The organism is Chryseobacterium elymi (genome assembly GCF_003385495.1).
Classification (GTDB): domain Bacteria; phylum Bacteroidota; class Bacteroidia; order Flavobacteriales; family Weeksellaceae; genus Chryseobacterium; species Chryseobacterium elymi.
The window spans coordinates 57,672-115,342 of the sequence record NZ_QNUH01000003.1 but is presented as its reverse complement, the minus strand read 5'-3'; the positions used below and the strand labels follow the sequence as shown (position 1 = coordinate 115,342).

Sequence of the window (57,671 nt, the reverse complement as noted above, 5' to 3'; positions counted from 1 at the left end):
AATATTTTTCATAACCATCCTTTAAAGTTCCCATATCCCTGTAGAACTTAAGGCCGTCTTCCGAAGTTTGCTTTACGAAAGTATCCATATACCAGGCTTTGTTTTCAGGCTTTACCTTCTGAATCCCGAAAACAGGGAAGGTTCTGAAATATCCCAGCATGAATCTGCCGTTGTGAAGAAAATCATCATTCCAGAAGTCTGAAATAGGAGCTTGAGGAGAGGAAGCTGCTAAAGCCGGATGCTGTGCCAATATTCCTGCCGCAGTATAAAATCCCGGATATGAAGTTCCGTATTGTCCGGCTTTGCCGTTATTGTCTTTAATATTCTTTAAAAGCCATTCTATGGTATCATAAGTATCCGTGCTTTCGTCTACATCTTTTTTGGTTTTGCGGTCCACCTGAGGGGTCATATTGGTAAAAGTACCTTCACTCATGTATCTTCCGCGGACATCCTGGAAGACAAAAATATACTTATCCTTCATCAGGAACTGGTTAGGTCCCAATTTGGTTTTGTATTCATTTTCACCGTAAGGAGCGATGCTGTAGCAGGTTCTCTGCATCAGGAAAGGGTATTTGTTCTTATTTGAAATATCTTTCGGAATATATACCGCTGTGAAAAGCTTTACTCCGTCACGCATTGGGATATAGAATTCCTTTTTGGTGAAATTATCTTTTACGAAAGTATCCTTCTGATCTGTACTCTGTGCAATTCCAAGGATAAAAAAGAAAATAAATACAATTGAAATATGGATCTTCATAAATAAAATTTACCGCTAATTTAGAAATAAATAGCATCCGTTCTGCTGTATACCTCAATCTTTAACGAAAATAGGAGGAAAATAAAAAAATAAAGCATGTAAAATAGTTCTACTGTCCTTCGGTATCATATAAAACATAAACATCTGCTCCTTCAACTAAACCTGCGAGAGATTGTTTTTACGCTCGCAGATTAAGCGGATTAGGCAGATTTTTCAGTGTTTCTTTCTCCAATAAATTTATAAAGTTTCATACTGACTTAGAGAGAATATTAATACCATATTCAAAATCATTCCAAACCGGTCTGCTGTTGAAAAACCAGCTGGTAAGAAAATAAAAAAACACCCCCAAACGGGGATGCTTTGTAAATATTTATTGAAGATTAACTATTAGAAAAATTAAGCTCTTAAATATCTTGAATAAGCATAGCCTTCCTGACCGTCATCAGTTTTCACTTTCCACCAGTCATCAGAAGTCTGCTCAATCAAAGTTACCGATGACCCTTTTGCAGCTTTTCCTACTACAGCAGCCTCAGTAGAAGGCTCCTGTCTGATGTTCAGATTAGAATCTTCCGTAGCTACCGTTAAAGAAGCTCCTGAAGTTAATCCTGCTACCTGTACATCAATATTGATATCTGAAGCCGAATAAGTAGAATCAATAGTTCCCAAAGCATTCCATACTGCATCTTTTGCTGCTGTACTGGAAGCATTTCCTGAAACATAAAGAATACCATCCTGCTCCTGAACCTGAAGGTTAGAAATTCCTGCAGACTGTGCTGCTGAAACTACACTTGAATATTTATCTTGTAATGTGCTCATCTTAAAATTATTTTACCACTAGGTTATTGTTATACTTTCCGATTTTCAAAGCATCTACAGACTCTTTAATTTTTCTTGCCTGAAGGGCTGAAACATTTCCTGTAAGGGTAAGTTGCCCGTTTACAACCTCTACTTTTACAGAAGGGAAATCTTTAACAGCATCCTGAACTTTTTTCTGAACTGCAGGATCTACAGCAGATGCTGTTTCCACTGGTGCAGGTGCAGCTATAGTAGACATGTCCATTACTTCTTTTACTCCTGTAATTGCTTTTAACTGTGTAATCATAGCATCTTTAGACTGCTGGTCTTCGAAAGTTCCGCTTAAATGAGCCACTCCTTCTTTTACTTCCACAGAAGCATTGGGATTAGAAGTAACGATTGTTGTAGCCTGAGTCTGAAGATCGGCATCTGAAATTTTCTTTTTGCAAGACACCGCTCCAAAAGATATTGCTACAGCTAATGCAGCCATTGCGATAGTTTTTTTCATAGTTGTATATTTATTAATGTTGTTAATACAATCAAATGTAATAATAAAATTTGTACCAAAATAATAAAAACTCAATAAATGTTTCTTAATTTTTTTACAATATTTTCGAAATCAGCGTTTTAATTTTAATGTATTATAAACTTAATCTAAACTTAGCCAAATTCGGACAAAATATTGTACCAATTGAAAAACTATTATATTTGCGGGAATTGAACTATTTATATGAAAGGACAGAATAAACTTTTTATTGCTATTATCGTTGCGCTTATCCTTGGAGTAGGAATCGGAGGACTGGTGCACTTACAGTATCCTGAGAGTGCGGAACCATTTTCCAAAAACATCAAACTGTTGGGAACGGTTTTTATCAGGCTTGTACAGATGATCATTGCACCGCTTGTTTTTACCACGCTTGTCGTTGGCATTGCTAAAATGAGCGATATCAAAATGATCGGAAGGGTAGGGACGAAAGCAATGCTGTGGTTTATCAGCGCTTCCTTGGTTTCTCTTTTTATAGGATTGATGTTGGTAAACTGGCTGGAGCCGGGACATGTAACCAAACTGCCTATTCAGGATGCATCTGCCGCAGAAGATCTTTTAAAAAGCAGTAAAGGTTTTTCTTTGGAAGACTTTGTAAAACATATGATTCCTAAAAGTTTATTTGAAGCTTTCGCTACCAATGAGGTACTTCAGATTGTTGTTTTTTCCATTATGTTTGGGTTGGCCCTTGCTAATTTAGGAGAAGAATATTCAAAGCCGGTGGTTAAACTTTTTGATATTATTGCCCATGCCATCCTTAAAATGGTGGGCTATATCATGTGGTTTGCACCACTCGGGGTTTTGGGAGCCATTGCTGCAGTGGTAGCTATGAACGGTTTCGAAATATTCAAAGTCTATGCAATTTACCTGAGAGATTTTTTCTTTGCATTGGGTGTACTTTGGCTTGTTCTTCTATTGGTAGGTTATCTGATCTTAGGAAATCGCCTTTTTGAACTCCTTAAAAGAATAAAGGCCCCGTTACTGATTGCTTTTTCAACAACAAGTTCAGAAGCTGTATTTCCAAAGCTTGTGGAAGAGCTTGAAAGATTCGGATGTAACAACAGGGTAGTATCTTTCATCCTGCCTTTAGGATATTCATTTAACCTAGACGGAAGTATGATGTATATGACGTTTGCTTCCATCTTTATAGCCCAGATCTATGGTATTGAAATGGAAATTGGACAGCAGATCACAATGCTTTTAGTTTTAATGCTTACCTCAAAAGGAATTGCCGGAGTTCCAAGAGCTTCTTTGGTGATTATCGTGGCAACCTGTTCCATGTTTGGAATTCCGCCTGAAGGTATCGCTTTGATCCTGCCGATCGACCATTTCTGTGATATGGGAAGAAGTATGACGAATGTATTGGGGAATGCATTAGCAACTTCCGCTGTTTCCAAATGGGAAGGACAGCTGGAAAATACACCTCAGGAAGTTTAATCGCACATGACAAAACAATATATAGAGAATCATAAACAATATTTCTTTGAAAAAGGCCTTACCGTAATCAATTCGGTCTTTTCTGATGATGAGATTGAAAAGATCGTAAAGAGCATTCGAAATGCTGATAACTCAAGAGAGAATTTCAGAAAATCTGATGACCTTTTTGCCGTACGACAATTCCTGAAAGAAGTTCCGGAAGTTAAAGATCTGATATTTAACGATACTATTAAAGCCATTGTAAGAGAAGTCTTCGGGGAAAAATATTTTGCCGTAAAAAGTATTTATTTTGACAAACCGGAAACTTCAAACTGGTATGTGGCCTATCATCAGGATCTGACGATTTCAGTGGATAAAAAACTGGAAATACAAGGTTTTGGGCCGTGGACAACCAAAAATAATCAGTTTGCTGTGCAACCGCCTTTGCCATTTCTTGAGAACATATGTACCATCAGGATCCATCTGGATGATACGGATGAATATAACGGAGCATTGAAAGTTATTCCGGGATCTCACACCCAAGGAATTTACAGACCGGACACGATAGACTGGAGCAAGGAAACGGAAAAATTTTGTGATGTACAGAAGGGCGGTATCATGCTCATGAAACCTTTGACGCTTCACGGGTCCAACAGAACTACCGATGGCAGGAGAAGAAGAGTGATTCATATAGAGTTTTCTGATATGGAGCTGCCAGAGAATTTAAAATGGTCCGAAAGAATGAATTAATTCCAGTATTAAAATGGGAGCTGATGAAACTAATTTCCGGTCATTCACTCAAAAAATATGATGAGATAGAGAAAGTAGCCATTAAAGTGTTATCCTTAGAAGGAGATTTTGTACATACTAATGACATTCACTAAAAAGCATTTTATAAAAGGAATTATATTCAGTTCCGATTTGAAAATCGCACCCGGTGTTCTGGATTTGTATAATTTAAAGAGAGACGTATAGATTTATCATAAAAAATAATGCACTTCATATTTGAAGTGCATTATTTTTTGTTTAGGAAGATAGAACTTAATAAAATTGAAATTCAGTCATCTTAAATTTTTGTCTTCCAGTTTCTTACCATTATTTCACGGAAATCTCATCAATAAAAATATAAGCCTCACCGCCGGCCCCCTGATGCCATTCCGGAAGTTTTCCGAAGTAATGCGCTTTTACTTTGATGTATCGGGCTTCCGTAGGAAGAATTTCTGTTCCGAAATCCCTGATCTGCACTTTTTCATCTTTAGGATCTATGGTATTATCTAAAGTTTCAAGAAGAACAAAGTCTTTCCCGTTCATGGAAGCATAATATTCCACTTTTTTAGGCATCAGGATCCAGGCCCTGCTGTCCTGAAGATAAGTGGATGATAATTTAGTAATCTGTTTTGGAGATTTAAAATCAATCACTGCTTCAAAATCATGTCCCTGATAGCCGTGCCATTCACCCTTTCTCCAGTTTACATCACCCTTGATGCCGTCGATCAGAGCCAGTTTTCCATTGGCGGTATATTGTGGGTTAACTTTTGAATTAACGGTAATATCCCAATAATTAGGTCTTCTGTTGAAATTGGCTACCGTAACAGAGCTTTTTTCTCCATTTCTTTCCGAATAGGCAAGAATCTGAGTGGTTTTGCTGATGGTGAAAGGTCCTTTATAAGCTGTGAAAGTCTTCCTTACGTTAGCATCACTTTCACTTAAGGTTATATAATATACTTTATCAGCAGGATTCAGTGGAGTGATCTGTACTTTTGCGGAAAAATCGAAGATCCTGTCGGAGGCAATAACCGGTGCCGGAGTCAGCCGGGTATATTTAAAATCCTTTATTGGTTTGCTGTTTTCAAAACCTAATTTTTGAAGTTCGGATCTGCTGGTATTCTTGCTGATCACTTTTGTACTGCCGTCTTCCAGATGAATTTTAACCTCATCAAAATAAGGTGTAGTTGTCTGCCATTCGGGCAATCCCGGTGTTACAGAATAAATTCCCATTGAACTTAAGATATACCAGGCGCTCATCTGGCCACAGTCTTCATTTCCGATAAGCCCGTCCGGCGTATTTTTATAAAAATGATCAAGGATATATTTGATCTTGGCATCTGTTTTTTCCGGTTTTCCTACGTAGTTGTATAAATAGGCAATATGGTGGCTCGGTTCATTTCCCTGAGCATACTGACCCATCAATCCTGTGATGTCTGCCTGCTCTCTTCCCGTTGTTTTTTCCGGTGCAGCGAAAATAGCATCAATGAACTGTTCAAATTTTTCTTCCCCACCGTGAGCTGCAATCAGTCCCGGAATATCCTGCTGTACCGAATAGGAATAGTGCCATGAATTTCCCTCCGTATAATTATTGTTGACTTCCGCCGGATCAAAAGGCTCATACCAGTTTCCGTTTTTCCTCGGCTGCATAAAGCCGTTGTTCGGATTGTAAAGATTTTTCCAGCTCTGGGAACGCTTCATGAAATACTGATAATCTTCTTTCTTGCCTAAAATCTTAGCCATCTGAGCAATACACCAGTCGTCGTAGGCGTATTCCACCGTTTTTGAAACGCTTTCATGCTCGTCATCCATACTGATGTAGTTGTTCTGTTTATATGCATTCAGGCCGAAAATATCCAGCATGGCAGAATTTTTAGACGCTTCAAATGCTTTTTCATAATCAAAACTCTGGATGCCTTTAGCCATAGCATCTGCAATTACAGAAACAGAATGATAGCCAATCATGCATTCCGTTTCATTGGAAGCCAGTTCCCAAACCGGAAGCTTTCCGCCCTGTTCATACTGTTTGATAAAAGTATTGATAAAGTCTGCCGTTCTTTTTCTGTCGATAAGGGTCATCAGCGGATGGGCAGCCCTGAAAGTATCCCAAAGAGAGAATACAGAATAATAATCAAAGCCCGTTGTCATATAAAGCTTATTGTCTCTGCCTCTGTATCTTCCGTCTACATCCATATTGATATTGGGCTGGGTAAAAACATGGTAAAGAGCTGTATAAAAGACAGAAAGTTTATCCTTATCATCAGATTTTACTTCAATTTTTGACAGTTCCGTGTTCCAATTGGTTTCGGCCTGCTTTCTTACGGTTTCAAAATCATTGGATTTTCCTTCTGCCAGCATATTTTTTTCCGTTCCTTCATAACCTGTCGGAGAAATAGCAACTTTTACACTGATCTTTTCTCCTTTTTTAACATCTGCTGAGAATGCCAGAGCCAGTTTTGTTCCGGTAAACAGTTTATCTTCCTGCTTTCCGTTAACCTCTTTTTTGGAGATTTTCATGGGTTTTGAAAATTCAATTCTCGCGTAGATGTACTGATTGGCTGCCCAGGCTTCACTTCTTCTGAAAACTTCAATGGTTTTGTCATCAATAACTTTTACTTCACCTTCCAGCAGCTTATCCCTGTGGTTGAGGTCCAGAATAATATTTGCCTTACCGGAATTATTAAAGATATATTCATGATAACCAACCCTTTTGGTGGTCGTCAGGCGAACATCAATATTGTTTTTATCTAATTTGACGGAATAAAATCCAGCAGAAGCCTTTTCATTTTTATGTGAAAATCTAGAAGAATAATCTTTGTAATTCAGGCTCGCATTTCCCATTGTTGGCATTAGCATGATATCCCCGTAATCCGAAACCCCTGTTCCGTTGAGATGTGTATGAGAAAAACCATAGATCACAGAATCCGAATAATGATAGCCGCTGCATCCGTCCCAGCTCCCGTCTATCCTTGTATCGGGAGAAAGCTGAACCATTCCGAACGGAACAATAGCTCCGGGAAAGGTGTGGCCATGACCTCCGGTTCCTATAAAAGGATTTACATACTGAGAATAATTCTGAGAATAAATAATCTGGGCAATACATAGTGAGAAAACTGCCAGGCTTTTTTTCATATCTTAATTTTATATCAACGAATATAAAAACATTAGACCGGAATGTAATAAAAGAAGACCGGAATTGTGAGAAGCAGGAATAAAACCTGTGCATATTTCGCAGGATTAAGTTTTGGCTAAAGCCGGATGAATGGTAATAATATATTGGTTAATGGGCTAAAGCCCATTCCTATTGAATTTATATGGATTGCTTAAACCTTTTAATCTTAAGACCTAAACTTCTCCTGCAAAAAGATCATCTAAATAATTCTGCTGATCAACTTCCGTTCGGTCTGTCCCCAGGAATTTTTTTCAGGCTTTGGACTCATGATATACAATGTCCATTTCCCAGACACAGTAAGTAGGAAGATGAATTCTGTTCCTGTTCCAAACTTCAAATTTTCCTGAACCATCATAATAAAACGCTTTCCCATAGTTCGTTTTCGCTCCTCCATGTGCAGACCAATAACAGGCAATGCTCACCACATCTGTGCATAATGACAAAACCCAGGTCATCTTTATTCTGGAAATTTTCATCAGCATTTTCGATGCAGGTTTTTGCATTGATAATATCCTGAGCAGAAACTGCAGATGGATCTTCGGCAAGGTCATACCATTTGAATCTTGTCTTTCCTAGCACAAAAATACCTTTGGAAGATGTGTATTTAAAAGAATAGTTATTAGTATTCATAGGCTATTTGTGTGGTGATAAAATTGTATTGTAAGAATGATGATGATAAATATGACGGTAGAATTTTTATAATCTTATTTATCACATTGGGTTATAGATTTTATTGATTCTAAATTGTCGAAAAAAACCGTAAATTTGTGAACAATTTATATTTAGTATGTTGACGAAAGAAAAGGTTCAAGATTTCCTTAAAGAGATAGAAGTAGACGATTTGGTGAGTAACTTTCAAATCATGGGCAATGATGTTTATATTGACATGACAGCCCATTCACCGGCAATGCACGAAAAGAAAAAGCTGGAAGCAGCCATGAAGCAGGCTTTTGCCAGTGAGTTTGGAGAAGATATTAATCTGAAATTAAAAATTGTTTCTCCGGAGCCCAGCGAGATTCAGCAGAGCCAGATTAAAGGTAAGCAGATTGCAGGAATTCAGAATATTATAGCTATTGCTTCTGGAAAAGGAGGTGTAGGAAAATCTACAGTTGCTGCAAATATGGCAGTTACTTTAGCTAAAATGGGTTTCAAAGTAGGATTACTGGATGCCGATATCTATGGACCGTCTGTTCCTACCATGTTCGATACGGAAGGTGAAAAGCCAATCTCTGTAGAAGTTAATGGAAAAAGTATGATGAAGCCTGTAGAAAATTACGGGGTGAAAATGCTGTCTATAGGATATTTCTCAGGAGCCAATCAGGCTGTAGTCTGGAGAGGTCCTATGGCTTCCAAAGCTTTGAACCAGATGATCAGAGATGCAGCATGGGGTGAACTTGACTTTTTATTGATTGACCTTCCTCCGGGAACAGGAGATATTCACTTATCCATCATTCAGGAAGTACCTGTAACGGGTGCTGTGATTGTGAGCACACCTCAGCATGTAGCATTGGCAGATGTAAGAAAAGGGATTGCGATGTTCCAGATGGAAAGTATTAACATTCCCGTTCTTGGATTAATCGAAAATATGGCGTATTTTACGCCGGCAGAACTTCCTGATAACAAGTACTACATCTTTGGACAACAGGGAGCTCAGTATCTTGCTGGAGATCTGGGGATTCCGGTATTGGGAGAGATTCCATTGATCCAGAGTATCAGAGAAGCGGGGGATGTCGGAAGACCGGCTGCGCTTCAGGAAGGGTCTAAAATTGCAGAGATCTATACAGAAACGGCAAGAAATATGGTAGAAAGTCTTGTAGAAAGAAATAAAAACCTTCCGCCTACAGAAGCTGTAAAGATTACCACTATGGCAGGATGCTCGCCTAAAGCTAAAAAATAATGATTTTCAATTAAGTTTGAAAAAGCCGAATTGAACTAAAGAAATATGGAAACAAATATAACACACGAAGATACAGTAACGAGAGTAATGGAAGCTCTGGAAAGCATCAGGCCGTTCCTGAATAAGGATGGAGGTGATATCGAGCTTATTGACGTGAAGGATAACCAGGTTTTTGTAAAACTTTTGGGTAACTGTTCCGGGTGTTCGCTGAATTTTTCTACCCTGAAACTGGGTGTAGAAAATACCATCAAGCAACATGCCCCGGAGATTCAAAAAGTAATCAATGTAGAGTAAAAATTACACGAAATATTTTTTAAGGACAGGTTTTTCAGCCTGTCTTTTTTTGTTCTGATTTTATTGAACATATTCTTGTGAAAGTTGTATTGAAAAATATTTTTAAACCCTATTATTTAATACTTTAAGGATACGTTTTATACTGATTTTTATTGGCTTTATGATTTTTTTAACTATATTTGTTAAAAACGCATCTTATGTTTGAATTTCTGCAAAACTTAGAACCGCTGCATCAGGGGTTTTGGTATACAGCCATAGCAGCCAGCTTCATCTTTTTAATTCAAACGGTTCTTACTTTTGCCGGAGGCAGCTATGGAGATACAATTCACGCTGATTTCAGCGAAGACAGCCATGCTGATAGTCCTTTTCAGTTATTTTCCTTCAGAAACCTCATCAATTTTCTTTTGGGGTTCGGATGGAGTGGTGTAGCGTTCTACGGCTCAATAAGCAGTAAGTCGCTGTTGATCTTTGTTGCAGTACTGGTAGGAGCAGGATTTATATTTCTGTTTTTTATTCTTATCATGCAGATCCTTAAGCTTACAGAAGACAATACGTTTAAGATGGAAAACCTGATTGGAAGGGCAGGAGAAGTTTATCTTACCATTCCGGCAGATATGAGCGGCAAAGGCAAGATCACCATATCTGTAAACGGGACCAGCCACGAGCTTCCTGCGATGACGGAAGAAAAAGAAAATATTCTGTCCGGTGATTCTGTGAGAGTCACATACATCTATGACAAGATCCTTGTCGTTTCAAAAATTTAATTCATTATCAACCATTATAAAAACTATTTATGGCAATACCAGGAAGTCTTATTTTAACATTAGTTATTGTACTTGTACTATTCGTCACATTTTTGGCCCTTATTTCGAGGTACAAAAGATGTCCTTCGGATAAAATTTTGGTTATTTACGGTAAAACAGGCGGTACCTCAGCAAAATGTATCCATGGAGGTGGTGCTTTTGTTTGGCCCGTTATACAGGATTTTGCTTACCTTGACCTGAAACCTATTTCTATAGAGGCCAATCTTACCAATGCCTTATCCAGACAGAATATCCGTGTAGACGTACCGTGTAGATTTACTATTGCTATTTCTACAGAATCGGATTCTATGGGAAATGCAGCGGAAAGATTACTGGGGCTGGCTCAGGAGCAGATCCAGGAGCTTTCCAAAGATATCCTGTTCGGCCAGCTTCGTTTGGTGATTGCCACGATGACGATTGAAGAGATCAATTCAGACAGGGATAAATTCTTAGACAATATTTCTAAAAACGTAGATACTGAATTAAAGAAAATAGGTTTAAAGCTGATCAACGTGAACGTAACGGATATCAGAGACGAGTCCGGATATATTGAAGCTTTGGGTAAAGAAGCTGCAGCAAAGGCAATTAACGAAGCAATTATCAGTGTTGCCGAGCAGACGAAGATCGGGGAAACCGGAAAAGCAATTGCCGACAGGGAAAAAGATACGCAGATCGCAGAAACACAGAGAGACAGAGACGTAAAAATTGCGATCACACAAAAAGATAAAGAGATCAGTATTGCAGCAGCCGTAAAAGATGAATCTATAGGTAAGGCAGAAGCCGAAAAAGAATCCAGAATTGCCACATCATTAGCAAATTCTATCGCTGTAAAAGGGGAGAACGAAGCAAAAATTACGATTGCCAACTCCGATGCTGAAAGAAGAGAAAAAGAAGCGGAAGCATTAAGAATTGCCACTGCCGCAGAAAAAGTACAGGCCGCAAGATCTTTGGAAGAATCTTACCTTGCTGAACAGAAAGCGGAGGTGGCAAGAGCAGAAAGAGAACGTTCTACCCAGCAGGCTAATATTGTAGTTCATGCAGAAATTGCGAAACAGAAAGCCATTATCGATGCGCAGGCCGAAGCTGAGAAAATCCGACTACAGGCAAAAGGAGAAGCTGATGCTATTTTCGCAAAAATGGAAGCAGAAGCAAAAGGTCTTTACGAAATTCTGACCAAGCAGGCTGAAGGTTACGATAAAATAGTACAGGCTGCAGGAGGAGATACTAACAGTGCCTTCCAGTTGCTGTTAATTGAAAAACTTCCAGAATTGGTTAAAACCCAGGTAGAAGCCGTTAAGAATATTAAAATAGATAAAATTATGGTTTGGGACAGCGGAAACGGGCAGGACGGAAACGGTTCTACCGCTAATTTTGTTTCAGGAATGATGAAAACAGTACCGCCCCTGAATGATCTGTTTAATATGGCAGGCCTTAATTTGCCCGAATATTTAAAAGGAAAACCGGATGAAATTAAAACAGAAATTGTAACCGTTCCGGAGAAAAAAGAAAAAAAGAATTTTGATGATATGAATCCGGAAGCTGAGACTCCGAAAGCATAACATTGAAATTATTGGAGATAACTACCCGGGGCGGAAAGCTTCGCTTTCCGCCCCGGGTAGTTTATTTTAAAATAACTTGTACACGGTGATCTGCAAGAATCTGAAGTATTTTATCAAATTTAGTTTTAAATATTTTTTTGCTTCTTTGATGATTAAGCCAGGTTAATTTTGACATAGCTTTTACGCCAAATCCTCCGCAGAGGCAATCATTCAATGCCCCAAATCCACGTCCGAAATATCCGCCGATACCATTAACTTCTTCTCCTAAAGTACAGAAAAAGCCATCTAAATTATGAAATTCATTTCCGTCGATCTGAATACTGATATTTTCTTTTACCTGGTCTATTGTCGTTGTGTGAAGGGCATAAACAAGCCAGCCCTGTAATTCTTCTTTCCTGAAATTTTTCCAGATATTCTTTTGGATAATTTCATTATTGAGCCTCATTTTCCAGGCTTTATGATAACCTGGAGGATGACACCATATTTGTCCTAATAAAGTGACATTATTTTTTTGGGACTTTACTATTCTGATATTACTAATGAAAGTCTTGGTTACAATAGATTTTTTATCATCAAGCAAACAGATAAAACCGTTGTTTTCATAGATTTTTGTGGCATTTTCTATTGTTGATATCAGATTGGAAACGTTATCAACATTAATGAGCCGTACGGTACGGTAAATAATAGCCGCAGGGCTTTCAATATTTTTCACGTCGTCAATAAGTGCAATGATTTCCGGCTCTGTTTCACTGTCAAAGGCCAATCCAAACATATTTTAATTATTTCAGGGGCATTAGTAAAGCTTCAAATTTACTGAATTTGCACGCAAAAAAGCCCCGGAAAAATCCAGGGCCTTCAATCAACTCAATCAAATATTCTATTTTACAATAACCCTCTTGATGTGTCCTTCTGATGTTTTCACAAGGTAAACGCCTGCAGAAAGATTTGAAGTGTCTATCGTTAAAGCATTTCTCTCCTTTCCAAGCATCTTTCCCGACATATCGTACAGCTCATAATCCTGTGCCCTGTTGAAGTACAGCATATTTCCTTTCGATATAGGATTAGGAAACACATTGAATGTCGCTTTCTCTGTTTTTATTTCACCTGTTCCTAATGTAATAGGAGAAACAACTTCATACATGGATAATGTTCCACTGATTTCGTTGGCAATAATCACATAGCCTTTTCCGGTTGTTGTATTTCCCGGAGCGATGTAGGTAATGCCTTCAGGACCGTTATCACCGCCGTACGCTGAGGTAGACCGGGAATGCTTATAATCTGTGAATACAGGATTATTAGGATCCGTAATATTATAAACCATTACCCCTCCGGTCCTTTCTAGAGTAATAAAAGCGTAAGTCTGTCCATTGATGGTAGCCAAAGCAACCCCTTCCGGTTCAGGACCTTTTGCACGGCTCCGGTTTTTGATACCGTTTCCTTCATTGTCCGCATTAAAGATCAGTGGATGATAGGCTGCGATGTATCTTTCGAACTGGTCACCACTGTCATACACCAACTGTTTTGTATCGGCATTGAAAATAGAGAATGAACGTGCACCCAAAGCTGCAATTTCTTCAAACTCTGTATCTACATCCGTATTTCCAGTTGCGCTGGAAACTCTGAATCTTCCTAAATTATGAGAAGCTTTTAAAACTGATGCCTGAGGAAACAACACAGGATCCAATGTATACGTACTGGCTCCCACAGTTGTTCTTTCGCTGTACCCTGAAAGATCCTTTTCATCACCTTCATTAGCGGTTACTATATAATTGGTATTTCCTATTTTGTAATTCTGAACAGCATCCGGAATGTAGTAGGCTTTTACAGGCCAGTTGGCGATCAGTACTTCACCATTATTATCTGAGGCATCAAAGCCGTTACCCGGAAGACTCATATCCTTTTTGCCTAATCCCCAGATTCCGGAAATTGTTTTTGTGGCTAAATTGATCTCAGCAATTGCATTGTTTTCCTGAAGCGTTACCCAGGCTTTCTGACTGTCTGAACTTACCGTAACGTATTCAGGTTCCAGATCCTGTGAAAGTGTATTGTTAGTTCTTATTTTTCTCAGTCCCGTTGCTATTAAAGCAGCTGTTTGAGAATTGAAACTGTTAAAATTAAGAGTTGTAACATTACTTTGCGTAAGGTTTCCGATACCACCCGAGATATCAATGATGCTAATCGTTCCTTCTGGATCTATGGTGTACGCGTCATTAGGCTCACCTTCATTGGCTGTGATTACTTTTGTTCCGTCAGGAGTGAAAGTTACCATATCAGGAAGAGCACCTACAGTGACCTGTTTCAAAAAGTTTCCGTTAATGTCAAAGAAAACTACAGAGCCATTCTGTTGTGGATCGGCATTGGGAGAAGCGGTTGCAATGATGCCGTTTTTAACAGCAATACTGGTAATTCCTCCGTATGGAGCCATATTTACCGTTTTAATTACGGAAAGAGCATTTGGATTAGTAAAGTCAATAATGTCAAAAACATCCGTGATCGAACTGACGGTGAATAGTTTCTGGCTGGAAGGATCATGGACTACAATTTCTGTAGAGCTGTTATTGTTTCCGGAAGGATCAAAGCTTCCAACGTAGTTCAGCTGAATCTGTCCGGAAGGAACCGGAGCAGGCTTATCATTATCTACAATATAAACAGTGGCTGTATGATCTCCGGAAATTGTTGTTCCGGTTGGATTTTCAAGGCTTATTACGAAATATTCAGCCTGCTGTTCTTCCAGCGTATCATCAAGGATAGGAATATCTATAGTATAGCTTGTTGTGGATGGTGTAATATTGATTGTCTGATTGGCTAATGTGAAATCACTGCTGTCTGCCGTACTGAACGGTGCCGGTTTTACCACAAGATCTACCGTAGCTGTTGAAGGATTGGTAACGTTGATCTTGAATGCCAGACTTCCTGTATTTTCATTCACCTTAATGAAGTTTTTATCCAGGGAAACCGTTGTCCCAGCTGTAGCAAAGGTACTTGAAGTTATTGTTGTTATGCCATTGTCACTTATATCTTCAACCATATTGGGTTTTAAAGCCAGATAATAGGTTTGCCCGGGAGTAAGTGCTGCTGTCGGAATTACTGTAATCTTGTTATTGTTAAATGTCGTAGTGAAGGGAACCGGAGTACCTGAAGAATTTCCAATACGGAATTCTACAAGGCTTTGTGCATTAGAATCGTTGATCGCGGAATTATCAGTAAGCCTTACATTTTCATTGAAAGAAATAGTTGGATTTACCGAAATAGAAGCATTATTTGTGTTGTGATTGGGGAAATAGGTGGTGTTTGGAGGTGTAGTATCTATTCCTCCGGCAGCGGTGCCATCTACTGTAAAATTGTCAAAACGGTTATTTCCGCCCGTTCCGCCTCCAGTGGCAGAAAACTCTACTTTTAATTTAAAATTCGGGTTATTGGAAGCTCCTGAAACAGTAGAAAAGTCAAAAGTAACCAGTTGAGGGTTTGCATCTTGAGGATTAATGGTCTGATACGGAACAAAAGTAGTTCCATCTGTTGAATAGGACCAGGACTGAGTTCCCGCACCCTGTCCGGACCTTCTCGTTGTAAATTTTACAACGGCATTTTGATAGCCTGTCGTTGGAAGATTGAACAGTAACGCGCCTCCAATAGGATTGTTGAATCTTAAATGGGTTCCGGAAGGATCTCCGTTCCTGGCATTTAAATTATCAGTACTGAAGTTTTGTCCTGTACCGCCTGCAAAATCTATTTCGCTTGTCCCCCCGGCCAGAGCAGCAAGAGATCCGCTCAGCAAAGTGGAAGAGGGAGCTGTAACAGATGCTGAAGATGCATTATTGTTGAAATTCCAGTAATGGATAAGTGTCTGTCCAAAAAGTCCGCCCTGAAGGAACAATGCGGCAATGACAGATCCTTTTAATAGGTAATTGTTGATCATTTTTTTACTTGCATTAGATGTATGCAAAAATGAACTTTATAGACTGCAAGTATTTTAATGGAATCTTAAGAAATGTTTAATAATAAGGTAACAGTTATTGAGAAAGGGCTAAATAATAAATCTACATTGTAAAACAAGGGAATTAAAACAAATTACAATCGCCTTCCTTTTTTATCTGGTTATCTTGCTTCCGGGGTTATTCGATACCTTATCTGCTGAGTTTTTCCCTTCCAAAGGATGCTTCTGCATATATAAAAATCCTGAAACAGCCATTAGAACCAGAAGTATAAAAATAACAAGAAATATTCTTTTTAACATATCCCTCATATTGCTAAATTTTTAATGTCCCTAATTTCCAAAGTAGATGTAGGATAGCCCCTAAGTACGGCATTGATCATTGCTCTACCCACTTCGTGTAAAGTTAATGATTTTGAAGGTAATAAAACAGGAAAAAACCAAATAAATGGTTTAAAGAACCATTTCACATTGATCTGACCTTCAACGGGTTTCATAAATCCCGGACGGAAATTGAAGGTATTCCTGAAACCTAGTTTTTTCAAAGCATTTTCTGTCTTGCCTTTTACTCTTGCCCACATCATCTTTCCACTTTCTGTACTGTCCGTAGATGTCCCTGAAACATAGTTGAAGACCATTTCCGGATTTTGGTTCAGAACTGCTTTGGCAAAATGAACCGTAGTATCGTAAGTGATCTTCGTATAATCTTTCTCGCTCATTCCTACACTGCTGATCCCTGCACAGAAGAAGCAGGCATCATAGCCTTTAAGTTTTTCATCATTCAGGTCTATAGATAAAAAGTCAGGCACCAAATATTCCTTAAGCTTGGCATGTGTTTTTCCGGAAGACTTCCTGCTTACGCTTAGTATTTCGGAAACATTGGGATTTTCAAGGCATTCCATTAAAACACCTTCACCTACCATACCGGTTGCTCCTGTAAGAATTATTTTGATCGGATTCATTCTTTTTCTGTTGATATTATGTATAACGTACTGCCGTTTAGTTTTACTTTAATTACAGCAAAAATTCTATATTTTGGAAGATAATATTAATGACAGATTTATTTACAATGGCATAATAAAAAAACCAGCCCCAAAAAGGCTGGTTTTCAAATAATATAGAGTAAAAAATTATTTTTTTTCGTGCAGCTGACTGTAAATATTGTGGATAAGCCCGTCGGCCACGGAAATTTTTGGAACAAATATCCTGTTGATATCCGACCATGACATAACGTTATTAAAGATCCTTAATGCATGAACCAGAACATCGGCTCTGTCTTCTCTGAGATTATGTTTAGTCATCCTTTCCTCTACAGAAAGCTCATTAAATTCTTTATACACTTTTTTAAGATGCGAAAGTGTCATCGGTTTTCCGTCTTTGGTCTTACTCATCGAGAAAACCTTATTGATATTTCCTCCGGAGCCAATAGCTACAACAGGTCTTTTGCTGACAATACTTTTTTGAATCTCATCCTTCATTTCCTGCCAGTTTTCAGGAGTTACCAGATTGTTCAGAAGACGGATAGTCCCGATATTGAAAGATTTTTCATACACCATTTTTCCGTTTTCATAAAAAGTAAGTTCTGTGGAACCTCCTCCCACGTCAATGTATAGATAGGCGAACTCTTTGTCAAGTCCTTCTGCAACATGGTTTTCATAGATAAGGGTGGCTTCCTCATCACCGGAAATAATTTCTATATTGATTCCCGAAGTCTCCTGAACCCGTTTGATGATTTCATTTCCATTGGAGGCATCACGCATGGCGCTGGTGGCACAAGCACGGTAATGCTCTACTTTATAGATCTTCATAAGGTCGCTGAAAATCTTCATAGAATCGACAACCATTTTTTCCCTTTCTTCTCCAATCATTCCCATGGTGAAGACATCCATTCCCAGTCTCAAAGGAATTCTTAAAAGATTAAGTTTTATAAATTCAGGTTTTCTGTTGCTGATCTTTACTTCATTGATCAGAAGTCTGGCGGCGTTACTTCCTATATCTATCGCTGCAATCTTCATTTTTTGCTTGTTTTAGCTTTTAAATATTTGTATGTTTCTATTTGAGAACGGCATTCCTTTTTATCATTCCTCACATACTCGTTGCTCAATTTTTTGTCTAAAATACGAGCTTTTACGTTATCTCTCAACTGAATGTCGAGAATATCTTTCAATTCTTTTTTCAGTTCCTTGTCTGTGATCTTTGCGGCAGCTTCAATTCTATAGTCCAGGTTTCGGGTCATCCAGTCGGCAGATGAGATGTAAAGGTCTTCTGCACCTTTATTATAAAAATACATAACCCTTGCATGTTCCAGGTATTCGTCGACAATACTTATTGCCTTTATTTTTTCTTTAAATTCCTTTTGATTGACAGCACAGTAGATTCCTCTTACGATTGTTTTTGTAATGACTCCCGCTTTTGCGGCTTCATAAAGTTTTTCAATAAGAGCTCTGTCACTCATAGAATTGGCCTTGATGATGATTTCTGCTCTTCTTCCTGCTTTAGCCTCTTCTATTTCCTTATCAATATGGTGAACGATCTTTTCACGCATGAACTGGGGGCAGATCATTAAATTCTTACAGGTCTTCAAAATCGGAAGAAAATCATCTTTTGGTTTCTTCAGTACATTAAATACTTTATTGATATCTGCCATGATACCACGGTCTGAAGTCATCAATAAATGGTCACCATATATTTTTGCTGTTTTTTCATTGAAGTTCCCGGTGCTTATAAAACCATACTGGAGTGTTTTATTGTGTGCTCTTTTCTTGATTACACAAAGTTTCGCGTGTACTTTTTTATTCGGAAGGCCAACAAGTACAGTAATTCCTTCAGGTTCAAACATTTCTTTCCACTTAAGATTGGATTCTTCATCAAACCTTGCCTGAAGCTCCAGCATGACCGTTACTTCTTTACCGTTTCTGGCGGCGTAAATCAGGGCATTGCTTATCTTTGAATTACTGGCAAGACGGTAAGCAGTGATCTGTATAGATTTTACATCCGGGTCCATGGCAGCTTCACGTAAAAGATCAATTACCGGATTGTATTTGTGGTAAGGAAAAGTAAGCAGAACGTCTTTCTTCAAGATAACATCTGTCACTCTTTCTCCATTTTCAAAAGCCTGATGGGTAAATGAAGATCTTTCCACCGGTCTTGCATACGTTTCAAAAACATCAGGAAAGTCCATAAAGTGCTTGAAATTATGAATTTTTCCTCCCGGGATAATGCTATCTTTTTTGGTTAAATTCAATTTTCGGATAAGAAGTTCCAGCAGGGCCTTGTCCATATCCTTATCAAAAACAAACCGGGTAGGTTTTCCTTTTCTTCTGTTTTTAAGGCCTTTTTCTATTTTTTCTGCAAAATTGGTACGGATGTCATTATCAAGATCCAACTCGGCATCTTTTGTTACCTTAAACGCATTGGCGGAAAATTCGTCATATCCGAAATATGAAAAAATATGGGGAAGATTGAACGTGATGACATCTTCAAGCAGCATTACATTTTTTTCTTCCGGATCTTCCGTGGGCAGCAGGACAAATCTTCCTACAAAACGTGACGGAATTTCAATAATCGCATAATTGCTGGAATACTGCCAGTCTTTCTTTCTCATGGCAACACCCAGATAGAGACTTTTATCCCTCAGATACGGCATCGGCGTATTTTCATGAAGCAGGATAGGGATCACATTGGATTCCACCACTTCATCAAAATATTGTCTTACGAATTCCTTCTGATTGGCAGTCAGGTTTTTAGATGTCTTAATAGAAACCTTAAGACCAGCCATTTCAGCCTGGATATGTTTCCAGGTCTTATCAAAATTCAGCTGTTGTCTCATCACAATTTCATTGATCCGCTGAAGGATTTTTGATGGGGGCTGATAGAAAGATTCAGCGATCACTTTTTCTTTAAAATCCATTGCCCGCTTTAATCCTGCCACGCGTACCCTGAAAAATTCATCTAAATTGTTGGAGAAAATTCCCAAAAAACGTATTCTTAAATGTAAGGGAACATTTTCGTCCATAGCTTCTTGTAAAACCCTTTCATTAAAAGCAAGCCATGTGATATCTCGCGGATTAAAGTGTACTGACATTCTAAAGTTTATATTTTATCAAAAATAACAATTCGTACAGTTTAATTGATATTTATAAGGTTAAACTTTGATTAATTTTTTTAAATCCCTAATGTTCAAACTGTCTTGAATAGTACAATTTAACATAATCTGACGGACGCTGTTCACTTTGATTATTTTTGATTCTGTCATTTTGTCACAAAAAAAGATATGGTACAGATATTGAGAAATTGAGAGTGTAAATTAGAATATAAAAATTAGAAAAAATATAAATATTATGAGTAAAATAATTGGAATTGACTTAGGAACAACCAACTCATGTGTTGCTGTAATGGAGGGTAAAGACCCTGTTGTTATCCCTAACGCGGAAGGTAAAAGAACAACTCCATCTATTGTGGCATTCACGGAAGATGGTGAAAGAAAAGTAGGGGATCCTGCAAAAAGACAGGCTGTAACGAATCCAAAGAAAACTGTATACTCTATCAAAAGATTTATCGGAACTCATTTTAAGGAAGATGCTAAAGAAATTTCAAGAGTGCCTTATGAAGTAGTGGCAGGACCCAATGATACTGTAAAAGTTAAGATCGACGACAGAGAATATACACCACAGGAAATTTCTGCAATGATACTTCAGAAAATGAAGAAGACTGCTGAAGATTATCTTGGACAGGAAGTTACAAGAGCGGTAATCACGGTTCCTGCATATTTTAATGATGCACAGAGACAGGCTACTAAAGAAGCCGGAGAAATTGCAGGTCTTAAAGTAGAAAGAATCATCAACGAGCCTACAGCTGCTGCATTGGCTTACGGTTTGGATAAGAACCATAAAGACCAGAAGATTGCTGTGTATGATCTTGGAGGTGGTACTTTCGATATCTCTATCCTTGATTTAGGTGACGGTGTATTTGAGGTATTATCCACTAATGGTGATACACACTTAGGAGGTGATGACTTTGATGATGTGATCATTAACTGGATGGCAGATGAATTCAAATCTGAAGAAGGAGTAGATCTTAAAACTGACGCTATCGCACTTCAGAGATTAAAAGAAGCTGCTGAAAAAGCAAAAATCGAGTTATCTTCTTCTGCTCAGACAGAGATCAACCTGCCATATATCACAGCTACGGCTACAGGCCCTAAGCACTTGGTAAAGACTTTAACTAAAGCTAAATTCGAGCAATTGGCTTCAGATTTAGTAAGAAGATCCATGGAGCCGGTAGCGAAAGCACTGAAAGATGCAGGCTTATCAACTTCTGATATCGATGAGGTAATTTTGGTAGGAGGTTCTACAAGAATTCCGATTATTCAGGAAGAAGTGGAAAAATTCTTCGGTAAAAAACCTTCAAAAGGAGTTAACCCGGATGAGGTAGTAGCTGTTGGAGCTGCAATTCAGGGTGGAGTACTGACAGGAGATGTAAAAGATGTATTACTTCTTGACGTTACGCCGCTTTCTCTAGGTATTGAAACAATGGGTTCTGTATTCACGAAACTAATTGAAGCGAACACTACGATTCCTACTAAAAAATCTGAAGTATTCTCTACAGCTTCTGACAACCAGCCGGCTGTAAGCATCAGAGTGGGACAAGGAGAAAGACCAATGTTCAACGATAATAAAGAAATCGGAAGATTTGATCTTGCGGATATTCCACCAGCACCAAGAGGAGTTCCTCAGATCGAAGTAACTTTTGATATTGATGCCAACGGTATTCTAAGCGTTTCTGCGAAGGATAAAGGAACTGGAAAAGAGCAGACGATTAAGATCCAGGCTTCTTCAGGTCTTTCTGATGAAGAAATCGAAAGAATGAAGAAAGAAGCTCAGGAAAACTCTGCAGCAGATGCTAAGAAAAAAGAAGAAGTTGAAATTTTCAACAAAGCTGACGGATTGATCTTCCAGACTGAAAAGCAGTTAAAAGAATTCGGAGAAAAGCTGTCTGCTGACAAAAAAGCAGCTATTGAAGCAGCTCACGGAGAATTGAAAACAGCTTTCGAAGCTAAAAATGCAGACGATGTGAAAACTAAAACAGAAGCTTTAGATGCAGCATGGATGGCAGCTTCAGAAGAACTGTATGCAGCAGGACAACAGCCGGGTGCAGATGCAGGAACTCAGAATTCTGAAGGCAATGCAGGAGGTAATGATGATGTACAGGATGCTGACTTTGAAGAGGTAAAATAATTATTGATTAACAATAATAACAAATAATTAAAAACCGCTTTAAACATTCGTTTAAAGCGGTTTTTTCATGTTTACAGGACACTTTTCAATTCAAATTTTATTTGTACCGCGTCTTAATTGGAGATAATGTTGCGCCTTATTATGTCTTAATTAGTCTTAACTAGTTTCAAGGTTAAATATTAGCATTAAAATTAAGTGCTATGGGTTTAGTAAATTGAAGATACCTAGAGTTTGCGAGCAATGTCAGAAGGTTTTAAAACATTTTTGTTGTCTTCTCCCAAGTCTGATGAAAAGAAAAACGGAATTTCAAGAAATACGGCATCTGCATTAATAAATAATCCTTCTATAGCAATATCTGCTCTTTTTAGCGTCTGAGTGATCTGGTCAAAATACATTTCAATAGGATACAGATCATTATGATTCCCGGCGACAGGATTAGAGATGACTAAAGGAAGTCCTTGCCTGTCTGTAAAATAAAATGCAGTACTTGTTTTTCGCTTTTTTCTTCCCAGATAAGAAACCTCTTCTCCTCCGCGTAATGCCGATGTATGGCTGCCATCTAAATCTCCGCTTGATGAATCCAGCTTTGATTTTTTTTTTTTGGATAACAGCCGTATCCAGCAGCCTTCTCAAACATTATTAACACATCATTTACGATAATGATAGAAAACACTTTGATAACTTAAAACATAGTCTTCAAACAAACTTTTTACAGGTAAATATTCTCATTGAACTCCTGTTTTGAGCTTGTATAATATACTATTCCCGATTTCCACTAAAGGAGCTTTGGGAAAAAATCCTCGTTTTGGCGGCGGAAGATAGGGTACTATTTCATTTTCTATTATATCTTTGTCAAGTACCTGGTACATCATGGGCTTGATTTGTTTTTTTATGTTTCGCAACACAAAAATAGTCAAGCCTTGTTTTATATATAAGTTTAAATGACTTCATAGAATAAGATTACTATGCCAATTTAGATGCAGTACTTTTTTAAGGTAATTAATTAAATGTTTTACCCAATCAAAATTTAACAATTAATAATGCTGCAGAAAAAAATGATATCTAGCTAACCAATATTGTGTTAGTATCATTTAATTGCAAATGATGGGCATTAATAAAAATTTGCGATATGAGTAAGCTGCTTAATATTGAGCAGTTGTATTTTACGTCCTTCCATCCGGATAAGATCCTCCTGTCTGAAATCATGAAGTATACGTGCCAATGTTTCATTAGCCGTTCCTGCCATATTTGCTAAATCTGTTCGGGACAAGGTAATAAACGCATTATCTTCTGCATCATTCAATTTATATTTTTTGTGCAAAATCAGTAAACTGAGTGCCACTCTTTCTCTCACTGTACGCTGGGAAAGAACGGTCATCAGATTGGCCATTACACTGAACTCATGGCTCAGACTTTTTAAAAGCAGTCTTGAAAAAACAACCGATTGATCCAGAATCTTTAAAAAATCTTCTTTTGATATAAAAGCAATGACAGAATTTTCGATAGCCTGAGTAGTATCTCCATAAGATTCGTTACTTAAAATAGCGGAATACCCAAAAAATTCTCCGGTATTATAAATATAGATAATCTGTTCTCTGCCGTCATTATCCACTTTGTATTTCTTTACTTTACCTGTTTTTAAGTAAAAGATACCGCTGGGCATTGTTCCATCGGTGAAAATAGCTTCGTTTTTACGGTAATTCTTATTCTGCATCGCTGCTTTGAGCATCTCCTTATCATATTGGGGAAGCTCGTCAAAGAGATATTGGTTATTGAAAAGAAATTTTGAGATCATATCTTGTCACAAAACTACGCTATTTTAAGCGAACAGAAACTTGACTTAAATCAAATTTTAGAAAGAGATAGATCATTATAAATTCTTAATAAACAGTCTACTTTTGCTGGAATAATAATACTGATTTTGAGATGGAGTATATGGAACACTTAAAAAATATCGGCATTGTACCTGCTAAAGAAGTTTTTTGGAATTTATCAGAACCTCAGTTAATATCCCAGACTTTAAGAAATAATGAGGGGATTATAGCCCGATCAGGGGCACTGGTATGCGATACAGGTGAGTTTACGGGGCGTTCTCCTAAAGACAAATATGTTGTTAAAGATCAGAAAACCGCAGATTCTGTCTGGTGGGGAGAAATTAATCACCCTTTTCTGCCAGAAGATTTTGACCGGCTATATGAACGTGTTACCAATCATCTCTCGGATCATGATATCTATATTAAGGATGTTTATGCCTGTGCAAAATCAGAATACCGTCTTAACATAAGGGTTATTACAGAGAACCCATGGCAGAGTTTATTCGCTAATAATCTTTTTTTAAACCCTGATGAAAAAGAACTGGAAACATTTGAACATGAATGGCTGATCCTTGCAGCTCCTAAGTTTAAAGCGGATCCGAAGATTGACAAGACCCGCCAACATAATTTTACGATTATCAATTTTACAAAAAAAGTGATTCTTATAGGAGGAAGTGCTTATACGGGTGAGATCAAAAAAGGGATTTTCACAGTATTGAATTATATACTTCCTCATGAAAAGAATGTACTTTCCATGCACTGTTCAGCGAATATCGGAACAGAAGGGGACACTGCCGTGTTTTTTGGACTGTCAGGGACAGGGAAAACTACACTTTCCGCAGATCCGTCCAGAAAACTGATCGGAGATGATGAGCATGGATGGGATGATGATCATGTTTTTAATTTTGAAGGTGGGTGTTATGCAAAGTGTTATGGTCTGAGTAGAGAAAAAGAGCCTCAAATATTTTCTGCGATACGCTATGGAACACTACTTGAGAACGTTCGTTTCTTGGAAGGGACTGATGTTGTTGATTATGAAAACGTTTCTGTAACAGAGAATACCAGGGCTGCGTACCCAATTGAATTTATAGACAATGCAATACACCCATCTGTTGGTGGAATACCCAATAATATTTTCTTTCTGACCTGTGATGCATTTGGAGTATTGCCTCCGATCTCAAAATTAACTGTAAGCCAGGTGATGTATCATTTCATTTCAGGATATACGTCGAAGGTAGCGGGAACCGAAGCTGGAATTACCGAACCACAGACTACATTTTCAGCATGCTTTGGGAAACCTTTTCTCCCTCTTCATCCTACGAAATATGCTGAACTGCTGGGAAAAAAACTGAAAGATAACAAGGTAAACGTATGGCTTATTAATACAGGCTGGTCCGGAGGTGCCTACGGAGTAGGAGAACGCATAAAACTGGCTTACACCAGAGCAATGATTACTGCAGTATTGGAAAATAAATTCGAGGATGCAGATTTTATGAGGGATGCTGTGTTTGGACTTCATATGCCTTTAGAATGTGATGGAGTACCATCAGAAATCTTAAATCCCAAAAATACCTGGACAGACCAATCTAAGTATGATGAAATGGCCTTGAGCCTTGCAGCCCGGTTTGCAGAGAATTTTAAAGATTTTGAATCTTTTGCAGGTGAAGAAATTATGAATGGAGGTCCTGTTATACAAAGTAAGTAAATTAAATAAAGAACGATAAAAATGAAAATTCCTGAAAACCTCTTGTATACAGAGGACCATGAATGGGTAAAATTGGAAAATGATGCGGCATATATTGGAATTACCGATTTTGCCCAGCATGAATTAGGCGATATTGTGTATGTTGAAATAGAGACCCTTGGGGAAAGTTTAAAACAGCATGAAGTATTTGGGACCGTTGAAGCGGTTAAGACAGTATCAGACCTGTTCCTGCCTATTGCCGGAAAAATACTGGAGATCAATCCCAAATTGGAAGCCAACCCTGAATTGGTAAATACCGATCCTTATGGAGATGGCTGGATGATCAAAATTAAAATTGACAATATTTTTGATACGGAAGGTTTGCTGAGATCTGATGCCTATGCCTCACTAATTGGCTTGTAATACAATATGGAAACTGTAAAGATAAAGAAAACGGCTTTCAATGCGATACATCATATCCTTGGTGGAAAAATGATAGATTTTGCAGGATATGAAATGCCCCTTCAGTATAAAGGTGTCAACCATGAACATGAAATCATAAGAAATGGAGTAGGAGTATTTGATGTTTCTCATATGGGCGAGATCTCAATACAGGGAAAAGGAGCTTTGCCTTTAATTCAGAAAATTACGTCCAATGATGCATCAAAACTTATTCCCGGAAAAGTACAGTACAGCTGTATGCCTAATGATATAGGAGGAATAGTAGATGATCTACTGGTGTATATGATTGGACAGGAGGATTATCTGTTGGTAGTAAATGCTTCCAACATACAAAAAGATCTGAACTGGATTCTTTCCAACAATTCTTTTGGTGCAGAAATTACCAATATTTCAGATTCTATTTCTTTATTGGCTGTACAGGGACCAAAAGCCTTACAGGTTCTGCAGAAACTTACCGATATCAATTTAAAAGATTTGGAGTATTATACCTTCACAATTAGTGAATTTGCCCATATTCCAAATGTTTTGCTATCTGCTACAGGATATACGGGAGCAGGAGGATTTGAAATATATATAGAAAACAGATATGCGGCCCACTTGTGGGAAGCTATTTTTGAGGCAGGAAAAGAGGAAAATATAGAACCTGTAGGATTAGCAGCGAGAGATACACTGCGTTTGGAGATGGGTTTCTGTTTATACGGAAATGATATTGATGATTTTACCTCTCCATTAGAAGCCGGGTTGGGGTGGATCACAAAATTTACGAAAGATTTTGTTCACAGTGGTTTCTTAAAAATTCAGAAAGAGAAAGGAGTTGCCAAAAAACTGGTGGGTTTTGAAATAGAAGATAAAGGCATTCCGCGTCATGGTTACGAAATTTGGAATACAAATCAGGAAGTCATAGGAGTTGTTACTTCCGGTACGATGTCGCCTACATTAAAAAAAGCAATAGGTATGGGATATGTCTCTACGGAGTATGCCAATATTGGGGATGAAATTTTCATTAATATCAGAAATAAACCTGTCAAAGCATTTATTGCAAGAACCCCTTTCATAAAACAATAAGTCCGATTAATATGTTAATTCCTAAAAACCTTTACTACACTAAAAACCATTTATGGCTGAGAAAAATTGGCTTGTATGATTTTTGTATAGGCATCACTGATTTTGCTCAGAAAGAAATAGGAGAAATTGACCTTGTTGAATTCAATGCAGATGGAAACCTAATAAAAGAAGCGGTTTCATGGGGTTCGGTTTATGGAATTAATAAAACTTTCCCCCTTATTGCGCCTTGTGAATGTAAAATTATAGCTGTGAATACTATTTTGAATAAAAAACCTTCTCATATCAATACAGACCCATATAGCTATTGGTTTTTGAGCATTTCAGCAGATATCAACACAAGCGAATTTTTAAATTATGAAGAATATATTCAATTTACCCAATGATTTTTGAACAACTCAAATTAAATATTGATGTTAAAGACAGTGCTTTTAATGAATTGTATCCCAATCATATAAAAGAATTGGCATACCGTCACTGGACGCCCATTGTTGTTGCCAGAATGGCAGCCGAATATCTTGCCGAAGAGCCTAATAGTAAAGTATTGGATATTGGTGCAGGCGCCGGCAAGTTCTGTCTGGTTGGAGCGGCTTCTACAAAGGGGATGTTTTTTGGGGTTGAGCAAAGGGCTTCTCTTACCAAAATATCAAAAAAAATAGCAGACAGGCATAAAATTACGAATGTGGAATTTATACATTCCAATATCAATGAAATCTCTTTTTCGGATTATGATGCATTCTACTTTTTTAATTCTTTTTATGAAAATATAGATACTTCCTGTTTAATCGATGATACGGTGCTGCCGGACAGGGATTTATATTATGATTATTCAGAGTATGTAAAAGGCCAGCTTGATATAACTCCTGTAGGAACACGTTTAGCAACTTATTGGAGCAAATGGGATGAAATTCCAAGCAGTTTTGATTTAACCGGCACTGCTTGCAATGGATTATTGAATTTTTGGAAGAAAATTTCATGATAATGATAAAAACAATTCAGAAAATTTCAGCTATTGAAAGGATTTGCTGCTCAGAGTAACAGAAATTTCAAAAAATGGTTGACTTGAATAATGCCCGCAAGCAGGAAAATTAAATGCCACTTCAGAGATATGAATATATTAGATAAAATAAGTACCCGCCTTGGACCATTGGGCGATCATGCTCATTACGCGCATGGATATTATGCGTATCCAAGACTTGAAGGAGAGATTGGTAATATGATGCTATTCAATGAAAAGAAGAAATTGGTTTGGAGTCTAAACAATTATTTAGGTCTGGCCAATCATCCTGAGGTTAGAAAAGCTGATGCTGAAGGTGCTCAACGATATGGCCTTGCTTATCCAATGGGAGCACGTATGATGAGCGGAAATACCAGATTGCATGAAGAATTTGAAGAGAAAATAGCTGATTATGTTCAGAAAGAAGACGCTTTCTTATTAAATTATGGCTATCAGGGAATGGTATCAATCATTGACAGTCTGGTTGACAGGAAAGATGTGATTGTATATGATGCTGAATCACATGCCTGTATTATTGACGGGATGCGTATGCATCTTGGAAAACGATTTGTTTTCAGGCACAATGATATAACAGATTGTAAAAAGCAATTAGAGCGCGCAAAAAGAATAGTAAAAGAAACAAAAGGTGCTATATTGGTTATCACTGAAGGTGTTTTCGGTATGCGTGGCGATCAGGGAAAACTAAAAGAAATTGTAGCACTTAAAGATCAGTTTAATTTTTCCCTGCTGGTAGATGATGCTCATGGAATTGGCTGTTTGGGACAAACAGGAGCTGGTACAGGTGAGGAACAAGGTGTTCAGGATGGCATCGATTTTTATTTTGGAACATTTGCAAAATCATTTGCCGGGATTGGTGCTTTTGTCGCCAGTACTAAGGAGGCTATATTATTTTTAAAGTATAATATGCGTTCACAGATATTTGCGAAAGCATTGCCAATGCCAATGGTCTTTGGTGCTTTAAAACGATTGGAATTAATTCGCACAAAGCCGGAACTTAGAGAAAAATTATGGACTATAACCCATCATCTGCAAAATGGGCTAACTGCTGCGGGTTTTAATATTGGTAATACCAATTCTCCGGTAACACCTGTTTACCTTAATGGTACTATTGAAGAAGCTACTGTTTTGGTCAAAGACTTGCGCGAAAATCATCAGATCTTCTGTTCTATGGTAGTCTATCCTGTCGTACCCAAAGGAATGATTATTTTACGGTTAATTCCCACAGCGGTACATACCTTAGAGGATGTTGAGAGAACAATAGCTGTATTTAAAAACATCAGAACAAATTTGAATTTGGGATATTATAAACATTAGGGATAAACCATGAATTGAATTATGGCAGAATGCCTTATACTATTGATTAGGTAAAATAATTCTGACTATTTATCAATAAAATACATAGGTCTGACTATTGTATATTTTTTTTGTATTACTACAATTTTTTGTAGTAATACTTTTTTAAACATTCATCTCATTTTGAACAAATTTCATACTTATCAGCAGTAAAGAAAACCTAGTAAAGGATTATTTTAAATCACTGAAATCATCTTTATAAGAACTTTGAATATGTGGATCATACTGTTTTTATCATTTTATAAACTTATATTTAAATACCATAAATATGTTTCGCCATAGAGGTAAACGAAGAACCTATTTTCATAATCTTAAACTTGCATCGGCACTTTCTTTCGTGGCGGGTATCGTAAATATTACCGGGGTTCTATCTGCAAAGGTTTTAACAACTAATATAACGGGACATTTTGCTTTTTTTTCTGAAGAAATACTTTTTAAGAAACATCAGTCGGCTTTTATTTATTTACTTTTCATTCTATTTTTTCTTCTGGGTTCTTTTATATCGAGTATGATCGTTGAATTTTTATCGAAACGAAAAAAAATGCGACCTCATGCTTTTCCTATTATGATAGAAATTGCAATTTTATCTTTTGTGGGGTTATCTGGTTATCACCCATTGGGATTTTCCCTTTCTTCCCATATTATTGCCTATCTATTGCTTTTTTCTATGGGGATACAAAATTCTTTAGTAACCAGGGTTTCTCAATCAGTTGTAAGAACAACTCACCTCACAGGTCTCTTTACAGATTTAGGAATAGATTTATCCCAAATATTATTTAATAAAGAATATGCAGTTCACCAGCAGCTTAAAAAAAGTATACTTTTGAAATTAGTGATTATTGCGTGTTTTTTCTGTGGTTGTATTATAGGAGGCTTTTTATATAAACCTTTTTATATAAAAGCATTATTGTTTGCGTCGGGATTTCTTGTTTTTATACTCTGGTATGACAGAATTTTGTACAGGTACTATTTTTTTAGAAGAAAACTGAGGTAGATTAAATGTCATTGTTTAAAGCGGTTTTTCATGTTTACACTTTCCAATTCAAATTTTTTATTACTGTTTTTAACCACATATTTGTACATATTTGTCTTGTCGGAGATAACTTTTTAACAAAAGAGTATTCAGGAAAAATAGTATAAAGCCTATTACTAAAGCCACATAAATCTTAGACCAGGTTATTTTCCCATTCTTTATGCCCTTTGTTCCCAAACAACTCAAAGCGAGTAATATCAAAGCAAATACTTTGGTATACATGCTATGTGAAAACGAACTTGCCACTCGGTCGAAATTGTTCAATATTTTATTGATGACTTCCCGCGTCCAGCCATGTTCTATTAAGAATCCATAACAAAACCAATAAAGGAGAATCAAAACCAAAAAAATACTGACTGCCCGCATAAAAGCCATTATCTTGGCAAGTCCTCTTAAATCGTCTTCTCCCTGCATATTTTAAATGTTAGGCCATGAATTTAAAGGCATTATATAATTGCTAGAAGAATATGGCAGGGAGTGGCAGAGCCTGGCTTTCTTTGGCTTACCACAATAAGCCTTTTCTTGGTAATGTTTGTAACGTTCTACAGTCACAATGTAGCAGATATTTCAAGGTACGTACGTCTGGAATGCTGAGAAGCAAGCGACATAATTAAGGCACTTAATTTTAAACTTAAGTAAGCATTATTTTTTTAATATCTATTATACTTTAGTACATGCTCTTTTTGATCATATGTATTATTTCAATAATGTTAAGGTAAAGCTATTCTGACCAAAATTGGATCTCGTTACATTAGATGTGCAGCCTCCGCTTATGCGTGCTCGTAGATAATAAGTGCCGGGCTCTAAATAAGCTATATTTGAAGTATATACAAAATCAAATCCAATATATCCGGCTGAAAGATGTATATCCTGATTTGGGAATGCGTTCTTAAGTGCTGTGGTGGGGCTCTGACTTAAATTAAAAGCAATAAATTCACCACAATTTAGTGGTGATTTATCTGTAATTAGACGGGTTGTGATCACGTAATATCCCGGTATAGTAACAGTAGCGTTTGTTCCCACATATCTCATAGTTCCTGCCGGTAAAAGGCTTGTGGCAGGTCCTACATTTGAGTCTATAACTACAGTGGCTCCTGGTCCTGTATTTTCGCGCCAGGTTCCCACACCGTTGAAGTCTGAAACAAAAATTTTCCCTTCGGCCTGAGTACCGTCCACAATTCTTATTGCGCCTGGAATGGCTCCATTGCTGATTTGTAATTTCGTTGTTGGGGTTGAAGTTCCTGATCCGATTCTGTTGTTGACAGCATCAACACTGAATGTATTTCCGTCAACCTGAAAATGGCTCGGTCCTGTAACAGCATTAGATACAAAATTCAAAATTTTATCTTCCATATCTACTGTTCGGTTATTTTGAAGTGTTTCGTCAGAATTATAAATACTTACATTCCTATTAATGATTTTCTGCCAGATACTTCCATCAAAATAATAATATCCTTCAGAGTTTATATTTATGGTTTTTGCACTCATAACAGTGGCAGCTGCAGTAGCATAGATCAACATTCCTGTCTGATCTGTATTATATTGTGCATCTGCTGCCCTTATCTGATCACCAGTGAGTCTGGGTGCATTGAGACCTTCCGGTTTGCTTCCGTCCGTTGTTTTTGAAATAATATCCAGTGTAGCATTGGGTGAAGGAGTATTAAAACCTATTTGTGAAAAAAATATTTGAGAGCTTAATATACCTACAAAAAAAATGACTTTTCGCATAATCTTTCATGTTAATTTATATATATGAAATAAAAACATATACCGGTGAAGTAATTTTATTTTAATAAAGTAAGCGTAAAGCTGTTTTGTGCCAGATCTCCTCTTGTATTATTCGAATTGCATCCTCCAGCTGAGCGGACGCGCATGTAATAAGTTCCCGCCTGCAGATATGCTATGTTCGAAGTATAGATAAAATCATAATTTACTGTACCTGTTACGTGTACGTCCTGAACAGGGAAAGCATTATTCAGAGCGGTTGTAGGGCTTTGGCTAAAGTTAAGCGCTAAGAATCCACCGCACCCGGAGGGCGCTTTATCTGTGATAAGACGTGTGGAGATCATATAATACCCTGGTAAGGTGACTGTGGCATTGGCTCCCGTATATATCATGGTTCCAGCTGGTAAAAGACTTGTGACAGGTCCGGCATTGGATGTAATAACAGTTGCTGTACCGCTACTTTCCCGCCAGGTTCCTACACCATTGGCATCGGATACCAAAATCTTTCCCTCACCTTGCGTTCCGTCTACAATTCTGAGGGCTCCCGGAGTTGTTCCGTTGTTGATATGCAATTTTGTTGTAGGAGCATCTACTCCCAAACCGATCCTGTTATTAACAGCATCAACATTAAATGTATTTCCATCAACCTGAAAATGACTCGTTCCTGTAGTGGCTGTTGAAGTAAAAGCAAGGGATTTATCCTCCATCGTTACCGTACGGTTAGCTTCAAGAGTTCCGTTGGAATTGTATATGTTGGTGTTTTGATTTACTATTTTTTGCCAGATATTTCCGTCGAAATAATAATATCCATCGGAAGTAATATTCGCTGTTTTTGTGCTGGCGGAAGTAACAGGAGCTGTCGCATATAGTAACATTCCCCTTTGCAATGTACTATATTGATTATCCGCCAATTGAATTTGATCTCCTGTAAGTCTCGGCGTAAGAATTCCTTCTGGTAGGCTTCCGTCAGTTGTCTTAGCAACTACATCAAGCGTTGCATTAGGCGACTCCGTATTAATACCTATTTGAGAAAACAAAAACTTTGTTGCCAAAGTACAAACGAGTAATATAGCTCTTTTCATAATCAGAATTTGTAAATTTTCATTAAAATAAAATTATCATATCTTAATACGGAATGCCAGCTTTTTAGTATTTATAATGTATAATCCGAAACTCTGGTAATATGCATATTCAATTGCCCCGTATTTCCAATTGACAGCTCTTCCGTTGACAGCCAATAACCGCTGGTGTTAATCTGTGGAATAAAACTAACCACATTATCTTGCTTTACGATGATGTTGCCTACAGCAATGCCATTCAGCCTGAATAATCCAGAACCTTCTCTAATGCCATTATAATCCATATTATGAGTAATATTGCTTGTGTAAGCCGCCGCTGGAGATGATAAAAAATTAGGAACCAATTGATAAGTCACCTGGCTTCCCAGCCTATCTGGAAGAGCGGGGTCGTTAGCTCCGTCTCCGGTAACATCTCTTTTATAAACAAAAGAAAACTGAATGGTAACGCTATAAATTCCTGACCTCAAAAAATGCACCCCACGATTATTATCAGCTGTTCTTACGGCTACATAAGGAGACGCGTTGAAGGGAGTTTCAGTACCGTTAACAAAATTAAGAGTCGATACCTGCCCGGAATTATAATCCGTTGCTCCGGAACCTCCGGAATAGGACACGACAGTCATACTGGAGTTTTTATAGCCCGTTGAAAATAAAAAACTTGGCGAAATTACCTGATTTACATTACGCCATTTATCGTCTGGTGAAAAATAATAATATAAGCCAGATTCTGTAATTAAGCTAGTTCTAGGTATTTGTGTAGTAGGTACAGAGGTTGCAAAGACGAACATCCCATTTTGTGGTGTTCCTACATTCATTTGCTGTATCTCATCTCCTGTCAGTTTTGGAAACAGCACCCCCTGAGGAGAAGTTGGTTTTGATGTTACATAGGCAACATCCAATGAGCCTTGTGGTATTGCTGTATGTATACCTACTTGGGCTTTTAAGATACAGCCAAAAACAATAGGAGCGAATAGAGGATAAATTTTTTTTTTCATTTTAAATTAGTGTTATTTATAATAATTATATCGATTGTAACAACGAAATTTTCTGATTCCAGCAGTAGTATAGTTTTTTCGGAGGCCAAGAGTTTAAAACTCTTCCAGTATCATGGATTCGCTAATTCCCGAAACATTGGACAAGGTAACCGTCAATCTTAATATTGTTCCTCTGGTAAGATCATACACATGATAGACATTGTATTCATTGGCTCCGCCTGCAATATTATCATCTAAAGGAGTCCAGGTGTTTACAGCTATATTTTTCACTGTTCTTAGCTGCCATACTGTGCTCGATACTCCGGTGCCGTTTTGCCCGGAATATTCCGTATCCCATATATTAAACTGTCTTGTTGTTCCGTTATTTATCCTGATCTGCCAGGTTCCTCCTGTCGTATTGGAAGAGTATCTGAACGAATAATCTCCCGAACCGCTGTTCAAAATTGTTGCTGCATTTGCAGGCTGAAGACGAATTTTTGTAACAGATACCCCGGCATCTCCGGTAATTCCTGAAATTACATTACCACCGGCATCGGTAGCAAGTATTGTGGCAGAAGGCAATTGTGTTATTTTCATACCAGATGTTCCTGTAGTTCCGCTATTTACTTCAAGATTGTTTGTGGGAGTATTTGTTCCTACGCCCAATCTTCCTTGTGCTGTTACAACAACATCGTTAGCTTGTTGAGCCGGTGAGGGAGTTCCTGTTGCCGGATTATCTTTAGCCCCATCGATATGAAAAGTGGCTTGTGGATTTGGGGTGTTGATGCCTATTTGGGCAGAAATTTTAATAGTTCCAATTGCTAAAATTAATAAGCTTATAAATACTTTTTTCATGATAATTTATTAATTCTAATATTATACTTGTTAAAAAAATGTGTTACATCAGTAATGCATTGAAAGCTGTCATTGAAAAAATATAAGACCTGAATAGTATTAAGGAAGCATGTATTTGCTGAATCTGGATTGCTATACAACTAAATTGTTGCAGAGGTTTGCATCTATTATATCTTTTGGGAACAGTTAAATAAATGCAAATCCTGCAAGCAACATAAGGCAATAAATTTTTTTCCAACTAAGTTGTTTCAACAATTCAAAATTATTGATTAGCTATTTATTTAAAGAATATAGTTTGTATGAAAATAGAGACATTCATGTATGAAAATGAAGACAGGATCTGTATCTAAAAAAAAGACAAAATTCCTCTTAGACAACAAGAAATGCTGTCTTTAGTCTTATCTCTTTTATTGGAAAATTAAAGTTTAATCTAAGTTTTTGTAAATTTTAAAAAGATCGATAAGGTTTTTCACACCTAATTTTGTATAGATCCTCTTTTTATAAGTACTCATTGTACCTGCTTGAATATTAAGAGCATTTGAGATTTCCAGGCTCCCGTTTCCTTCGCCCAGCAGTTTGAAAACCTGAAATTCCCTTTTGGATAAGATTTCTTGCGGATCTTTTTTGTGTGACTTCTCTGAAAATTGTTTTACAAGTTCGGGGGAATAATAATGTCCGTTTTCGAGAATGGAAGTAACGGCTTTGGCTAAAGTTTTATCGCTGCTTAGTTTGCTTACATAGCCTTCTGCTCCTTCCATTATGTATTCTATTGCTGTATCTTCTTTGGATGATGAAAAAATCATGATCAAAAGATCTTCCTGAATCATTTTTAATTCTTTGATCATGAATTTATAAATACTTCCCTCCATTTCAATATCGAGAATAAGCAAATCAAATTTTTCTGAGGTAAGCTTTTCTTTAAGTTCATCATAATTGACCGCAAAATCAATTGAAATGCCATCCAGCTGATCCTCAAGAACCATTGATGTTCCCAATCTTACGACAGAATGATCATCTGCAATTAGTATTTTTTTACCCATAATTTCAATTTTTAAGAATGATTTTTACAACTGTTCCTTTCGGTGCATTTTCATGGAAAGTTATTTCAGCATTAATTTTTTTTATCAATTGAATGACCATATGTAAGCCCAGTCCATAATTTTTAAAAACAAAATTATCTTTATCCATGCTTTCAAAAACATGAGAATAGTATTCAATCTGTTTTGATGACATTCCTTTTCCCGTATCAAAAATAATTATTTCAATTTCTTTATTTTTTTGTTCGGTTTTTAGCAATATCTCACCGTCTTTCGTGTTTTTTACGGCATTATCTATCAAATTATGTAAAATAGCAGACAAAATACCTTTATTGATTCTGGTTGCCAGGTTTGGATCACACAGATTATGTATGCTCGAATTATTAGCTGATGCGACCTGTTCAAACAGTAATTTTTTATTTTCTACAAGTACAAATATATGCTGTTCCTCGTTGTCAAAGATGTTTTCTTCTTTAAATAAAGCTGTATATTCTTTCAAATCCAGAGTGAATTTAAACAACTGCTCAGAAGTGTGACAAATTTCGTCTAAATACTTTTTCTGAAGCTCAGTTTCCCTGATATCATTGAGCTTTTGTGAGATAGAAACCAGGAATCTGATTGGGGTAGTAATATCATGGCTGATGCTCTCCATTATTTTCTGCTGATATTCAGATTCATTCTTCAGTTTGTTCGTTGTAATTTCTAATTCCTGATCTTTATTGTCCAAAGTATGTTTTAAGGTCCTGACCATTCTTTTCAGGAAATTAGTACGCACCTGAATAATCAGTACAATTAATATAATTCCCAAGATAATTATTAAAATTTTAAACCATACTGTCTGGTAAAAGAACGGTTCAATTTCTATGAATATTTTTTTATACGCAAACCTGCCGGTTTCTGAAACCAAAAATCTGATGTATAGAGTATAATTTCCCGGAGCAATCGTGCTTAAGGTAAGCTTTCTGTCGGTTTTTATTTCTTCCCATTTATTGTTTTGGCCGTCTTGTAATTTAGATTCCGCATAGATGTTTTTGATATTGTGATAGTAAGGGAAATCCAAAAAAACATCAACAGTTTTATAATCGCTTTTCAGGCGAAGGGTGTCTTTAAAATGAATGTTTTTTTTTGCTGTTTTAGCCCGTTCTATAAAAAGCTGATTGCTTTTGGGATAATGGTTTTTAATTTCATCAGGCTTAAAAAAAACAAAACCCTGCATTGAGGGAAAAACAAAATTTCCGTTTTTGAGAATATTTCCACTTGGGTTGGAACTTCCGTTGAATTCATTATTAAGAAAACCGTCCTCTTTGGTGTACCGATAATAATGAACATTTGTATTTTTATTCCGGGAATAATCTAAAAGTGCTTTTTTAGAAACTTTGAATAATCCGTTATTGGTGGAAATCCAGAAGAAGCCATAATAATCTTCCAAAATGTGATGTGCGCTGGAAATATAGCCGTCTTTATCATCGGGCATTCTGATGACTTCATCATTTTTTATGAGATAAAGTCCTTTGTTATGGGTAGTAACCCAAAAGTTCCCGTCTTTTGTCCGTTGGATTTCTTTTATGGGTAAGTTTTTTGCGAAATATTTTACAATTTTATTTTTGGAAAGAGAAATGAGATAGATTCCGTCCACCGTTCCCACATAAAACGTTGTCTGATCAAGTTCTTTAACAGAATTGATATTGTTTTTAAACCTAAAAATGTTTTTTGCTTTTGTGAATTGCTCATCAGGAAATATATACAGATAATAATATTCATATTTACTGTCTGCCATATTTACTGCAAAATTATTGTTTAATTTAAATAATCCCTCTACATTTCTTTTGTAAAAACTCAGGGAATCATGTTTTTGATAATGAGAAGATCTGTATCTCCGATGCATCTTATTAAATTCCACATACAAAAGATTATAAGAATTATCATAGAGGAGGTACCGTTTATCATAATTAAAGTTTGCAGAATATATTTTGTTTACCTTATCCTTATAATATTCATATCCCTGTTTTGAAATAACTGAATTGGCTGTAAAAGGCAGTGCCTCGTAAACAAATTCACCGGAAAACGGAACATTTTTCTGAGGAACATGGAAATTGGAAAGATTAATAATATTAAGCCCTCTTACTACATCTCCAAAATAAACCTTATCCGATATTTCGTCGTAAAACATACAATATAAAAGTTCCTTTTCTATTTTCTTATATTGCAATAGGAAGGTGAGACTGGGTTTGCCGCCAGCTAATTTACTGATATAGATATTCCCGTTATTGATTACAAAAACCTGTCTGGTCCCCTGATGCCAGTATATTTTGGATTGAGGATCATTATATAAGGAAGCCTGATTATCATAGGACACACTACCATTTTTTAGTATGACTGTTCTCCGTCTATCCGGATCGGGTATATAAATGATATCGTTTTGCTCAAAAGCATTCTTGAGGCTTGCTGAAGGAAGGGCCGGCAGAATTTTTTTTTCTTCATCCTTTTCATTTTTAAATACAATGTATTGATTTTCGAAAAAGTAAGTCCCTGAATTTGTTTTTATGTAATAACAGTTGGTTTCTGGAAAAAAAGTATTTAAAAAATTACTTTTATAGTATCTTTTATATTGTTTATTGTGGGCCATGGCAAACGTTTTGGAAACCATTCCATCAGGTAACAGTTTTGCAGTTCTGCCCGCTATTAGAACACAGTTTTCATCATTATTATTAAAACAGGTAATATCACCATTTTTAGTATCCAAGAAATTTCCAAAGCTTAAATTGCTTATTTTGAAATTGTTATATAACAGGAAAGTATTTCCATCGTACCTTAGAATTCCTCCGTCCGTGGACAACCATATAAAACCGTATTTGTCCTTAATTATATCTTTGATACTGTTTTGCGGAAGACCGTCATCCATGTTATACCATCGGGAAATATAACCTTGCGCTGAAAAAAATGTTGTAAAAAAAATAAGGATAACAGAGGCTAGCTTCACTAATAAGGTTGATTTTAGTTTGGTGTAGCAAAGATATTATAAGTTTTTTTATTTATTAGCTATGCATTTATATCCCAAGGTTTTTAATTTTTTTTTCTAAAAGTTGAATATGTTTGTGATATGTAAGTTTTACCTATCGGACAAAAGTGGTTTATAGTGTTAGATTGTAATGCCCCACTGAGTTTTCTTTTATTCAGTAAATGATGAGTTATTTTCAAGTATACATTTTTTCTGAATAAATGGAATATGGATATCCACTTTTATGTAAATTAGTATCAAGAAACCAAACCAAAATCTAGATGAAATTTTTTAAAGTGATCCTCGTTGCCTCTTTATTTCTGTTTCAACTGAACGCTGCTCAGGAAAAGGCCGACATAGAATTAAATAAAGCCCTTACAGAAGCTAAAATCCAAAAGAAAAATGTTCTGCTGATATTTCATGCTTCTTGGTGTGGCTGGTGTAAGCTGATGGAGAAAAATATGAACCTTCCTGAAACGAAACCTATTTTCGATAAGAAATTTGTAACAACGTACATTGATGTTCAGGAAAGAGGAGAAAAGAAAAAACTTGAAAATCCAGGAGGACAGGAACTGATGAACAAGTACAAAGGAGAAAATGCCGGGCTTCCTTTCTGGCTGATCCTAAATCCAAAAGGTGAAGTGCTTGCCGATTCTTTCAACAGTAAAGGAGAAAATCTGGGATCTCCCGCTACCCCTGATGAAGTTTCAACATTTATGGCCAAGCTGGAAAAAAGCTCAAAAATGAATAAAGAAGAACTTCTGACCATTCAGAAAGTCTTTGTGAAAAAAGATAAATAAAAAGAAAACTCCCCTGGCAATTAGTCGGGGGAGGTTGTTCTCAGATCAAATAAATGTATGAAAGGATATTTCTATGATCTGATTACACATCGTCAAAATTTGTAAATTTTTATAATCAGTAGCTGACTAAAGATCAGTATCTCCGATGATTATCAGCAGCATCGGATCATTTTGTAAAAGTATGTATTTTGCACCATATGGTGAAATATAATTCAATAAAATATCTGTAAAGCATAATAATATTTTGTTAAGTCTCCGTTTTGCCCAATATTTCAAAAAACTTAAATAAAAAGCTCCTCAGACAAGATGCCTGAAGAGCCTATTTACAAATTAAATTATTTCTTACTTACCGAAAAAGATCTCGTCCTGTTTCTGTTGCTCATTATAAATAAGCTGAAAATTATCTGGCATGTTCTGATAAAGGAGCTTCCATTGTTGGATTTTGGAGTGCTTTTTAAAGCTTTCCAATGATCTTACAAACAGGTTTTCGATCACGGTTCTTACATAAGAATCACCGTTTCTGTAGATCCAGTCCATCAGTTTGATATGATGGGCTACGATGTAGATTTTCGATTCCTGCAGCATATCCTTCAAATAATTGATGGTAGCCTGGATAACGCCGGCAAAGTTTTCCTGAACAGATAACTGTGTGATCTCATTTCGAAGTGGCGGATAGAAAAATTTTAAGTATTCAACGGCTATTTTTTTATTGATAGCCTGCATTTGTACTTTCATCATAACTAATATTTTTCAGTACTTATCTTGCAGCTAAATGTGTACCAAAATTTACAGCATGGCAGCAATTATAAAAACTCCTATGATCACAGCAATGTGAGTAAGCAATACCTCTGTATTATGCCTGTTGGTCGTGGTTTTCCATGTTTTCCAGTCGGATATTTTCCTGATTTTCGTTTTCATAACGTGTTGATTTTGATTGATTTGAATTTTTAATTAAAAGATGATTTTGTAATGAAACAGATGAAATATGTAATAAAGTTTATGTGCCATGGTTGTAAATCTGTCTTGAATAGATTTGCTGCAACTCTTTTGAAATGTGACTAAAGATCACTTTTCTGTATTCTCTGCTGCAGAAAACTGTAAAATTGTCCAGAGAATAAATGAAAATTCCTTCTACTGCGTTTTTTAAAGCAGCATCTCCGTTTGTATAAATTGTGTCCATTTTCTGAAGACTTTTAAACAAAATATTCCTGTCATTCTGTTGGACCATGCTTTTGATATGGTCTGTGAAAGTACGGATCACACTGTAAGAATTTGGATGGGTATTATTAATAAGCTCATTTTCAAAGTCAGGAATAATTTCTGAAATTTCCCGGACAGCTTCTGAATAGTTCATATGATTAGTGATTTTGTTCTAAAAGTTTAATAATAGCTCCAAAGATGAAGATGGTCAGGAAAGCCATGAACAGCATATGGTAAGGTTTCAGCCATTTTGGCGTTTTCGGACCTCTGCTTTTTAATCTTCTTAATTTATCGATGCGGTTTAAGGTATTCAAGTCCATATTGTATGTTTTAAAAGAATGAAGCAAATGGAATTCCTTTGAATGTGGGTTTTATTTAATTAGCATAAAGTCAAATAGTTGTAAAGGATTTATAATGTGCCAGAATCATAATAATCCTGTCAAAATGATAAGGTTTTTATCAAAACGAAATGAAGAAACTTATTTTGAAGTATAATCTGCTCCATCTGCAAAATCTGCGAGAGGTAAAAAATATACTCTTTTAAATAAAATCTAAAAATATCAACTGTTTATGTTTTCTCACAGATTTTGCAGATGGAGCATTTTTTAGTATTCATTTAATAGCGGACAAAACTTAATCATTATATCAACTTTGGCATTTGGGATTATTTTATTTGTATGATGGAAAGGATAGAATGAATATCTTTGCACTCCAAATTATTCAGGACATGTTTTCAAAAATTATAGTACACAGAGTAGGAAATAAAATCAATGGAGAGTCTTTAACGCTTTCTCAGGAAGAGCTGAAGCTGGAAGAAGGAATGGCAGAATTGCTTGAAGATTACTTTTTAGGTTCTTTTAAATCAGAAGAGACCTTCAATTTTTACAGTGACACGTATCTGGTCAATAATCCGGTTTACAGCTCCATATCCGAAATCTTTGAAGATAAAGCCAAATTCCTTTGGGAATCTGAAAATATTGCCAAGCACCTTTTTGAAGCGGCTGAAAACCCAAGAGTTCAGGGTGGAGAACTGTTTATTGTACTTTTTGAAGAGGAAAGTGACCGTCCGGATAAAGTAGATAAGATCGGGATCTTTAAAACGGAGAAGAGAGAATCTTTCCTTAAAATTTCTCCTCAGGGAGAAACTTTTGATATAGAAAAAGACCAGGGAATCGGTTTGTCTAAAATTGACAAAGCAGCTTTGATCTACAACAATAATAAAGAGACCGGATATGTACTTTCTGTAGTTGATAATAACAAAAACGGAGATATGTACTATTGGTTCGAAGACTTCCTGAAAGTAAAACAACGTGACGATGAATATTTCCACACGCAGGAAGCTTTGATGGTTTATAAAGACTATATCACGAAACAGCTTCCACAGGAATTTGAAGTTTCCAAAGCGGACCAGGCCGATTTCTTAAATAAATCCATCAACTTCTTCAAGGAAAAAGAAGAATTTAAATTGGATGATTTTGCCAATGAAGTATTGGGAGACCAGCACGTCATTGAAAGTTTCGTGAATTTCAAGACCGACTACGAGCAGGATATGCAGGTGAATATTGCTGAAGAATTCCCGATCAGTGAAGCAGCAGTAAAGAAAACCCAGCGTCATTTCAAAAGCATTATCAAACTGGACAAAAATTTCCACATCTACATCCATGGCGACAGACAGAAGCTGGAAATGGGAGAGGATGACAAAGGAAAATATTACAGACTTTATTTCGATAAAGAAGTTTAGTCAATTAAAACAATTAAGAAATAGAAGAAGGCTAGTTGAAAAATTAGCCTTCTTTGTGTATTTATGATTTCGCTTCTTTATCTGGGGATTACTTTCTCCTGAAAAATAGTGCTCTTCCATACTCATAATTCATTCTTGCAATATTCAGCACAGAAATTCCCTGAGGGCATTCCACCTCACAGGCCTCGGTATTGGAGCAGTGCCCGAAGAGTTCATGATCCATCTGGCTGACCATACTCAGAACACGTTCGCTTCTTTCTTCTTTACCCTGAGGAAGAAGGACCATATGAGTAATTTTTGAAGAAGTGAATAAAGCGGCGCTTCCATTTTTGCAGGTGGCTACACACGCACCACACCCGATACAGGCTGCAGAATCAAAAGCTTCCTCAGCTGTTTGGTGGGTGACTGCAATTGCGGTGGCATCAGGGGCCTGGCCTGTATTCACCGATACAAATCCGCCTGAAGAAATAATTCTGTCAAAAGCCGACCGATCGACTTTAAGGTCTTTCTTCACCGGAAAAGCTTCTGCCCGGAAAGGCTCGATTAAAATTGTCTCACCGTTCTTGAAAGACCTTAAGTGAAGCTGGCAGGTCGTTGTATTTTTTAAAGGGCCGTGGGCAATTCCGTTGATCATCATACCGCATTGTCCGCAAATCCCTTCCCGGCAGTCGTGATCGAATTCTACAGGTTCATCCCCTTCAGTAATGAGTTTTTCATTTAAAGTATCCAGCATTTCCAGGAAAGACATGTGGGGATTCAGTTCTTTCAGATCATAACTGACCAGCTTCCCTTCGCTCTTTCTGTCTTTCTGTCTCCATATTTTAAGATGTAAATCCATAATTTTTGTTTTTTATTTGTAGCTTCTTACGGTCGGCTGTATTTCTTCAAATATCAGCGGTTCCCTGATCAGTTCCGGTTCTGTACTCTCACCTTTCCATGCCCATGCGGAGATAAACTGATACTCAGCATCATTTCTTAAAGCTTCTCCGTCCGGAGTTTGAAACTCTTCCCTGAAATGGGCACCGCAGGATTCATTCCGGGTTAAAGCGTCATAGCACATCAGCTCACCGATCTCGAAATAATCGGCGATGCGGCCAGCTTTTTCAAGTTCCGAATTCATCTGGTTACCTTGTCCGGAAACCCGTACATCTCTGTAAAATTCCTGTTTTAATTTCCTGATTTCTTCTATCGCGTATTTTAAACCTTCTTCATTTCTAGCCAGACCGCAGTAATCATATAAAAGTTTCCCCAAAGTTTTATGGAAATAATCAACTGTTTTGGTTCCTTTAATATCCATGAAACTCTGAATCTGTTCTTTAACGGCCCTTTCTGCCACATCAAACTCAGGAGCATCCGCTGAAATTTTTCCGGTATGAATGTCATCGGCCAGATAATTGGCAATGGTGTAAGGCGCAATAAAATAGCCGTCTACAGAAGCCTGCAGCAGTGAATTGGCTCCCAGTCTGTTGGCTCCGTGATCCGCAAAATTAGCTTCTCCCAAAGCAAACAATCCGGGAATAGTGGTCATCAGTTCATAATCTACCCAGAGTCCACCCATTGAAAAGTGAGCAGAAGGAGAGATCATCATAGGTTCATTATAGGCATTGTATCCTGTGATCTTAAGATACATATCGAATAAATTGCCATATTTCTCCTGGATCTTTTCCTTTCCCTGTTCTCTTATTGCTTTAGAAAAATCTAGATAAACAGCATTTTTTAGTGGTCCGATTCCAAAACCGGCGTCAATTCTTTCTTTGGCTGCACGGGAAGAAATATCTCTCGGAGCCAGGTTTCCAAAAGCAGGATATCGGCGTTCCAGGTAATAATCTCTTTCGTTTTCCGGAATATCATTAGGCGGTCTGGTTTCATCAGCTTTTAAAGGAACCCAGATCCTTCCGTCATTACGCAATGATTCTGACATCAGAGTGAGTTTAGACTGATAATCTCCGGATTGCGGAAGAGAAGTGGGGTGTACCTGAATCCAGCTGGGGGAAGCCATTAAAGCTCCTTTTTTGTGAGCCCGCCAGATCGCAGAACCGTTACATCCCATGGCTAAGGTTGAGAGATAATAAATTTTTCCATAACCTCCCGTTGCCAGAACAACAGCATGTGCCGCATGTCTTTCAATTTCCCCTGTATCTAGATTTCTTACAATAATTCCTCTTGCTTTTCCATCAATCATGACCAGATCAAGCATTTCATGTCTGGAATACAGCTGTACTGTGCCTTTTCCAACCTGCCTCATCAGTGCCTGGTAGGCTCCCAGAAGAAGTTGTTGTCCGGTCTGTCCTCTTGCATAAAACGTCCGGCTCACCTGAACACCACCGAAGGAACGGTTATTAAGGTAGCCACCATATTCACGTCCGAACGGAACGCCCTGCGCTACGGCCTGATCGATGAGGTTCAGAGAACACTCCGCCATTCGGTATACATTGGCTTCACGGGCTCTGAAATCTCCTCCTTTCAGCGTATCTGCAAACATTCTATAGACGCTGTCGCCATCGTTTTTATAATTTTTAGCGGCATTCACACCGCCTTGCGCGGCCACGGAATGGGCTCTCCTCGGGCTGTCCTGGAAACAGAATGATTTCACATTGTAGCCCATCTCACCCAGAGAAGCCGCAACTGAGCTTCCTGCCAGTCCGGTTCCCACAACAATAATGTCCAGCTTTTTACGGTTAGCAGGATTGACGAGCTTAGCTTTCTTTTTATAGTTGTCCCATTTTTGTTCCAACGGGCCTTGAGGTATTTTTGAATTTAAGATCATAACTTTTCTTTTTAATGGGCAGTAAAGAATACGTAAACCGGCATCAGCGCAAAACCTACGCTGATAATTACTGAATAGACAATTCCGGCAGTTTTGAACCATTTGACAAACTTAGGATGGTATAATCCCAGCGTTCTGGCCGCACTGTGAATCCCATGAATGAGGTGATAGCATAAAGCTCCCATTGATACTACGTAAATGATAACGTACCACCATTCTTTGAATACCGTTACGACAAGAATATACAAATCCTTATTTCCGTTGTCGTCCAGCGGTGGGTTTCCAAATTTGTAGACGTACCAGAAATTCTGAAAGTGGATCACCAAAAAGATCAGAATCAGCGTTCCCAGAATTCCCATATTACGGGAATACCATTTACTGGCTCTTCCACGTCTTTCCGACTGATAACTGCCTCCCGATTTTTTATTTTTTAAAGTAATGACCAATCCGTCCAGGGCATGCAGGATAATACTTGCATACAACACATATGAAACCATCTTGATCAGAATATTTCCGGAAAGAAAATGTGAATAGGCATTAAACTGATGGTGTGCCTGTTCCGGTGGAAGAAACAGCTGGAGGTTTCCCAAGAAATGGATCAACAGGAAGAAGCTCAGGAATAGTCCTGTAAGGCACATCAGCATTTTTCTTGACAAAGTTGACAGCATAATTTTTTATTTAATGATTAGTAATACCCTAAAACTTTCATCCACAGTCCTCCGACTACCATATAGATGATGAGTAACACGATCCCGATTTCAAGACCTCTCAGCCACCAGGCTTTCAGTTCGACATAGCCGCTTCCGTAAAATACCGGAGCAGGACCGTGGCCATAATGGGTAAGTACCCCGTAAATTGAGCCTAGGAAACCAAGCATCATCGCCAGTAACATCGGTGGAATTCCTAAAGAAACACCAACTCCCAATAAGGCGGCATACATAGCAGCTACGTGAGCCGTTGCACTCGCAAAAATATAGTGACTGAAAAAGTATACGACAATAATTACCGGAAAGGCAACCTGCCAGCTTAATCCGCCTATTTTTACTTTGATCAGATCACTGAACCAGCCAATGAAACCGAGCTCATTCAAAGAACTGGCCATCATTACCAGAACAGCAAACCAGACAATCGTGTCCCAGGCCCCTTTTTCACCTTTGATATCTTCCCAGGTCAATACGGAAGTAAGAAGCAGCATAGTCAATCCAATGAAAGCGGTTGTTGTAGCATCTATAGATAATGCTCCTCCAAATATCCAAAGGGCTAAGAGAATAAAGAAAGCAAAGAGCATCAGCCATTCATTTCTGGAAATAGGTCCCATTTCTTTTAATTTCTGAGCGGCCATTTTCGGGGCATCACCTGTTTTTTTCAATTCAGGCGGATATAATTTGTATAAAACCAAAGGCACGACAAAGAATGCCACCAACCCCGGAACGAAACCGGCTGCAGCCCATGACATCCACGTAATATTGATCCCTAAATTGGCTGCAAATTTCTGACACATCGGGTTACTTGCTGTTCCGGTAAGAAACATGGATGAAGCAATGAGATTCATATAGTAACTGTTCAGGGTAAGGAAAGAACCTAGTTTTCTGTGGGTTTCCGGCTTTTCAGGAACAGAATCGAAACTGATGGCCATAGATTTCATAATCGGGTAGATGATTCCGCCACCTCTTGCGGTATTACTAGGAATGGCCGGAGCCAGGCATACATCGGCTAATCCCAGGCCGTAAGCCAGTCCCAACGAGCTTTTACCGAAGATTCTGATGAATAAAAAGGCAATCCTGTTTCCCAGGCCGGTTTTGATAAACCCTCTGGCAATAAAGAATGAAATCCCGATCAGCCAGATCACTTTATCTCCAAAACCTGATAATGCTTTCGTGATGGATTTTCCGGCATCTCCCGGTGCCACTACTTGGGTAAGCGCCGTAAATGCAATAGCCATCATACACATGGTTCCCATGGGGGCGGCTTTAAGGATAATTCCTAAGATGGTAGCGGCAAAAATAGCAAACAGATGCCAGGCATTTTCAGCGACACCTTCCGGGGCAGGAATAAACCATATGATCAGCGCAACGGCAAACGTTATCGCGATATTTGTGATATTAATTTCTTTCATGATCTATAAATATTTAAGCGGTTAAAATCTACTTTGTACCTGAACAATGAATAGATTATTATTGTATTGTGATGTGTTTTCTACCTGATGCTTGTAACGGTCAAACTGTACGCCCAGCTGGATTCTTGCGCCGTAGTTTTTCAGGAACTCCAGTCCGAGCATAGGAGTGATGGTTTGTCTTGGGTTAGAATTAAGCCTGAAGTTAGTATCCAGATATTCATACCGGCAGGACAGTTCAAAAGCGCTGAGGTTTTTATGATTAATCTCGTATCTTACATTCGGAAGGAAATAAGCCCCACGGATCAGATACTGGTCAGGATTCGAAGGTCTCAGCTCCGGATCGATTGTGTTGTAAAGGACATGATTGGTTGCCTGTTTGGCTTCCAGCTGCATATCAAGGCTCCATTTCGGGTCAAACTGGATCAGTGAGCTGAGGTCAATCCCTACTGCATATACTTTTTTACTCAAAACTTCGCCGATACCTCCGTTCAGTCCGACATTAAAATTGTATTTTTTAGACAGACCAAAAACCAATCTTGTAGAATATTGCTTCCCGTTATCATTGTCATTAATCTGATTCTTTCCGTTTCCGTTGACGACTGATACTGCATATTGGAAAGGAATTTTTCCTAACTGAAGCTGTCCGGTGGCAGAAAGTCCGATCTGAAAGCTCGTCCAGCCCAGTTTTCCGAATTCTGTATATTGATTGGACCAATCCAGAGACTTAATGATGTCGATAGGATATGTTTCCTCAATCCCAAACCAAGGCCTGAACTGACCGACAGTAAAGGCTAATTTAGGGTTGAAAGTATATTTCAGATAAGCATTTTCAAGGACCCTGCTTTTAGGATCGTTTTTGAAGTCAGCGAAATTGGCGAGTGCCACGACTTCTGTTCTTTTGCTGATTTGTGCACGTACCTGGACCCTCATATATTTGAGCATGAAATTGTTGCTGGTTCCTGATCCGTCTGCATGATGCAGACCGTTCACATCGACATCTTCAGTCATACCTACGAGATAGCGTGCCTGAAAAAGTCCTTTGATCTGAAGTATAGGGTATTTTATAGGGTCTTCTTCCTGTTTATCCGGGTGAAGTGAATCCTGGATCTGCGCATTGGCTGAAAAAGCAACCAGTAAAATGCATAGTAAAAGACTTCTCTTTTTTAGTGAAAAAAGGGTCATAGTATTTGTGTTAATGATTATTATTTAAAAGTTCTGGGAATTTGAAAGGTACTGACTCCAATGATTGCTACTCATTCTATGAACTGGAATCTTTGTAATTTCCTTTATACTGATTCCTAATATACAAATAGGGGTGATAATTATTAAAGGGAACTTTTTCATAGTCGTGTTATTTGAATTTAAGTGAAGGTTTTATTGAAAATAATGAAAAATAATTTAATTTCCCCAAGCGTATTCCTTGTTTGGTGACATAAATTTAATAAATTTTGCATTAATTAACATAATTATTTTGGTGTTAATACAAAATTCATGTGATGAATCATGATCATAAAATTAAACTTGATTTGCCATAAAATTTTTAGTATATTATGAATAAACCCTTTAATTGATATTGAAGAAATAGAGTATTTAAGCTGAAAATAAGATCTATTAATCGTGTTAATTACCGACATAGTGTTGCTTTAAGGTCTTTCGTGATTTAATACCACAAAGTAATATGCCGTTAAAAAAATCGTTATCTTTGATAGATCAAAGAAATATATGAATTTTGTAGAGTGTCATGAGGAACCCATCCATATTCCTGGGTATATACAAAGTTTTGGATACCTGATTGGCATTGATGCAGAATCTCAATCCATCACTTTTTTCAGCCGGAATATTACGGATATATTCAGAATCGGAAATGCGGAACAGCTTTTTGGAAGAAGCCTTGTGGATTTTCCTGAAATCTTCCATACTGTTATTGACTCCGATCTTTATAATTCCTTGCAGGACTTTACAAGAAGAGAAAATGAGACGCATTTTGATAAAGTATTTATCCGTGGAAAAGAATATCATTTTTCTGTTTTCAGAAGCGGTAAACATATTTTCCTTGAATTTGAGGCGGTACTGAAAAATCCCAATAAGCGCATTTCTAATAAGTATGACAATTTTTATGTCATAGATAATGAGAAAGAACTGTGGGAACAATTGCTAAGTACGCTTTCTAAAATTGTGAATTATGACCGGATGATGGTTTATAAATTTATGATGGACGGCTCGGGAAAAGTGATTGCAGAAAGAAGGAATGATAATATGGAAAGCTATCTGGGACTTTATTACCCTGAATCTGATATTCCAAGGCAGGCCAGAGAGCTTTATTTAAAGAAAAGAAAAAGAATATTTAGTAATGTATATGCTGAAACGGTTCCGCTGATAAGCAGAACGGATGAAAATATTGATCTTACTTTTGTGGCTTCAAGAGGAATGTCACCTGTTCATGGGCAGTATATTAAAAATTCCGGAGCTTCTTCCAGTTTCAGTGTGTCTATTATTATCGAGGACCATCTTTGGGGTCTGGTTACCTGCCAGAATTCGGAGGCCAAGCATATTGATCTTGAAGACAGGGTACAGGCAGGGATTTTTACGGCTCTGGCTTCCAATGCCTATTCTTCATTTAAATCTAAAAATGAACTGAAATACCGTCTGGAGCTGAACGAAAAATCGTCCCAGCTGAAAGCGGAGTTTTTGAAACATAATAATCTTTTTGATTCTCTTGTAGACAATAAAGGAAAGATAAGAAAACTGCCTGAGGCAGATGGTTTAGCTATTATTTCGGAAGGAAATACGGTTACTGTTGGAGTGGTTCCTGAAAACGGGATTATTGATACAATTGCACATTGGGCCCTTGAGAATACGGCTGAAAGTATTTTTGTGAGCAGAAGCTTCCTTAAAGATCATGGCGAGGAACTGGGACTGGATGAAAATGCAGCCGGAATCATTATTTACTTTATTGAAAGGAGCAAAAAAGAAATGCTTATCTGGTTCCGTAAAGAGTTTGATGAACATATCGACTGGGCCGGAAATCCTGAGAAGAAAGTAGAAGTATTGCTGCAGGACGGTAAGGAAATACAGGTTGTTTCGCCAAGAACCTCTTTCCAGATTTTTACAGAAAATATCAAAGGAAATTCAAAGAGATGGAATGCCAGAGATGTCGTTTCGGTACAGGCTGTCCGCGATGTGATCCTGGAAACCTCTCATAAGCATTACAACGCGATCAAAGCACTGAATAATGAACTGAGAAAGGTAAATGAAGAGCTTGACAGTTTTTCTTACACCATCTCTCATGATCTGGGAACACCTTTAACCGTGATGAAACTGAATGCACAGATGCTGCTTTCTAATTTTGAAAAAACGGAAAAAAATAAAAATAAGCTGAATTCTATTGTTGAAGAAATCGACAACATGGCAGAAATGATGCACGATGTACTCCAGCTAAGCCGTGCCAAACACAGCGAGATAGAACTGCAATGCCTGCAGCCTCTGAATATGATCCAGAAAATATCGGAAAATGCAAAGATCACCTTCGATAGTCCGAAAAGCATAATCACAATTAAAGAATGTCCCGATGTACTTTCGGATAAAACGATGCTTCATCAGGTATTTTTAAATATCATCAATAATGCTGTAAAATATTCTTCAAATCAGGAAGAACCAAAAGTGGAAATCTGGGGAACTGAAGAAGGCAGAACTGTTGTATACAGAATCTCAGATAACGGTATTGGAATTCCTGAGCAGGAAAAGCATAAAATGTTCAAGATATTCAACAGGATGGATAATGCTAAAACATTCAAAGGAAATGGTATAGGGCTGTCTATTGTGCACAGAATTATGAAACGTATCGGTGGAAATGTGGATTATGAGAGCAATAAAGAAGGGACTTGTTTTATTTTAACGTTCAAAAAACCGTAAATTTGGAAAACTTTAAATCCTTATTTATGGTATCAGAGTATCTTAAGCAAAATACAGCGGAATATCACGATGCTGCAGAGAAACTTTTCAATTCTGAAAAAATTTTTAATAAGACCTTCACATTAGAAGATTACAAAAAGATCATCAATACAAATTATCTGATGCTTCTTCACAGTGAAGATAAAATATTCAGAAGTCTTTCTGATAAGTATTCGGAGAAACTTCAGCTCAGCGACAGGAAAAAACTTTCCCTTATCGAAAAGGATCTTGAAAGCCTTTCTCTGGAAAATCAGGATGCATCCCACAATCTTGAGTTTAATAATGAACATGAAGCTTTGGGAGCGATGTACGTGATAGAAGGTTCTACTTTAGGTGGAAATGTGATCGCCAAACAGCTTTCTAAAACAGAAGGTTTTGATGATGTGACCTTCAATTTCTTCGGATGTTACCAGGAAAATACGGGCTCGATGTGGAAAAACTTTAAAGAGGTTTTGGATACTGAAGTTACCGAGGAAAATTACAATGAGGTGCTGTCGGGAGCAAAAAAGCTATATACATTTTTACTGAACGTCAATTAATTTCTTTGAACCTCAATTAAATTCCTGAAAAATTGCCCACATTTTCAGGAATTGTTAAATTTGGGCGTTTCAATTTTTAAACTAAACTAAAAAATAATTAAAAAAAAGTATACAATATGAAAGTAACTGTAGTAGGTGCAGGCGCTGTAGGAGCAAGCTGTGCAGAATACATCGCAATGAAAAACTTCTGTTCAGAAGTAGTTTTAGTAGATATTAAAGAAGGATTTGCTGAAGGTAAAGCAATGGATTTGATGCAAACAGCATCGCTTAACGGATTCGATACAAAAATTACCGGAACAACAGGAGATTACAGCAAAACTGCAGGTTCTCATGTAGCAGTGATCACTTCAGGTATTCCAAGAAAGCCTGGAATGACAAGAGAGGAACTAATTGGTATCAACGCCGGTATTGTGAAAGAAGTTACTGAAAATTTAGTAAAGAATTCTCCGGAAGTTATTATCATCGTAGTTTCTAACCCAATGGATACTATGGCTTATCTGGTACACAAAACTTCAGGTCTTCCTAAGCACAAGATCATCGGAATGGGTGGTGCATTGGATTCTGCAAGATTCAAATACAGATTGGCTGAAGCATTGGAAAGTCCTATTTCTGACGTGGACGGGATGGTAATCGCTGCACACAGCGACACGGGAATGCTACCATTATTAAGCAAAGCTACAAGAAATGGTATTCCTGTAACTGAATTCTTAAGTGACGAGCAACAAAAATATGTTATCGAGGAAACTAAAGTAGGAGGAGCTACATTAACTAAATTATTAGGGACTTCAGCTTGGTATGCACCGGGTGCAGCAGTTTCTGTAATGGTTCAGGCGATCGCTTGCGACCAGAAGAAAATGATCCCTTGTTCCCTAATGCTTGAAGGTGAATACGGGCAAAATGATATTTGCTTAGGGGTTCCGGCTATTATCGGAGCAAACGGAGTAGAGAAAATTGTTAATGTAACACTTACTGCAGATGAGCAGTTGAAGTTTTCTGAAGCAGCTAATGCGGTAAGAGAAGTGAACGGAGATCTTAAATTTTAATTAATTTAAGCTTTATATAAAGACTCAGCGCGGCCGAAGGCCGCGCTGAGTCTTTTTTTTGTATCCTGTTTTATTTGTTTTAAAACTTCCAATAGTTCGGTTTTATGGGAATAATTTGCAATTTAAAAATAAAAACGCCCTCATTGGTGCGTTTTTATATTGATGACTATGAGGTTATAGTTTATATGTTTCCCTCCACTTAAATATAGGTTTGAAAACATTATAAGAATAATCTTGTCTTGCAATACCAATGTCGAATCCTGAACCGATCACTACATTTAATACGTCCTGATCATTTTCATAAACATTACTGTTAATAAATGTTTCAACAGCTTCTTTAATAATCGGATCGTTCTCCATGTGGCCGTTGAACTGCTGTTTCTTATCAGTTTTAATAGATATGGTATAAACGTATTGTTTGCTTCCTGAAAAATGATTCATTGATATTGATGCCCTTGAAACATGATCCTGCTTCGAAATCATTTCATAAACCGGAAGTAGTTTTTTTATTTCGCTATTGCTGTTGTAATTATAAATTGATGTTATAATTACAAGTAAAAGAAGACCACCCGTAATATAGAATGGCAGTTTTTTCGGTTGAGGCATTATGGTGACCGTACTGTTTCTGTGATCCTGAACGACATATGTTTTTGCCACGATATCATGCAGAGACTGTCTTGTTTCTTTATTGAAAATGTAAAATACCATAATTCCCAAACCTAAAGTGAAAATAATGATCGACTGGATAATATTAACTACTGAGAATGTTGCTGTATCTGTAATTTTAAATCCGTTCAGAAAAAATGGAGTAGTAAGAATCAGACCTCTAATGAATGAGGTTTTTAAGTCAACTGTTTTTCCTTCAATATTGGTTACTTGGATCTTCATTAACTTTTTGCCCATGGTCTGACCGTTGTTCAGCTCGGAATTTAAAATTGTAAAATAAGCCAAAGAAATAATCCATCCGATTAATTTGGCACTTTCTCCCATGGAAATAAAGAAATTTTCGAAGGTGAAGCCTAGTATAAATCCAATGATTCCGAGTATAAGTGAATCAATTAATAAGGCCCATATTCTTGCCCAGAAACCTGATAGAAACAGATTATTTTTCATTTTAGCTTAAATTTTAAAGACCCGAAATTAATGAAATTTTTATTGTTGTCCTAAATAAAATAGGATGCCAATTGGGCTGTGTTTTTATAGCGGTTTGTAATTTGGATAATGATGTTTGAATATGAAAAATGAGTTACTTTTTATATTTGTGTATAAAACGCCAAACTGCATTCACGAACTTCTCGTTTTTCTCATAATACAAAAGATGTCCTCCGTCAATAGAAATAACTTTCTGATTAGGGAACTGAAATGTTTTATAATGTTGTGTTCCTACGGCTTTATCCTTTTTTCCGGTGATAACTAAAACCGGCACATAAATATCTTTCGTGATTGGTGCATAATCAGTATAGTATTCAGGGAATTCTTTAGGTTTCGAGATCACGGCCATACCGAAATCTATGATTCTGGGATGAATGGAATCTATCTTGTCCATCTGCTTAATAGTTTCGATATCCTCGGTGAGAAATTTATATCCGATTCTTTTTTTTCGTAATGCCACACTTAATTTCGAAAGTTCTGCAGAGAGACTATCTTCAGAAACAGCTTTATTGGGTTGACTGAGAAGACTGTTTCCATATTCGATCTGTTCTTTCACGGATTCGTTATTCAGGAAATGAAGAGTAATATTGGACAGAATAAGCCCTTTTGTATATTCAGGATATTTTTTAGCATAATTCACAGCGATAATTCCTCCAAAGGAATGAGCGAGCAGAAAAACTTTATCAATCTTCAGATGCTGTCTCAGCTCTTCAATATCCTGAACCATCGCATCCAGATGATAATTTTCCGATTTTCCCGACTCACCGGATCCACGCTGGTCCATATAAATCATCTGCATATTTTTCTCCAGAGCATTTCCTCCTAAGCATTCAAATGAAGGGTATCCCTGTCCCGGACCACCCGGCACGTAGATGCAGGCTTCTCCTTTTCCTGAAATTTTGTATTTGATCCTGATATGATCTGAGGTTTCAAAAAAGCTTTCGAAACTACTTTTCTGTGCTGAAATAAAAGTTACAGAGAAAAATATAAACAGAAGTAAATAAATGGTTTTCATATAAGAGTAACAGTTGAAGAATCAGATTTATTACTTTATGCTAAATTAAGAATTGATATTATGAGTTTCTATAAAAGCTTGTCAAGAATAAAACGCATCATAGGAATGGGTTTATATATTAGTAAATATTCAACTGAATGAAAATATTCAGCTAAAGGATTTTCTGAATCCCCGTAAGAACAGATGTAGAATGGATAGTAACAAAAACTGCGGGGAAAGAAAGAACCTTTTCCCGCAGTGAATAACCGGTACGTTAAAAATTACGCGTTCATCATGCTAAAAGCTCCTTCGGAATCTGCAAAAAAGTTGTTATAGAGAACTTCGGTATATCCTACATGGATTTCGTAAGTATCATTAGTGAGAGCATTTACAAAACTGTCTGCAACCTCTGAAGCAGGGATGCCATTTTCTCTGCCCCCAATTTCTGCTGAAAAATCAGTATTGACAAGAGGCGGCATCAATTCAAAAACTTTAACAGAAGTGTCTTTTGCCAGCTCATGCCTTAATATTTTAGTGTAAGAATGGAGTGCTGCTTTAGAATCGGAATAAGTAGGAACGTGGGAACCCGGAGCAAATGCTACAATAGAAGAAACATTTACAACTGCAGCGTTTTCCTGCTGTTTTAATAATGGCAGTAACTTTTCAGTCAGACGGATGGGGGCAAAATAATTGGTTTCAAATTCAGCAACTGCCTTGCTATATGTGTCTGATGTATCAGAAATGGTATAGGCATAGGCATGTCCGGCATTGTTGATCAGGATGTTCAGTCCGCCGAAATTCACTTTAATTTCCTCGATCAGATGGTTTATATCTTGTTCATTGGTAATATCTGCCTGAATAGTAAAGACATTTTCAAGACCTTTTGCTGCTGCATCAAGCTTTTCTTTATTTCTTCCTGCAATAATAATCTTGTTTGTTGTGTTCAATGCTTTTGCAATTTCTAATCCGATTCCTGAGCCACCGCCAGTAATTAAAATCGTGTTGTTGGTAATGTTCATAACATTTTTGGTATTAAATTAATAGGTATTTTAAATTGTACTAAATGGTACATAATTGAATAAAAAATTTTAATTTAGTATTTTAAGATTCATTTCAATAATGCTTTTAAGAATTTCCGGTGAGCCTTCCATTCTTCTCGTAACATGGATCCCGTTCCATAAATTACTTAGGTACCAACCGATCAGTTCCGGATCTTCAGTGTTGGTAATCTGTCCGTCTGCCTGTGCACTTTTGATGGCTTCTGCAAACAGAGCCTGTAATTTTTTCAGCAATTGGACTGTGATTTTTTTTATTTCATGATCCTTCTCAGAAAGCTGAACCAAGGCATTTCCTAAATAGCAGCCACGTTCTTTATCGCAATCAGAAGCGTCAGCAAGATTCAGGAAAAACTGTCTGATGAATTGTATTTTATCCTCAGATCCTGAAATGCTGGCTGAAAGTTTTTTATACAAATGCTCTGAAAACTGAGTGATAGAGCGAATATAGAGTTCCCGCTTTCCACCTTTGAAGGCAAGATAAAAACTGCCTTTCCCAATACCCATAGCGCAGAGTAACTCATCAGCTGAAGCTGTATCATAGCCTTTGTCTCTGAAAACTTCAGTTGCTTTTGCAACAGCTTCCTGTTCGTCAAATATTTTAGGTCGTCCTGCCATTGGGATTTATTTTCCAAGACAAAGGTATGTAATTGTACTATTTGGTACAAAATTATTTTCTCAATAAGTTTTATAGCCTCTGTCGATTATGTGAATTAATAAATAGTGTAAAAATGATTCATCTTATAGATCTAAAGTCATAAATACAGCAGTTTCCTCCGGATTTTCATAGAGTCTTGTATTGATTCCCGTAATGCCAAATCCCATCCTCTTGTAAAATTGTATAGCCGGATAATTGGTATTCTGTGTTTCAAGCTCAATGATTCTGCAGTTTAAATGTCTGGCTTTCCGGACAGCATTTTTGATCAGCTGTGCCCCGGTTCCATTTCTTCTGAATTCTTCATTGATCAGAATATTCTCAATGTAAAAGCTGTTGTTCCATGTCCGGTGCTCACAGATGATCCAGCCTATCAATTCATTATCTTCAAAAGC

The 57,671-nt window shown here is 37.3% G+C and carries 53 protein-coding genes and 1 pseudogene (2 of these 54 cut by a window edge); 19 read left to right on the top strand and 35 right to left on the bottom strand.

Translation table 11 applies throughout. The features are described 5' to 3' along the window. The 3 genes from DRF60_RS04390 to DRF60_RS04380 all read right to left on the bottom strand — a co-directional run. Nucleotides 1-757, bottom strand: the 5' portion of a protein-coding gene (locus tag DRF60_RS04390; RefSeq protein ID WP_116010904.1) for a CocE/NonD family hydrolase. The gene continues 1,103 nt to the left of window position 1, outside the view; 757 of the gene's 1,860 nt are visible here — the first part of the coding sequence; the start codon lies at nucleotides 755-757; the stop codon falls past the left edge of the window. Between the two features lie 396 nt (nucleotides 758-1,153). Further along, the gene (locus DRF60_RS04385; RefSeq protein WP_116010903.1) at nucleotides 1,154-1,573 is read right to left on the bottom strand and encodes an SH3 domain-containing protein; all 420 of its coding nucleotides are present in this window, start codon (nucleotides 1,571-1,573) and stop codon (nucleotides 1,154-1,156) included. 7 nt (nucleotides 1,574-1,580) lie between these two features. Then, nucleotides 1,581-2,060, bottom strand: coding sequence for a BON domain-containing protein (locus DRF60_RS04380; RefSeq protein ID WP_116010902.1), 480 nt, complete (start codon nucleotides 2,058-2,060; stop codon nucleotides 1,581-1,583). A 222-nt stretch (nucleotides 2,061-2,282) separates the two neighbouring features. Between DRF60_RS04380 and DRF60_RS04375 the strand changes: the two genes are divergently transcribed. Next, nucleotides 2,283-3,533 carry a dicarboxylate/amino acid:cation symporter gene (locus tag DRF60_RS04375; RefSeq protein ID WP_116010901.1) on the top strand — a complete coding sequence of 417 codons (1,251 nt, stop codon included), beginning with the start codon at nucleotides 2,283-2,285 and terminating at the stop codon, nucleotides 3,531-3,533. Between the two features lie 6 nt (nucleotides 3,534-3,539). Then, nucleotides 3,540-4,262 carry a phytanoyl-CoA dioxygenase family protein gene (locus DRF60_RS04370; protein WP_116010900.1) on the top strand — a complete coding sequence of 241 codons (723 nt, stop codon included), beginning with the start codon at nucleotides 3,540-3,542 and terminating at the stop codon, nucleotides 4,260-4,262. Nucleotides 4,263-4,607: 345 nt separating this feature from the next. On the opposite strand, the gene DRF60_RS04365 is transcribed toward DRF60_RS04370, so the two are convergent. The 3 genes from DRF60_RS04365 to DRF60_RS21510 all read right to left on the bottom strand — a co-directional run bounded on the left by DRF60_RS04365 (nucleotide 4,608) and on the right by DRF60_RS21510 (nucleotide 8,079). Continuing rightward, a complete protein-coding gene (locus DRF60_RS04365) occupies nucleotides 4,608-7,409 on the bottom strand; it encodes a GH92 family glycosyl hydrolase (protein WP_116010899.1) in 2,802 nt (933 codons plus the stop codon). 239 nt (nucleotides 7,410-7,648) lie between these two features. Beyond that, entirely contained in the window at nucleotides 7,649-7,804 is a 156-nt protein-coding gene (locus tag DRF60_RS21515) for a hypothetical protein (protein WP_238640016.1), read from the bottom strand. Beyond that, nucleotides 7,801-8,079, bottom strand: a complete 279-nt coding sequence (locus tag DRF60_RS21510) for a hypothetical protein (RefSeq protein ID WP_238640014.1) — start codon at nucleotides 8,077-8,079, stop codon at nucleotides 7,801-7,803. The genes DRF60_RS21515 and DRF60_RS21510 overlap by 4 nt, the downstream gene beginning before the upstream one ends. Before the next feature lie 157 nt (nucleotides 8,080-8,236). Here DRF60_RS21510 and DRF60_RS04355 point away from each other — a divergent pair, with 157 nt between their 5' ends. From DRF60_RS04355 to DRF60_RS04340, 4 genes are all read left to right on the top strand, one after another. Further along, nucleotides 8,237-9,346 carry an Mrp/NBP35 family ATP-binding protein gene (locus DRF60_RS04355; RefSeq protein ID WP_116010898.1) on the top strand — a complete coding sequence of 370 codons (1,110 nt, stop codon included), beginning with the start codon at nucleotides 8,237-8,239 and terminating at the stop codon, nucleotides 9,344-9,346. 45 nt (nucleotides 9,347-9,391) lie between these two features. After that, nucleotides 9,392-9,640 (top strand): NifU family protein, encoded by a 249-nt coding sequence (locus tag DRF60_RS04350; RefSeq protein ID WP_051890476.1) that lies wholly within the window; start codon nucleotides 9,392-9,394, stop codon nucleotides 9,638-9,640. A gap of 197 nt (nucleotides 9,641-9,837) precedes the next feature. Then, nucleotides 9,838-10,404: an NfeD family protein gene (locus tag DRF60_RS04345; RefSeq protein WP_116010897.1), complete on the top strand. Its 567-nt coding sequence runs from the start codon at nucleotides 9,838-9,840 to the stop codon at nucleotides 10,402-10,404. 29 nt (nucleotides 10,405-10,433) lie between these two features. Beyond that, a complete protein-coding gene (locus tag DRF60_RS04340; RefSeq protein WP_116010896.1) occupies nucleotides 10,434-12,002 on the top strand; it encodes a flotillin family protein in 1,569 nt (522 codons plus the stop codon). A gap of 61 nt (nucleotides 12,003-12,063) precedes the next feature. On the opposite strand, the gene DRF60_RS04335 is transcribed toward DRF60_RS04340, so the two are convergent. From DRF60_RS04335 to ppk1, 6 genes are all read right to left on the bottom strand, one after another. Continuing rightward, entirely contained in the window at nucleotides 12,064-12,774 is a 711-nt protein-coding gene (locus tag DRF60_RS04335) for a barstar family protein (RefSeq protein ID WP_116010895.1), read from the bottom strand. A 105-nt stretch (nucleotides 12,775-12,879) separates the two neighbouring features. Further along, nucleotides 12,880-15,918, bottom strand: a complete 3,039-nt coding sequence (locus DRF60_RS04330; RefSeq protein WP_116010894.1) for a choice-of-anchor I family protein — start codon at nucleotides 15,916-15,918, stop codon at nucleotides 12,880-12,882. Between the two features lie 171 nt (nucleotides 15,919-16,089). After that, the gene (locus DRF60_RS21060; protein ID WP_157967924.1) at nucleotides 16,090-16,236 is read right to left on the bottom strand and encodes a hypothetical protein; all 147 of its coding nucleotides are present in this window, start codon (nucleotides 16,234-16,236) and stop codon (nucleotides 16,090-16,092) included. A gap of 5 nt (nucleotides 16,237-16,241) precedes the next feature. Then, nucleotides 16,242-16,895: an NAD-dependent epimerase/dehydratase family protein gene (locus DRF60_RS04325; RefSeq protein ID WP_116010893.1), complete on the bottom strand. Its 654-nt coding sequence runs from the start codon at nucleotides 16,893-16,895 to the stop codon at nucleotides 16,242-16,244. 168 nt (nucleotides 16,896-17,063) lie between these two features. Further along, nucleotides 17,064-17,948 (bottom strand): Ppx/GppA phosphatase family protein, encoded by an 885-nt coding sequence (locus DRF60_RS04320; protein ID WP_116010892.1) that lies wholly within the window; start codon nucleotides 17,946-17,948, stop codon nucleotides 17,064-17,066. Further along, the gene (gene ppk1 / locus DRF60_RS04315) at nucleotides 17,945-20,017 is read right to left on the bottom strand and encodes a polyphosphate kinase 1 (protein ID WP_116010891.1); all 2,073 of its coding nucleotides are present in this window, start codon (nucleotides 20,015-20,017) and stop codon (nucleotides 17,945-17,947) included. Before ppk1 ends, DRF60_RS04320 begins: the two co-directional genes overlap by 4 nt. Before the next feature lie 256 nt (nucleotides 20,018-20,273). Here ppk1 and dnaK point away from each other — a divergent pair, with 256 nt between their 5' ends. Next, a complete protein-coding gene (gene dnaK, locus DRF60_RS04310; RefSeq protein WP_116010890.1) occupies nucleotides 20,274-22,169 on the top strand; it encodes a molecular chaperone DnaK in 1,896 nt (631 codons plus the stop codon). Nucleotides 22,170-22,393: 224 nt separating this feature from the next. Here dnaK and DRF60_RS21055 read toward each other — a convergent pair whose 3' ends face one another. Beyond that, the gene (locus DRF60_RS21055; protein WP_157967923.1) at nucleotides 22,394-22,564 is read right to left on the bottom strand and encodes a hypothetical protein; all 171 of its coding nucleotides are present in this window, start codon (nucleotides 22,562-22,564) and stop codon (nucleotides 22,394-22,396) included. 716 nt (nucleotides 22,565-23,280) lie between these two features. Beyond that, nucleotides 23,281-23,964 (bottom strand): Crp/Fnr family transcriptional regulator, encoded by a 684-nt coding sequence (locus DRF60_RS04305; RefSeq protein ID WP_116010889.1) that lies wholly within the window; start codon nucleotides 23,962-23,964, stop codon nucleotides 23,281-23,283. 131 nt (nucleotides 23,965-24,095) lie between these two features. Here DRF60_RS04305 and pckA point away from each other — a divergent pair, with 131 nt between their 5' ends. The 7 genes from pckA to DRF60_RS04270 all read left to right on the top strand — a co-directional run bounded on the left by pckA (nucleotide 24,096) and on the right by DRF60_RS04270 (nucleotide 30,556). After that, nucleotides 24,096-25,688, top strand: coding sequence for a phosphoenolpyruvate carboxykinase (ATP) (pckA, locus tag DRF60_RS04300; protein ID WP_116010888.1), 1,593 nt, complete (start codon nucleotides 24,096-24,098; stop codon nucleotides 25,686-25,688). A gap of 21 nt (nucleotides 25,689-25,709) precedes the next feature. Further along, entirely contained in the window at nucleotides 25,710-26,090 is a 381-nt protein-coding gene (gene gcvH / locus DRF60_RS04295; protein WP_116010887.1) for a glycine cleavage system protein GcvH, read from the top strand. Between the two features lie 6 nt (nucleotides 26,091-26,096). Then, entirely contained in the window at nucleotides 26,097-27,194 is a 1,098-nt protein-coding gene (gene gcvT / locus DRF60_RS04290) for a glycine cleavage system aminomethyltransferase GcvT (protein WP_185144569.1), read from the top strand. An 11-nt stretch (nucleotides 27,195-27,205) separates the two neighbouring features. Continuing rightward, nucleotides 27,206-27,577, top strand: coding sequence for a glycine cleavage system protein H (locus DRF60_RS04285; RefSeq protein WP_116010886.1), 372 nt, complete (start codon nucleotides 27,206-27,208; stop codon nucleotides 27,575-27,577). Continuing rightward, on the top strand, nucleotides 27,574-28,170 hold the full coding sequence (locus tag DRF60_RS04280; RefSeq protein WP_116010885.1) for a methyltransferase domain-containing protein: 597 nt from the start codon (nucleotides 27,574-27,576) through the stop codon (nucleotides 28,168-28,170). Before DRF60_RS04285 ends, DRF60_RS04280 begins: the two co-directional genes overlap by 4 nt. 90 nt (nucleotides 28,171-28,260) lie before the next feature. Further along, nucleotides 28,261-29,523 carry an aminotransferase class I/II-fold pyridoxal phosphate-dependent enzyme gene (locus DRF60_RS04275; protein ID WP_394337440.1) on the top strand — a complete coding sequence of 421 codons (1,263 nt, stop codon included), beginning with the start codon at nucleotides 28,261-28,263 and terminating at the stop codon, nucleotides 29,521-29,523. Nucleotides 29,524-29,830: 307 nt separating this feature from the next. Next, nucleotides 29,831-30,556 (top strand): YoaK family protein, encoded by a 726-nt coding sequence (locus DRF60_RS04270; protein WP_116010884.1) that lies wholly within the window; start codon nucleotides 29,831-29,833, stop codon nucleotides 30,554-30,556. A 78-nt stretch (nucleotides 30,557-30,634) separates the two neighbouring features. Here DRF60_RS04270 and DRF60_RS04265 read toward each other — a convergent pair. The 7 genes and pseudogenes from DRF60_RS04265 to DRF60_RS04235 all read right to left on the bottom strand — a co-directional run. Then, a pseudogene (locus DRF60_RS04265) lies at nucleotides 30,635-31,009 on the bottom strand (YWFCY domain-containing protein); the annotation flags it as partial. A 282-nt stretch (nucleotides 31,010-31,291) separates the two neighbouring features. Next, complete coding sequence (locus tag DRF60_RS04260; RefSeq protein ID WP_116010883.1) at nucleotides 31,292-32,323, bottom strand: hypothetical protein; 1,032 nt, start codon at nucleotides 32,321-32,323, stop codon at nucleotides 31,292-31,294. A gap of 56 nt (nucleotides 32,324-32,379) precedes the next feature. Then, nucleotides 32,380-33,402 (bottom strand): hypothetical protein, encoded by a 1,023-nt coding sequence (locus DRF60_RS04255; RefSeq protein ID WP_123902630.1) that lies wholly within the window; start codon nucleotides 33,400-33,402, stop codon nucleotides 32,380-32,382. A 71-nt stretch (nucleotides 33,403-33,473) separates the two neighbouring features. Then, nucleotides 33,474-34,394 carry a hypothetical protein gene (locus DRF60_RS04250; RefSeq protein ID WP_116010881.1) on the bottom strand — a complete coding sequence of 307 codons (921 nt, stop codon included), beginning with the start codon at nucleotides 34,392-34,394 and terminating at the stop codon, nucleotides 33,474-33,476. Between the two features lie 93 nt (nucleotides 34,395-34,487). Beyond that, entirely contained in the window at nucleotides 34,488-35,228 is a 741-nt protein-coding gene (locus DRF60_RS04245) for a hypothetical protein (RefSeq protein ID WP_116010880.1), read from the bottom strand. A 425-nt stretch (nucleotides 35,229-35,653) separates the two neighbouring features. Then, entirely contained in the window at nucleotides 35,654-36,268 is a 615-nt protein-coding gene (locus DRF60_RS04240; protein WP_116010879.1) for a response regulator transcription factor, read from the bottom strand. 4 nt (nucleotides 36,269-36,272) lie between these two features. Then, a complete protein-coding gene (locus DRF60_RS04235) occupies nucleotides 36,273-39,245 on the bottom strand; it encodes a sensor histidine kinase (protein ID WP_123902629.1) in 2,973 nt (990 codons plus the stop codon). A gap of 299 nt (nucleotides 39,246-39,544) precedes the next feature. On the opposite strand from DRF60_RS04235, the gene DRF60_RS04230 reads away from it, so the two are divergent. Next, on the top strand, nucleotides 39,545-40,063 hold the full coding sequence (locus DRF60_RS04230; protein ID WP_116010878.1) for a thioredoxin family protein: 519 nt from the start codon (nucleotides 39,545-39,547) through the stop codon (nucleotides 40,061-40,063). Between the two features lie 342 nt (nucleotides 40,064-40,405). On the opposite strand, the gene DRF60_RS04225 is transcribed toward DRF60_RS04230, so the two are convergent. From DRF60_RS04225 to DRF60_RS21340, 4 genes are all read right to left on the bottom strand, one after another. Then, nucleotides 40,406-40,801: a DUF7674 family protein gene (locus tag DRF60_RS04225; protein WP_116010877.1), complete on the bottom strand. Its 396-nt coding sequence runs from the start codon at nucleotides 40,799-40,801 to the stop codon at nucleotides 40,406-40,408. Nucleotides 40,802-40,849: 48 nt separating this feature from the next. Then, nucleotides 40,850-40,981, bottom strand: coding sequence for a hypothetical protein (locus DRF60_RS21730; RefSeq protein ID WP_262510862.1), 132 nt, complete (start codon nucleotides 40,979-40,981; stop codon nucleotides 40,850-40,852). 79 nt (nucleotides 40,982-41,060) lie between these two features. Beyond that, entirely contained in the window at nucleotides 41,061-41,417 is a 357-nt protein-coding gene (locus tag DRF60_RS04220) for a DUF7674 family protein (protein WP_116010876.1), read from the bottom strand. Nucleotides 41,418-41,421: 4 nt separating this feature from the next. Then, nucleotides 41,422-41,583 carry a hypothetical protein gene (locus DRF60_RS21340; protein ID WP_167443702.1) on the bottom strand — a complete coding sequence of 54 codons (162 nt, stop codon included), beginning with the start codon at nucleotides 41,581-41,583 and terminating at the stop codon, nucleotides 41,422-41,424. A 407-nt stretch (nucleotides 41,584-41,990) separates the two neighbouring features. Between DRF60_RS21340 and DRF60_RS04215 the strand changes: the two genes are divergently transcribed. Next, a complete protein-coding gene (locus DRF60_RS04215; RefSeq protein WP_116011079.1) occupies nucleotides 41,991-43,004 on the top strand; it encodes a nucleoid-associated protein in 1,014 nt (337 codons plus the stop codon). 88 nt (nucleotides 43,005-43,092) lie between these two features. Here DRF60_RS04215 and DRF60_RS04210 read toward each other — a convergent pair whose 3' ends face one another. From DRF60_RS04210 to DRF60_RS04190, 5 genes are read right to left on the bottom strand one after another with little or no spacing between them, the layout of a single operon-like run. Beyond that, entirely contained in the window at nucleotides 43,093-43,842 is a 750-nt protein-coding gene (locus tag DRF60_RS04210) for a succinate dehydrogenase/fumarate reductase iron-sulfur subunit (RefSeq protein WP_116010875.1), read from the bottom strand. Between the two features lie 12 nt (nucleotides 43,843-43,854). Continuing rightward, on the bottom strand, nucleotides 43,855-45,771 hold the full coding sequence (locus DRF60_RS04205; RefSeq protein ID WP_116010874.1) for a fumarate reductase/succinate dehydrogenase flavoprotein subunit: 1,917 nt from the start codon (nucleotides 45,769-45,771) through the stop codon (nucleotides 43,855-43,857). An 11-nt stretch (nucleotides 45,772-45,782) separates the two neighbouring features. Next, nucleotides 45,783-46,439, bottom strand: a complete 657-nt coding sequence (locus tag DRF60_RS04200) for a succinate dehydrogenase cytochrome b subunit (protein ID WP_116010873.1) — start codon at nucleotides 46,437-46,439, stop codon at nucleotides 45,783-45,785. A gap of 17 nt (nucleotides 46,440-46,456) precedes the next feature. Further along, nucleotides 46,457-47,887: an anion permease gene (locus DRF60_RS04195; RefSeq protein ID WP_116010872.1), complete on the bottom strand. Its 1,431-nt coding sequence runs from the start codon at nucleotides 47,885-47,887 to the stop codon at nucleotides 46,457-46,459. A gap of 21 nt (nucleotides 47,888-47,908) precedes the next feature. Then, nucleotides 47,909-49,069 (bottom strand): porin, encoded by a 1,161-nt coding sequence (locus DRF60_RS04190; protein WP_116010871.1) that lies wholly within the window; start codon nucleotides 49,067-49,069, stop codon nucleotides 47,909-47,911. Between the two features lie 540 nt (nucleotides 49,070-49,609). On the opposite strand from DRF60_RS04190, the gene DRF60_RS04185 reads away from it, so the two are divergent. From DRF60_RS04185 to DRF60_RS04175, 3 genes are all read left to right on the top strand, one after another. Further along, the gene (locus DRF60_RS04185) at nucleotides 49,610-51,799 is read left to right on the top strand and encodes an ATP-binding protein (RefSeq protein WP_116010870.1); all 2,190 of its coding nucleotides are present in this window, start codon (nucleotides 49,610-49,612) and stop codon (nucleotides 51,797-51,799) included. Between the two features lie 26 nt (nucleotides 51,800-51,825). Continuing rightward, on the top strand, nucleotides 51,826-52,377 hold the full coding sequence (locus DRF60_RS04180) for a biliverdin-producing heme oxygenase (protein WP_116010869.1): 552 nt from the start codon (nucleotides 51,826-51,828) through the stop codon (nucleotides 52,375-52,377). Between the two features lie 116 nt (nucleotides 52,378-52,493). Further along, entirely contained in the window at nucleotides 52,494-53,420 is a 927-nt protein-coding gene (locus tag DRF60_RS04175; RefSeq protein ID WP_116010868.1) for a malate dehydrogenase, read from the top strand. Nucleotides 53,421-53,594: 174 nt separating this feature from the next. On the opposite strand, the gene DRF60_RS04170 is transcribed toward DRF60_RS04175, so the two are convergent. The 5 genes from DRF60_RS04170 to DRF60_RS04150 all read right to left on the bottom strand — a co-directional run. Continuing rightward, the gene (locus tag DRF60_RS04170; protein WP_116010867.1) at nucleotides 53,595-54,533 is read right to left on the bottom strand and encodes an RDD family protein; all 939 of its coding nucleotides are present in this window, start codon (nucleotides 54,531-54,533) and stop codon (nucleotides 53,595-53,597) included. Nucleotides 54,534-54,666: 133 nt separating this feature from the next. Next, on the bottom strand, nucleotides 54,667-55,587 hold the full coding sequence (locus DRF60_RS04165; protein ID WP_116010866.1) for an alpha/beta fold hydrolase: 921 nt from the start codon (nucleotides 55,585-55,587) through the stop codon (nucleotides 54,667-54,669). Between the two features lie 260 nt (nucleotides 55,588-55,847). Then, nucleotides 55,848-56,585, bottom strand: a complete 738-nt coding sequence (locus tag DRF60_RS04160; protein ID WP_116010865.1) for an SDR family oxidoreductase — start codon at nucleotides 56,583-56,585, stop codon at nucleotides 55,848-55,850. Between the two features lie 69 nt (nucleotides 56,586-56,654). Beyond that, nucleotides 56,655-57,239 (bottom strand): TetR/AcrR family transcriptional regulator, encoded by a 585-nt coding sequence (locus DRF60_RS04155; RefSeq protein WP_116010864.1) that lies wholly within the window; start codon nucleotides 57,237-57,239, stop codon nucleotides 56,655-56,657. A 123-nt stretch (nucleotides 57,240-57,362) separates the two neighbouring features. Beyond that, nucleotides 57,363-57,671, bottom strand: partial view of a GNAT family N-acetyltransferase gene (locus DRF60_RS04150; RefSeq protein WP_116010863.1) — the 3' portion only. It continues 225 nt past the right edge of the window; the window shows 309 of its 534 coding nt (coding positions 226-534); the start codon falls outside the window, past its right edge; it ends in the stop codon at nucleotides 57,363-57,365.

What these genes read in the sequence shown, in the direction of transcription:
- DRF60_RS04385 (WP_116010903.1), bottom strand. Translation starts at nt 1,573, where the DNA reads ATGAGCACATTACAAGATAAATATTCAAGTGTAGTTTCAGCAGCACAG.
- DRF60_RS04380 (WP_116010902.1), bottom strand. Translation starts at nt 2,060, where the DNA reads ATGAAAAAAACTATCGCAATGGCTGCATTAGCTGTAGCAATATCTTTT.
- DRF60_RS04375 (WP_116010901.1), top strand. Translation starts at nt 2,283, where the DNA reads ATGAAAGGACAGAATAAACTTTTTATTGCTATTATCGTTGCGCTTATC.
- DRF60_RS04370 (WP_116010900.1), top strand. Translation starts at nt 3,540, where the DNA reads ATGACAAAACAATATATAGAGAATCATAAACAATATTTCTTTGAAAAA.
- DRF60_RS04365 (WP_116010899.1), bottom strand. Translation starts at nt 7,409, where the DNA reads ATGAAAAAAAGCCTGGCAGTTTTCTCACTATGTATTGCCCAGATTATT.
- DRF60_RS21515 (WP_238640016.1), bottom strand. Translation starts at nt 7,804, where the DNA reads ATGATGGTTCAGGAAAATTTGAAGTTTGGAACAGGAACAGAATTCATC.
- DRF60_RS21510 (WP_238640014.1), bottom strand. Translation starts at nt 8,079, where the DNA reads ATGAATACTAATAACTATTCTTTTAAATACACATCTTCCAAAGGTATT.
- DRF60_RS04355 (WP_116010898.1), top strand. Translation starts at nt 8,237, where the DNA reads ATGTTGACGAAAGAAAAGGTTCAAGATTTCCTTAAAGAGATAGAAGTA.
- DRF60_RS04350 (WP_051890476.1), top strand. Translation starts at nt 9,392, where the DNA reads ATGGAAACAAATATAACACACGAAGATACAGTAACGAGAGTAATGGAA.
- DRF60_RS04345 (WP_116010897.1), top strand. Translation starts at nt 9,838, where the DNA reads ATGTTTGAATTTCTGCAAAACTTAGAACCGCTGCATCAGGGGTTTTGG.
- DRF60_RS04340 (WP_116010896.1), top strand. Translation starts at nt 10,434, where the DNA reads ATGGCAATACCAGGAAGTCTTATTTTAACATTAGTTATTGTACTTGTA.
- DRF60_RS04335 (WP_116010895.1), bottom strand. Translation starts at nt 12,774, where the DNA reads ATGTTTGGATTGGCCTTTGACAGTGAAACAGAGCCGGAAATCATTGCA.
- DRF60_RS04330 (WP_116010894.1), bottom strand. Translation starts at nt 15,918, where the DNA reads ATGATCAACAATTACCTATTAAAAGGATCTGTCATTGCCGCATTGTTC.
- DRF60_RS21060 (WP_157967924.1), bottom strand. Translation starts at nt 16,236, where the DNA reads ATGTTAAAAAGAATATTTCTTGTTATTTTTATACTTCTGGTTCTAATG.
- DRF60_RS04325 (WP_116010893.1), bottom strand. Translation starts at nt 16,895, where the DNA reads ATGAATCCGATCAAAATAATTCTTACAGGAGCAACCGGTATGGTAGGT.
- DRF60_RS04320 (WP_116010892.1), bottom strand. Translation starts at nt 17,948, where the DNA reads ATGAAGATTGCAGCGATAGATATAGGAAGTAACGCCGCCAGACTTCTG.
- ppk1 (WP_116010891.1), bottom strand. Translation starts at nt 20,017, where the DNA reads ATGTCAGTACACTTTAATCCGCGAGATATCACATGGCTTGCTTTTAAT.
- dnaK (WP_116010890.1), top strand. Translation starts at nt 20,274, where the DNA reads ATGAGTAAAATAATTGGAATTGACTTAGGAACAACCAACTCATGTGTT.
- DRF60_RS21055 (WP_157967923.1), bottom strand. Translation starts at nt 22,564, where the DNA reads ATGTATTTTGACCAGATCACTCAGACGCTAAAAAGAGCAGATATTGCT.
- DRF60_RS04305 (WP_116010889.1), bottom strand. Translation starts at nt 23,964, where the DNA reads ATGATCTCAAAATTTCTTTTCAATAACCAATATCTCTTTGACGAGCTT.
- pckA (WP_116010888.1), top strand. Translation starts at nt 24,096, where the DNA reads ATGGAGTATATGGAACACTTAAAAAATATCGGCATTGTACCTGCTAAA.
- gcvH (WP_116010887.1), top strand. Translation starts at nt 25,710, where the DNA reads ATGAAAATTCCTGAAAACCTCTTGTATACAGAGGACCATGAATGGGTA.
- gcvT (WP_185144569.1), top strand. Translation starts at nt 26,097, where the DNA reads ATGGAAACTGTAAAGATAAAGAAAACGGCTTTCAATGCGATACATCAT.
- DRF60_RS04285 (WP_116010886.1), top strand. Translation starts at nt 27,206, where the DNA reads ATGTTAATTCCTAAAAACCTTTACTACACTAAAAACCATTTATGGCTG.
- DRF60_RS04280 (WP_116010885.1), top strand. Translation starts at nt 27,574, where the DNA reads ATGATTTTTGAACAACTCAAATTAAATATTGATGTTAAAGACAGTGCT.
- DRF60_RS04275 (WP_394337440.1), top strand. Translation starts at nt 28,261, where the DNA reads ATGCCCGCAAGCAGGAAAATTAAATGCCACTTCAGAGATATGAATATA.
- DRF60_RS04270 (WP_116010884.1), top strand. Translation starts at nt 29,831, where the DNA reads ATGTTTCGCCATAGAGGTAAACGAAGAACCTATTTTCATAATCTTAAA.
- DRF60_RS04260 (WP_116010883.1), bottom strand. Translation starts at nt 32,323, where the DNA reads ATGCGAAAAGTCATTTTTTTTGTAGGTATATTAAGCTCTCAAATATTT.
- DRF60_RS04255 (WP_123902630.1), bottom strand. Translation starts at nt 33,402, where the DNA reads ATGAAAAGAGCTATATTACTCGTTTGTACTTTGGCAACAAAGTTTTTG.
- DRF60_RS04250 (WP_116010881.1), bottom strand. Translation starts at nt 34,394, where the DNA reads ATGAAAAAAAAAATTTATCCTCTATTCGCTCCTATTGTTTTTGGCTGT.
- DRF60_RS04245 (WP_116010880.1), bottom strand. Translation starts at nt 35,228, where the DNA reads ATGAAAAAAGTATTTATAAGCTTATTAATTTTAGCAATTGGAACTATT.
- DRF60_RS04240 (WP_116010879.1), bottom strand. Translation starts at nt 36,268, where the DNA reads ATGGGTAAAAAAATACTAATTGCAGATGATCATTCTGTCGTAAGATTG.
- DRF60_RS04230 (WP_116010878.1), top strand. Translation starts at nt 39,545, where the DNA reads ATGAAATTTTTTAAAGTGATCCTCGTTGCCTCTTTATTTCTGTTTCAA.
- DRF60_RS04225 (WP_116010877.1), bottom strand. Translation starts at nt 40,801, where the DNA reads ATGATGAAAGTACAAATGCAGGCTATCAATAAAAAAATAGCCGTTGAA.
- DRF60_RS21730 (WP_262510862.1), bottom strand. Translation starts at nt 40,981, where the DNA reads ATGAAAACGAAAATCAGGAAAATATCCGACTGGAAAACATGGAAAACC.
- DRF60_RS04220 (WP_116010876.1), bottom strand. Translation starts at nt 41,417, where the DNA reads ATGAACTATTCAGAAGCTGTCCGGGAAATTTCAGAAATTATTCCTGAC.
- DRF60_RS21340 (WP_167443702.1), bottom strand. Translation starts at nt 41,583, where the DNA reads ATGGACTTGAATACCTTAAACCGCATCGATAAATTAAGAAGATTAAAA.
- DRF60_RS04215 (WP_116011079.1), top strand. Translation starts at nt 41,991, where the DNA reads ATGTTTTCAAAAATTATAGTACACAGAGTAGGAAATAAAATCAATGGA.
- DRF60_RS04210 (WP_116010875.1), bottom strand. Translation starts at nt 43,842, where the DNA reads ATGGATTTACATCTTAAAATATGGAGACAGAAAGACAGAAAGAGCGAA.
- DRF60_RS04205 (WP_116010874.1), bottom strand. Translation starts at nt 45,771, where the DNA reads ATGATCTTAAATTCAAAAATACCTCAAGGCCCGTTGGAACAAAAATGG.
- DRF60_RS04200 (WP_116010873.1), bottom strand. Translation starts at nt 46,439, where the DNA reads ATGCTGTCAACTTTGTCAAGAAAAATGCTGATGTGCCTTACAGGACTA.
- DRF60_RS04195 (WP_116010872.1), bottom strand. Translation starts at nt 47,887, where the DNA reads ATGAAAGAAATTAATATCACAAATATCGCGATAACGTTTGCCGTTGCG.
- DRF60_RS04190 (WP_116010871.1), bottom strand. Translation starts at nt 49,069, where the DNA reads ATGACCCTTTTTTCACTAAAAAAGAGAAGTCTTTTACTATGCATTTTA.
- DRF60_RS04185 (WP_116010870.1), top strand. Translation starts at nt 49,610, where the DNA reads ATGAATTTTGTAGAGTGTCATGAGGAACCCATCCATATTCCTGGGTAT.
- DRF60_RS04180 (WP_116010869.1), top strand. Translation starts at nt 51,826, where the DNA reads ATGGTATCAGAGTATCTTAAGCAAAATACAGCGGAATATCACGATGCT.
- DRF60_RS04175 (WP_116010868.1), top strand. Translation starts at nt 52,494, where the DNA reads ATGAAAGTAACTGTAGTAGGTGCAGGCGCTGTAGGAGCAAGCTGTGCA.
- DRF60_RS04170 (WP_116010867.1), bottom strand. Translation starts at nt 54,533, where the DNA reads ATGAAAAATAATCTGTTTCTATCAGGTTTCTGGGCAAGAATATGGGCC.
- DRF60_RS04165 (WP_116010866.1), bottom strand. Translation starts at nt 55,587, where the DNA reads ATGAAAACCATTTATTTACTTCTGTTTATATTTTTCTCTGTAACTTTT.
- DRF60_RS04160 (WP_116010865.1), bottom strand. Translation starts at nt 56,585, where the DNA reads ATGAACATTACCAACAACACGATTTTAATTACTGGCGGTGGCTCAGGA.
- DRF60_RS04155 (WP_116010864.1), bottom strand. Translation starts at nt 57,239, where the DNA reads ATGGCAGGACGACCTAAAATATTTGACGAACAGGAAGCTGTTGCAAAA.